General features: G+C 59.5%; 52 protein-coding genes and 1 riboswitch (2 of these 53 running past the window's edge). Of the genes, 28 read left to right on the forward strand and 24 right to left on the reverse strand.

Annotation, left to right across the window (positions count from 1 at the left end; translation table 11 throughout):
- Nucleotides 1-852 carry the 3' end of a class I adenylate cyclase gene (locus D9N14_RS05630; RefSeq protein ID WP_290577846.1) on the forward strand. The gene continues 2,001 nt to the left of window position 1, outside the view, so only the last 852 of its 2,853 coding nucleotides appear in the window; its start codon lies beyond the left edge, outside the window; it ends in the stop codon at nt 850-852.
- A 14-nt stretch (nt 853-866) separates the two neighbouring features.
- On the opposite strand, the gene D9N14_RS05635 is transcribed toward D9N14_RS05630, so the two are convergent.
- Entirely contained in the window at nt 867-1,514 is a 648-nt protein-coding gene (locus D9N14_RS05635) for a glutathione S-transferase family protein (RefSeq protein WP_290577848.1), read from the reverse strand.
- A 129-nt stretch (nt 1,515-1,643) separates the two neighbouring features.
- Here D9N14_RS05635 and D9N14_RS05640 point away from each other — a divergent pair, with 129 nt between their 5' ends.
- The 9 genes from D9N14_RS05640 (at nt 1,644) to D9N14_RS05680 (ending at nt 9,863) form a co-directional block, all read left to right on the forward strand.
- Nucleotides 1,644-2,108, forward strand: coding sequence for a winged helix-turn-helix transcriptional regulator (locus D9N14_RS05640; RefSeq protein ID WP_290577850.1), 465 nt, complete (start codon nt 1,644-1,646; stop codon nt 2,106-2,108).
- 73 nt (nt 2,109-2,181) lie between these two features.
- Nucleotides 2,182-2,460 (forward strand): LPS translocon maturation chaperone LptM, encoded by a 279-nt coding sequence (gene lptM, locus D9N14_RS05645; RefSeq protein ID WP_290577852.1) that lies wholly within the window; start codon nt 2,182-2,184, stop codon nt 2,458-2,460.
- Nucleotides 2,457-3,701, forward strand: coding sequence for a diaminopimelate decarboxylase (gene lysA / locus D9N14_RS05650; protein ID WP_290577854.1), 1,245 nt, complete (start codon nt 2,457-2,459; stop codon nt 3,699-3,701). Before lptM ends, lysA begins: the two co-directional genes overlap by 4 nt.
- Before the next feature lie 5 nt (nt 3,702-3,706).
- A complete protein-coding gene (dapF, locus tag D9N14_RS05655; protein WP_317622578.1) occupies nt 3,707-4,537 on the forward strand; it encodes a diaminopimelate epimerase in 831 nt (276 codons plus the stop codon).
- Entirely contained in the window at nt 4,534-5,223 is a 690-nt protein-coding gene (locus D9N14_RS05660) for a DUF484 family protein (protein ID WP_290577856.1), read from the forward strand. The genes dapF and D9N14_RS05660 overlap by 4 nt, the downstream gene beginning before the upstream one ends.
- 15 nt (nt 5,224-5,238) lie before the next feature.
- Nucleotides 5,239-6,132, forward strand: a complete 894-nt coding sequence (gene xerC / locus D9N14_RS05665) for a tyrosine recombinase XerC (RefSeq protein ID WP_411267920.1) — start codon at nt 5,239-5,241, stop codon at nt 6,130-6,132.
- A 140-nt stretch (nt 6,133-6,272) separates the two neighbouring features.
- On the forward strand, nt 6,273-7,688 hold the full coding sequence (locus D9N14_RS05670; RefSeq protein WP_290577860.1) for a hypothetical protein: 1,416 nt from the start codon (nt 6,273-6,275) through the stop codon (nt 7,686-7,688).
- Nucleotides 7,685-9,055, forward strand: coding sequence for a hypothetical protein (locus D9N14_RS05675; protein ID WP_290577862.1), 1,371 nt, complete (start codon nt 7,685-7,687; stop codon nt 9,053-9,055). The genes D9N14_RS05670 and D9N14_RS05675 overlap by 4 nt, the downstream gene beginning before the upstream one ends.
- A gap of 103 nt (nt 9,056-9,158) precedes the next feature.
- On the forward strand, nt 9,159-9,863 hold the full coding sequence (locus D9N14_RS05680; RefSeq protein ID WP_290577864.1) for an HAD family hydrolase: 705 nt from the start codon (nt 9,159-9,161) through the stop codon (nt 9,861-9,863).
- Nucleotides 9,864-9,955: 92 nt separating this feature from the next.
- On the opposite strand, the gene D9N14_RS05685 is transcribed toward D9N14_RS05680, so the two are convergent.
- The 3 genes from D9N14_RS05685 to D9N14_RS05695 form a co-directional block, all read right to left on the reverse strand.
- Nucleotides 9,956-10,231, reverse strand: a complete 276-nt coding sequence (locus D9N14_RS05685) for a hypothetical protein (RefSeq protein ID WP_290577866.1) — start codon at nt 10,229-10,231, stop codon at nt 9,956-9,958.
- 231 nt (nt 10,232-10,462) lie between these two features.
- Nucleotides 10,463-10,888, reverse strand: a complete 426-nt coding sequence (locus D9N14_RS05690) for a secondary thiamine-phosphate synthase enzyme YjbQ (protein WP_290577868.1) — start codon at nt 10,886-10,888, stop codon at nt 10,463-10,465.
- Nucleotides 10,889-10,927: 39 nt separating this feature from the next.
- Nucleotides 10,928-11,932 (reverse strand): AraC family transcriptional regulator, encoded by a 1,005-nt coding sequence (locus D9N14_RS05695; RefSeq protein ID WP_290577870.1) that lies wholly within the window; start codon nt 11,930-11,932, stop codon nt 10,928-10,930.
- Between the two features lie 133 nt (nt 11,933-12,065).
- Here D9N14_RS05695 and D9N14_RS05700 point away from each other — a divergent pair, with 133 nt between their 5' ends.
- Nucleotides 12,066-12,971, forward strand: a complete 906-nt coding sequence (locus D9N14_RS05700) for an alpha/beta fold hydrolase (protein WP_290577872.1) — start codon at nt 12,066-12,068, stop codon at nt 12,969-12,971.
- Nucleotides 12,972-12,995: 24 nt separating this feature from the next.
- On the forward strand, nt 12,996-13,820 hold the full coding sequence (locus D9N14_RS05705; protein ID WP_290577874.1) for an SDR family NAD(P)-dependent oxidoreductase: 825 nt from the start codon (nt 12,996-12,998) through the stop codon (nt 13,818-13,820).
- Between the two features lie 5 nt (nt 13,821-13,825).
- Here D9N14_RS05705 and D9N14_RS05710 read toward each other — a convergent pair whose 3' ends face one another.
- Both D9N14_RS05710 and D9N14_RS05715 read right to left on the reverse strand, forming a co-directional pair.
- The gene (locus D9N14_RS05710) at nt 13,826-16,879 is read right to left on the reverse strand and encodes an efflux RND transporter permease subunit (RefSeq protein WP_290577876.1); all 3,054 of its coding nucleotides are present in this window, start codon (nt 16,877-16,879) and stop codon (nt 13,826-13,828) included.
- Nucleotides 16,876-17,967, reverse strand: coding sequence for an efflux RND transporter periplasmic adaptor subunit (locus D9N14_RS05715; RefSeq protein WP_290577878.1), 1,092 nt, complete (start codon nt 17,965-17,967; stop codon nt 16,876-16,878). Before D9N14_RS05715 ends, D9N14_RS05710 begins: the two co-directional genes overlap by 4 nt.
- A gap of 164 nt (nt 17,968-18,131) precedes the next feature.
- On the opposite strand from D9N14_RS05715, the gene D9N14_RS05720 reads away from it, so the two are divergent.
- The 4 genes from D9N14_RS05720 to D9N14_RS05735 all read left to right on the forward strand — a co-directional run bounded on the left by D9N14_RS05720 (nt 18,132) and on the right by D9N14_RS05735 (nt 21,969).
- Nucleotides 18,132-18,728, forward strand: coding sequence for a TetR/AcrR family transcriptional regulator (locus D9N14_RS05720; RefSeq protein WP_290578053.1), 597 nt, complete (start codon nt 18,132-18,134; stop codon nt 18,726-18,728).
- A 39-nt stretch (nt 18,729-18,767) separates the two neighbouring features.
- Nucleotides 18,768-19,334: a DUF523 domain-containing protein gene (locus D9N14_RS05725; protein WP_290577880.1), complete on the forward strand. Its 567-nt coding sequence runs from the start codon at nt 18,768-18,770 to the stop codon at nt 19,332-19,334.
- On the forward strand, nt 19,327-20,283 hold the full coding sequence (locus D9N14_RS05730) for a helix-turn-helix transcriptional regulator (RefSeq protein WP_290577882.1): 957 nt from the start codon (nt 19,327-19,329) through the stop codon (nt 20,281-20,283). The genes D9N14_RS05725 and D9N14_RS05730 overlap by 8 nt, the downstream gene beginning before the upstream one ends.
- Nucleotides 20,284-20,460: 177 nt before the next feature.
- Nucleotides 20,461-21,969, forward strand: a complete 1,509-nt coding sequence (locus tag D9N14_RS05735; RefSeq protein ID WP_290577884.1) for an alpha/beta hydrolase domain-containing protein — start codon at nt 20,461-20,463, stop codon at nt 21,967-21,969.
- A 14-nt stretch (nt 21,970-21,983) separates the two neighbouring features.
- Here the strand turns inward: D9N14_RS05735 and D9N14_RS05740 are convergent, their stop codons facing one another.
- The 4 genes from D9N14_RS05740 to D9N14_RS05755 form a co-directional block, all read right to left on the reverse strand.
- Nucleotides 21,984-23,135, reverse strand: a complete 1,152-nt coding sequence (locus tag D9N14_RS05740; protein WP_290577886.1) for an iron-containing alcohol dehydrogenase — start codon at nt 23,133-23,135, stop codon at nt 21,984-21,986.
- Nucleotides 23,136-23,151: 16 nt separating this feature from the next.
- Nucleotides 23,152-24,537 carry an aldehyde dehydrogenase family protein gene (locus tag D9N14_RS05745; protein WP_290577888.1) on the reverse strand — a complete coding sequence of 462 codons (1,386 nt, stop codon included), beginning with the start codon at nt 24,535-24,537 and terminating at the stop codon, nt 23,152-23,154.
- A gap of 14 nt (nt 24,538-24,551) precedes the next feature.
- Complete coding sequence (locus D9N14_RS05750; protein ID WP_290577890.1) at nt 24,552-25,937, reverse strand: glutamine synthetase family protein; 1,386 nt, start codon at nt 25,935-25,937, stop codon at nt 24,552-24,554.
- A 134-nt stretch (nt 25,938-26,071) separates the two neighbouring features.
- The gene (locus D9N14_RS05755) at nt 26,072-27,226 is read right to left on the reverse strand and encodes an amidohydrolase family protein (RefSeq protein ID WP_290577892.1); all 1,155 of its coding nucleotides are present in this window, start codon (nt 27,224-27,226) and stop codon (nt 26,072-26,074) included.
- Between the two features lie 139 nt (nt 27,227-27,365).
- Between D9N14_RS05755 and glsA the strand changes: the two genes are divergently transcribed.
- Nucleotides 27,366-28,385: a glutaminase A gene (gene glsA, locus D9N14_RS05760; protein WP_290577894.1), complete on the forward strand. Its 1,020-nt coding sequence runs from the start codon at nt 27,366-27,368 to the stop codon at nt 28,383-28,385.
- A 3-nt stretch (nt 28,386-28,388) separates the two neighbouring features.
- On the opposite strand, the gene speA is transcribed toward glsA, so the two are convergent.
- Nucleotides 28,389-30,281 (reverse strand): biosynthetic arginine decarboxylase, encoded by a 1,893-nt coding sequence (gene speA / locus D9N14_RS05765; protein WP_290577896.1) that lies wholly within the window; start codon nt 30,279-30,281, stop codon nt 28,389-28,391.
- Nucleotides 30,282-30,465: 184 nt separating this feature from the next.
- Between speA and speE the strand changes: the two genes are divergently transcribed.
- Nucleotides 30,466-31,335: a polyamine aminopropyltransferase gene (speE, locus tag D9N14_RS05770; RefSeq protein WP_290577898.1), complete on the forward strand. Its 870-nt coding sequence runs from the start codon at nt 30,466-30,468 to the stop codon at nt 31,333-31,335.
- 46 nt (nt 31,336-31,381) lie between these two features.
- On the opposite strand, the gene D9N14_RS05775 is transcribed toward speE, so the two are convergent.
- The 3 genes from D9N14_RS05775 to glnK form a co-directional block, all read right to left on the reverse strand.
- Nucleotides 31,382-31,849 (reverse strand): DUF4124 domain-containing protein, encoded by a 468-nt coding sequence (locus tag D9N14_RS05775; RefSeq protein ID WP_290577900.1) that lies wholly within the window; start codon nt 31,847-31,849, stop codon nt 31,382-31,384.
- 182 nt (nt 31,850-32,031) lie between these two features.
- Nucleotides 32,032-33,270, reverse strand: a complete 1,239-nt coding sequence (locus D9N14_RS05780) for an ammonium transporter (protein WP_317622582.1) — start codon at nt 33,268-33,270, stop codon at nt 32,032-32,034.
- 91 nt (nt 33,271-33,361) lie between these two features.
- A complete protein-coding gene (gene glnK / locus D9N14_RS05785; protein WP_156873271.1) occupies nt 33,362-33,700 on the reverse strand; it encodes a P-II family nitrogen regulator in 339 nt (112 codons plus the stop codon).
- Between the two features lie 332 nt (nt 33,701-34,032).
- On the opposite strand from glnK, the gene D9N14_RS05790 reads away from it, so the two are divergent.
- The 5 genes from D9N14_RS05790 to D9N14_RS05810 all read left to right on the forward strand — a co-directional run bounded on the left by D9N14_RS05790 (nt 34,033) and on the right by D9N14_RS05810 (nt 40,445).
- Nucleotides 34,033-34,314 carry an accessory factor UbiK family protein gene (locus D9N14_RS05790; RefSeq protein WP_290577906.1) on the forward strand — a complete coding sequence of 94 codons (282 nt, stop codon included), beginning with the start codon at nt 34,033-34,035 and terminating at the stop codon, nt 34,312-34,314.
- A gap of 99 nt (nt 34,315-34,413) precedes the next feature.
- Nucleotides 34,414-34,836, forward strand: coding sequence for a PA2779 family protein (locus D9N14_RS05795; protein WP_290577908.1), 423 nt, complete (start codon nt 34,414-34,416; stop codon nt 34,834-34,836).
- Nucleotides 34,833-35,807, forward strand: coding sequence for a PA2778 family cysteine peptidase (locus tag D9N14_RS05800; RefSeq protein WP_290577910.1), 975 nt, complete (start codon nt 34,833-34,835; stop codon nt 35,805-35,807). Before D9N14_RS05795 ends, D9N14_RS05800 begins: the two co-directional genes overlap by 4 nt.
- Nucleotides 35,808-35,935: 128 nt before the next feature.
- Nucleotides 35,936-38,863: a hybrid sensor histidine kinase/response regulator gene (locus D9N14_RS05805; RefSeq protein ID WP_290577912.1), complete on the forward strand. Its 2,928-nt coding sequence runs from the start codon at nt 35,936-35,938 to the stop codon at nt 38,861-38,863.
- A gap of 82 nt (nt 38,864-38,945) precedes the next feature.
- Complete coding sequence (locus tag D9N14_RS05810) at nt 38,946-40,445, forward strand: YifB family Mg chelatase-like AAA ATPase (RefSeq protein WP_290577914.1); 1,500 nt, start codon at nt 38,946-38,948, stop codon at nt 40,443-40,445.
- On the opposite strand, the gene D9N14_RS05815 is transcribed toward D9N14_RS05810, so the two are convergent.
- From D9N14_RS05815 to D9N14_RS05825, 3 genes are read right to left on the reverse strand one after another with little or no spacing between them, the layout of a single operon-like run.
- Nucleotides 40,442-43,741: an efflux RND transporter permease subunit gene (locus tag D9N14_RS05815; protein WP_290577916.1), complete on the reverse strand. Its 3,300-nt coding sequence runs from the start codon at nt 43,739-43,741 to the stop codon at nt 40,442-40,444. The two genes, D9N14_RS05810 and D9N14_RS05815, sit on opposite strands and share 4 nt — an antisense overlap.
- 7 nt (nt 43,742-43,748) lie before the next feature.
- Nucleotides 43,749-44,843 carry an efflux RND transporter periplasmic adaptor subunit gene (locus D9N14_RS05820; protein ID WP_290577918.1) on the reverse strand — a complete coding sequence of 365 codons (1,095 nt, stop codon included), beginning with the start codon at nt 44,841-44,843 and terminating at the stop codon, nt 43,749-43,751.
- On the reverse strand, nt 44,840-45,445 hold the full coding sequence (locus D9N14_RS05825) for a TetR/AcrR family transcriptional regulator (protein ID WP_290577920.1): 606 nt from the start codon (nt 45,443-45,445) through the stop codon (nt 44,840-44,842). The genes D9N14_RS05820 and D9N14_RS05825 overlap by 4 nt, the downstream gene beginning before the upstream one ends.
- 232 nt (nt 45,446-45,677) lie before the next feature.
- On the opposite strand from D9N14_RS05825, the gene D9N14_RS05830 reads away from it, so the two are divergent.
- From D9N14_RS05830 to D9N14_RS05845, 4 genes are all read left to right on the forward strand, one after another.
- A complete protein-coding gene (locus D9N14_RS05830) occupies nt 45,678-46,724 on the forward strand; it encodes a hypothetical protein (RefSeq protein ID WP_290577922.1) in 1,047 nt (348 codons plus the stop codon).
- 24 nt (nt 46,725-46,748) lie between these two features.
- Nucleotides 46,749-47,750 (forward strand): phosphotransferase family protein, encoded by a 1,002-nt coding sequence (locus tag D9N14_RS05835; protein ID WP_290577924.1) that lies wholly within the window; start codon nt 46,749-46,751, stop codon nt 47,748-47,750.
- Complete coding sequence (locus D9N14_RS05840) at nt 47,750-48,097, forward strand: DUF6285 domain-containing protein (protein WP_290577925.1); 348 nt, start codon at nt 47,750-47,752, stop codon at nt 48,095-48,097. The genes D9N14_RS05835 and D9N14_RS05840 overlap by 1 nt, the downstream gene beginning before the upstream one ends.
- Nucleotides 48,098-48,194: 97 nt before the next feature.
- On the forward strand, nt 48,195-48,821 hold the full coding sequence (locus tag D9N14_RS05845) for a TetR/AcrR family transcriptional regulator (RefSeq protein WP_290577927.1): 627 nt from the start codon (nt 48,195-48,197) through the stop codon (nt 48,819-48,821).
- A gap of 27 nt (nt 48,822-48,848) precedes the next feature.
- On the opposite strand, the gene D9N14_RS05850 is transcribed toward D9N14_RS05845, so the two are convergent.
- From D9N14_RS05850 to D9N14_RS05865, 4 genes are all read right to left on the reverse strand, one after another.
- Complete coding sequence (locus D9N14_RS05850; protein ID WP_290577929.1) at nt 48,849-50,498, reverse strand: OmpP1/FadL family transporter; 1,650 nt, start codon at nt 50,496-50,498, stop codon at nt 48,849-48,851.
- A gap of 105 nt (nt 50,499-50,603) precedes the next feature.
- The gene (locus D9N14_RS05855; protein ID WP_290577931.1) at nt 50,604-51,068 is read right to left on the reverse strand and encodes a hypothetical protein; all 465 of its coding nucleotides are present in this window, start codon (nt 51,066-51,068) and stop codon (nt 50,604-50,606) included.
- A 168-nt stretch (nt 51,069-51,236) separates the two neighbouring features.
- Nucleotides 51,237-52,772 carry a fatty acyl-CoA reductase gene (locus D9N14_RS05860; RefSeq protein WP_290577933.1) on the reverse strand — a complete coding sequence of 512 codons (1,536 nt, stop codon included), beginning with the start codon at nt 52,770-52,772 and terminating at the stop codon, nt 51,237-51,239.
- Nucleotides 52,773-53,184: 412 nt separating this feature from the next.
- Nucleotides 53,185-55,026, reverse strand: a complete 1,842-nt coding sequence (locus D9N14_RS05865) for a TonB-dependent receptor domain-containing protein (RefSeq protein ID WP_290577935.1) — start codon at nt 55,024-55,026, stop codon at nt 53,185-53,187.
- Nucleotides 55,027-55,207: 181 nt separating this feature from the next.
- Nucleotides 55,208-55,413, reverse strand: a riboswitch (cobalamin riboswitch).
- A gap of 70 nt (nt 55,414-55,483) precedes the next feature.
- Here D9N14_RS05865 and D9N14_RS05870 point away from each other — a divergent pair.
- Nucleotides 55,484-55,741, forward strand: coding sequence for a hypothetical protein (locus D9N14_RS05870; protein WP_290577938.1), 258 nt, complete (start codon nt 55,484-55,486; stop codon nt 55,739-55,741).
- Nucleotides 55,742-55,748: 7 nt separating this feature from the next.
- Here the strand turns inward: D9N14_RS05870 and cmoB are convergent, their stop codons facing one another.
- The 3 genes from cmoB to D9N14_RS05885 form a co-directional block, all read right to left on the reverse strand.
- Entirely contained in the window at nt 55,749-56,714 is a 966-nt protein-coding gene (gene cmoB / locus D9N14_RS05875; protein WP_290577940.1) for a tRNA 5-methoxyuridine(34)/uridine 5-oxyacetic acid(34) synthase CmoB, read from the reverse strand.
- Between the two features lie 20 nt (nt 56,715-56,734).
- A complete protein-coding gene (gene cmoA, locus D9N14_RS05880; RefSeq protein WP_290577942.1) occupies nt 56,735-57,472 on the reverse strand; it encodes a carboxy-S-adenosyl-L-methionine synthase CmoA in 738 nt (245 codons plus the stop codon).
- A 91-nt stretch (nt 57,473-57,563) separates the two neighbouring features.
- Nucleotides 57,564-57,671, reverse strand: partial view of a hypothetical protein gene (locus tag D9N14_RS05885; RefSeq protein ID WP_290577944.1) — the final stretch only. The gene runs 582 nt beyond the window's last position; the window shows 108 of its 690 coding nt (coding positions 583-690); its start codon lies off the right edge, out of view; its stop codon occupies nt 57,564-57,566.

A 57,671-nucleotide genomic window follows, 5' to 3' on the forward strand; every position in this document is an offset into this window, starting at 1 on the left:
ATCGCCAACCGGGTGGAGGAATTGTTCCGCGACATCATCGCCTGTTACTACAGCGGCACGCGCTCACTGAATTCCCGCTACATTCTGGAAATCGAGCAGTTCCTCTACATGCTGCAATTCAAACGCACCACGCCCTATGTGCGGGGGCTGCGCAGCCATCGGGACCTGATTGATTGCCTGAGTGAAACCCAACCCCATTTCAGCCCCCTGGTGGTGGACCGCAATGCCCTCAGCCGGCATCCATTACGGGTGGTGGCCAAGATGGGCGTACCCGGCCGCATCCAGGTGTTTTACCAACGCAACGGCGAGAAGTCGGATATCTTTATCCACGATGAAAAAGGCTCAATCTTTTTCACCCAGAAACACTATTTCGACGAAAAAACGGTGCTCAACCCCATTCGCCATTTTCTGGAGAATATCCAGTTGCGGCGCAACACCCTGGACCAGCGGGAAGCCTCGGTGAGCAACGTGGCCTATTACGAAATCAAGCGCAACCACCGGGGCGACATGCACACCGACCGCAAATCCTTCCCCCCGGTGGAGCAAGAGGAAGGCCATCACAGCATCCAGGCCATTGCCCAGACCGGCACCTTCGGCGACGTGTTCTATACCGTGTATTGCGACAACCGGGAATTCTCCCAACTGGAATACGGTGATGCCCTGTTTGCCGCGGTGGCCGGCTACATTGCCTCCCTGCGTCGCAACCGGGAACGCTACCCCTGCTACATCACCGACCTGGATCTGAGCCAACTGGATCTGCAACAGGGGGAAGAACTGCAAACGGTGCAGTACCTGCAACACAAGGAAAAACTGGAAAGCGCCATCAACCAGGCCCTGCGCATTCCGGAATAAGCGTTCTCCGCTGGCTATGGATACGGCAGCAATCCCCCCGCCTCTGCCAGGCGCTGCTTGACCGCCGCCACCGAAGGCCGCTCACTGAATTCGCCATACCAGCGCACGATGTGAGGATACGCGCTCAGGTCAATGGACGTGGTGTCCTGAATCTGGAAATAGGCATAGGCGATGGTATCGGCGAGGGTGACTTCGCTGCCGCACAGGAAGTCTGCCGATGCCAGTTGTTGCTCAAAGTACGGCAACTGGTTTTTCAGAAAACCCGCCGCCTCATCAATCGCCGCCGCATTGGGCTCCCGCTTGAAAAAATGACGGCAGATCACCTCTTCCCAGAAATACACCGCCAGCCAACGCCCCACGTGCAAGGTGGCGGTATCCACCAGGGCATCAATACGGGCCGCCGGCAGGGGATCGGCGGCATACAGGCGATGATCGTGCAGGCGCGCCAGGTAGCGGCAGATGGCGGCGCTTTCCAGCAAGATCTCGCCGTCATGGTCCAACGCCGGCACCTTGCCCAGGGGATGCCGGGCCAGGTAGTCCGGCAGTTTATTTTCCCCCTTGCCCAGTTCCACATTCACATAGGTGTAGTCCAGGCCCAGCTCTTCCGCCGTCAGCAGGACTTTGATGGGGTTGAAGGTGTTGTATCCGTAGATGGTAAACATGACGTGCTCCTTGTGATGGCTGCTGAGCCCATGTTCGGGGTTTATTCCCGGTAGGCATTCGCACTATACTTGCATTATGAAAGTAAAACCTAACTTCAATAGTTGCATTATGCAAGTGAAAATTTTGTTATGGTAAGCCGCAAACAACATGGCCAGATCTCCGACTGCCCCATCGCCCTGGGGCTGGACAGCATCGGCGACCACTGGAGCCTGCTGATCGTGCGGGATCTGCTGTTCGGTAAACACGAGTTCCGGGAGTTCCTGGACAGCGACGAGAGCATTTCCAGCAACATCCTGACGGATCGGCTGGGCAAGCTGCAGGAGCAGGGCATTGTGGCCTGGCGCTATCACCCCGACAGCCGCAAGCGCAAACTCTATTACCTGACCTGCAAAGGCAAGGACCTGATCCATGTGCTGGTGCCCCTGGTGCGCTGGGCCCTGAAATACCATGGTGACGAGGCGCGGATTCCGCCAGCGCAGCAGGCGGCACTGGCCAGCGGCCCTGAGGGCTTTATCCAAGCCACCCTGGCGGCGCTGGAGGACTGGGAATCGGCCTTTGAGGTGGATACAAAAGACGCCGCCACCCGGGTATAATGGAGCGGATTTTCACCTGCTACGGAACCTCACATTCCCCATGGTTTTACGACACCTATCGTGCAGCCGGGCTTTGTTGCATCTTGGCCTGGCGGCGGCTGTTCTGCTGGGCAGCGCTCAGCTCACCGGCTGCGGCCAGAAAGGCAAACTCTATCTGCCAGACCAGCCACCGCCCCACGGGGCCACTGCCGCCGGCGAGTGTCGCACCCCCGGCTGCGCCGCGGCCCTGTCCCCCGCCCAGGCCAAGCCCGAGCAACCTGAGGCCGGAACGGAGGATCACCAGGAGCCAGATGAAGCCAATGCAGAGCAACCCGAGCACTCCGCGCCGACCCCGAAAGAGACCCCTGAATGAGCGTTTTTGACTACCGAAACAACCAACTCCACGCTGAAGACCTGCCCGTGAGCGAGATCGCCCGGGCCGTGGGCACCCCCTGCTATATATACTCCCGCCAGGCCTTGGAATCCGCCTGGAAGGCCTTTGACGAAGCCTTCGGCCAGCACCCCCATCTGGTGTGCTTTGCAGTGAAAGCCAATTCCAACCTGGCGGTGCTGAACGTGCTGGCCAAGCTGGGGGCCGGTTTCGATATCGTCTCCCAGGGAGAACTGGAGCGGGTGCTGCGGGCCGGTGGTGATCCGGCCAAAGTGGTGTTCTCCGGCGTGGGCAAACTGCGGGAGGAAATGGTCCGCGCCCTGGAAGTGGGGGTGTATTGCTTCAATGTGGAATCGGAAGCCGAGCTGGAGACCCTCAACGAGGTGGCCGGGGAAACGGGCAAAGTGGCTGCCGTCTCTCTGCGGGTGAACCCGGATGTGGACGCCCAGACCCACCCCTATATTTCCACCGGCCTGAAGCAGAACAAATTCGGCATCGACATTGACCGTGCCATTGCCGTCTTCGAACGGGCAGCGGAGTTGCCCCACATCAAGGTCAGCGGCATCGACTGCCACATCGGCTCCCAGCTCACCACCGTGACCCCCTTTATGGACGCCCTGGACCGGCTGCTGGAACGCATCGACCAGCTGGCGGAAAAAGGCATTGTGGTGGAACACCTGGACATCGGTGGCGGCCTGGGAGTGCGCTACCGCGACGAACAACCGCCGGCGCCGTCTGAATACGTGGGGGCGCTGCTGCACAAGCTGGGGGATCGCCAACTGAAAGTGGTGATGGAGCCGGGCCGCGCCATTGCCGCCAATGCCGGCATCCTGGTGACGGAAGTGCAGTTGCTGAAATCCACTGAGGTCAAAAACTTTGTGGTGGTGGACGCCGCCATGAACGACCTGATCCGCCCCTCCCTGTACAGCGCCTGGCAGGACATCATAGCGGTCAGTCCCCGGGCCGGGGCCACCACCGCCAGCGACGTGGTGGGCCCGGTGTGTGAAACCGGCGATTTCCTGGGCAAAGACCGGGAACTCTGCGTCGAGCCCGGCGACCTGCTGGCGGTTTGCTCCGCCGGTGCCTATGGTTTTGTGATGAGTTCCAATTACAACACCCGCAACCGGGTGCCAGAAGTCATGGTGGATGGCAGCCAATTTCACATTATTCGGCGCCGTGAGACCTACGAAGATCAACTGGCCCTGGAATCTCTGGTACCCTGAAGGTTATGAAAATCGAGTTCACCAAAATGCACGGTCTGGGCAATGATTTTATGGTGATCAACCAGGTCACCCAGAACATCCAGATCAACAGCGAGCAGATCCGGCGCCTGTCGGACCGCCATACCGGGGTGGGCTTCGATCAATTGTTGATGGTATCACCCCCCACCTCGCCGGATGTGGATTTCAAATACCGCATTTTCAACGCCGACGGCAGCGAAGTGGAACAGTGCGGCAACGGCGCCCGTTGCTTTGCCCGCTTTGTGCGGGAGAAAGGCCTGACCCACAAAGACGTGATTCCGGTGGAAACCAATACCGGCAAAATCGAGCTGCGCCTGGTGGGCACCAACCTGGTGACCGTCAACATGGGGGCCCCGATCTTTGAGCCCGAGCGCATCCCACTGCAGGCAGAAAGCCGCCAGAGCCTGTACAAATTCAACGTGGACAGCGATATTCATGAGCTGGCCTGCGTCTCCATGGGCAACCCCCACGGCGTGCTGCAGGTGTCCGACATCGACCAGGCCCCAGTAGCCAAACTGGGGCCGAAACTGGAGCTGCACCCGCGCTTCCCCAACAAGGCCAACATCGGTTTCTGCCAGGTGGTGGACCGTCACCACATCCGCCTGCGGGTGTTTGAACGGGGCGTGGGGGAAACCCGGGCCTGCGGTACCGGTGCCTGTGCCGCAGCAGTTGTGTCAATTGCTGCTAATCTTGTTGATAATAAAGTGAATGTTTCCCTGCCCGGGGGCGACCTGCAGATTGAGTGGCAAGGGGAAAACCAACCGGTGTACATGACCGGACCGGCCACCACCGTATACGATGGGACTGTGTATTTATGACCGAAACCACCGCTGAACGAAAACAAGAAACCACCCTCACGGCAGCGGACGTTGCCAACTACCTGCGCCAGAATCCGGACTTCTTTCTCAACCGCCCCGATATTCTCTACGACATGGAACTGCCCCACGCCCAGGGCAACGCCAGCTCACTGCTGGAGCGTCAAGCCAGTGTGCTGCGCAACCGCAACACCGAGCTGCGCCACAAACTCAACGAATTCGTCAGCATCGCCCGGGGCAACGATAAACTGTTCAACCGCATTCGCACCCTGGGGCTGGCCCTGCTGGAAGCGGGCAACCTGGCGGAATTGAGCAGCCGCCTGCGCCAGATCCTGACCAAGGATTTCAAACTGGATGAGGCCAATCTGTTCCTGTTCAAGCCCAGCCACGAAACCGGTCCCTTTGCCGTCACCAGTGAAGCTGAACTGCAGAACACCCTGGGGGATCTGCTGCGGGGCGACCGCATCATCTGCACCACCCTGCGTCAGCGGGAAATGAAATTCCTGTTCCCCGGCTTCGACCGCAGTGACGGCTCCGCCGCCCTGATTCCACTGCATTTCAACGGTGAACTGGGATTACTGGCCCTGGGCAGCCATGATCCGAATTATTTCAATTCCAACATGGACACCACCTTTGCCCGCTATGTGGGGGACATCCTCAGCCGGCGCCTGTTTCACTTTCTGAAGTAAGCGGCCATGGATGCCCTGGACGACAGCATCGCGCGTTATCTGGAGCACCTGACCCGCCGGCGCATGCTGTCGGTGAACACGGTGGAAGGCTATCGCCGCGACCTGGCACAACTGCAGCAGTTCTGCAGCCGCCAACAGCTGGCACGCTGCCGCGACATTCACCCCCAACACATTCGGCTTTTGGTGGCCGAGCGCCATCGCCGGGGCAGCAAACACAAAACCCTGCAACGTCTGCTGGCCAGTATCCGGGGCCTGTACAATTTCCTGATCCAGCAAGGCCAGGCCGAAGCCAATCCCGCCCAGGGCATTCGCCCGCCCAAAGGGGAAAAGAAACTGCCCCACACCCTGGATGTGGACCAGATGAATCAGTTGCTGAATATCGATGACAGCGATCCGCTTTCCATCCGGGATCTGGCGGTACTGGAACTGTTCTACTCCTCCGGGTTGCGCCTGAGTGAACTCCTGAACCTGCACCTGGCGGACTACGATCAGCAGGAACACACGGTACGGGTGCTGGGTAAAGGCAACAAGGAAAGAGTGGTGCCCGTAGGCAGCAAAGCCCGCGACGCCATTCAGCGCTGGCTTGACCTGCGGGACCAGTTCAAGCCGGCGGACGACAGCCTGTTCGTGAGCCAGCAGGGGCGCCCTCTCCACCCTTCCACCCTGCAGAAACGTTTCAAACAGTGGGGCATCAAGCAGGGCATTGATCGTCATGTTCACCCCCACCTGCTTAGGCACTCTTTTGCCAGCCACATCCTGGAATCCAGCGGCGATCTGCGCAGCGTGCAGGAGCTGCTCGGGCACGCGGACATCTCCACCACCCAGATCTACACCCACCTGGATTTTCAACACCTGGCCAAGGTCTACGACCAGGCTCACCCCCGGGCGAAAAAGAAAGACGAGTCGTGAGGGCGAGTGAGAGGGAGGGTTTGAGGGAGAGCGAGAGGGAGGGTCCTCAAAGACAATAAACTGGAATTCAGAGTCATTGTTGAGCCAACGCCCATACCAGCACAATGATCAGCGGGATAACAACAAGAAAGGATGGAACCATGACCCGCGCTCAAACGCTCTGTGTGTATGGCCTGCTGGCGGCGGCCCTGGTGGCCTGCGGTGCATCACTGGCACCGGTCTGGCAGCTCAGTTTATCGAGTCAGTACAACCACCTGTTGCAAGGGGCGGACGAGCACAACCTGTATGTGCTGCGCTACGACGACAACACACCCACCCTGTATCAACTCACACGGGACGGCGGCGAGCCGGTTATCACGCCACTGTCATTAGCCTCCACCGAGATCCTGGGCCGGTTAGGGCAACAGGTGTGGGTGGCAGATGACGACTATGTGGATTACACCGCCCGGGACCTGCTGCGGGCACAGGCGCTGGATCTGGACACGCTGCAGGTCACGCCGGCCCTGCCGGATGCTCTGCGTAGCGGCTTCAGTGGCCTGCGCGGCTATCTGGAACAGACCGAAAGCGTAGTGACGGGGGTAAATGGCAGCCTGGCCATCTCCGGTCAGGCCATCCCATTGGGGGGCAATACCGAGTTGCCGTTTATAGCCATCGTCCATGCCGACGGGCGCAGCCACCACAGCTTGTTGGAGGGCGACATCCTCTACCACGCCCTGGAGCCCTTGCCCCGCAGTCCGATGTTTGCCTTGCACATCCTCTATTCTGAAGATCATTTCAACCGCACCGGCTTTTACAACCGCGTCGTATTCTATGATGCCGAGCTGACCCCACTGCAAACAGTGGACCTGCCGCAGCGGCTCTATTCGGTGGTGGCGCTGCCCGATCGCCTGTATGCCCCCACCCACGATGAGCCACACTATCTTGAGATCCATACCGATGGCCGGGTCAGCCCCAGCGAACGCAAAGGTCAACTCTGGAGCTGGAACGACCACACCCAGTTCCTGTTCCACGAGGACTTCTTCTACGCCCTGGAAGTGGGTGAACAGGGCCGCATGCTGTGTCGCTTTGACTATCAGTTACAGAACCTGGGTTGCTTCACCCCCCGCGACCGCCACTGGACGGCCCAGGCACAAATGCTGGAGGACGGCACGCTGGTCACCGCGGAACAGCACCGCAGTATTGTTCTTAACGGTGTCACGCTGTCCCTGGACCCGGCCAATGCGTCGCTGTTATCGGACCTGGATGGTTGGGGTTATGAACAGCAGCAGATGTTCTATCGCTTCTACTCGCCCCAGGGGGACCTGCTCAATGAAATCGCTGCCCCTCCGTTCCGCGCTCACGGCAAATTGATTTCCTGTCACAGCAATCCCGATGGCTACTGTGTGTGGGAACCCGTGTCGGAAACCACGGGGACCTGCAGCACGAACACCATCCTGCCCTACAGCCAACACGAACTGCTCGCCAGTGAAACCCTGTGCCAGCCCGGGGAGCATCGCGCTGCCCTGACGCTGTGGAATAACAGTGCCACGCCATCACAAGCAAGGATGCGACCATGAAAATAACCCAACGGCTTACGGTATACGGCGCCATCGCCATTCTGGCCCTGGCCTGCGGCGGCGCCTCGCTGCTGCCCAGCTGGACCCGTCCCCTGGAACATCCCACCACGCTGTTGAGCGCCTTTGACCAACAGTCGTTGTTGTTGGTTGAAAACCTCACCAACGGCGCCACCGTCAGCGTCACACAACTGGATCTGCAGGGTAACGAGTTGCAGCATCACCAGTTTGATATTCAGGGCAGGCAATACGCGGCAGAAGTACTGTCACCTTCCTCGCTGCTGCTGCGGGACCGCTTCGGCAGCAGCGCCGACAGCCATATTCTCGACCTCTCCACCGGCACCGCGGAGCCGGCCTTCAGCGAGGACTTCCGCAACGCCTATCCCCGCTTCAACTATTCGGTGGTGGGTAACTCAGTAGCAGGCAAACGTGAGCAGGGGGATCTGATTCTGGCGGGCGCGCTGTATCCCGTCGCTACAGAAACGCCGGTGCAGGCCATCGGTCAATGGTCGGCACCGGGCGTTTTCCATTACCGGCTGTTGCCGGAATATGTTGCCTCCGCCAAGTTGACCACCATGGGCAACACCACAGGCTATATCCTGGCAGCAAACTTCCACGAGGAGTATGCAGCGGCATCCGCCCAGGCCGGATTTATCCAGTTTCTCGACCAGGCCCTGAATGTGGTGGCGGACATCCCGCTGCAACAGCCGTTTACCCTGCAGTATGGATTCAACGATCGCGCCTACGGCTACTTCACCGGGGAGGACAGTATTGTGTTCCGCTTCGTTGACCTGCAAGGCCAGCAAACGCCGCGCCCGGAATTTCTCAGCGGGGTCAGTGTGAAGTTGGGCCATGGGGTTTTCTACACCACCAAGCCGGTGAAAGGCGGCACCCAGTACTGCCGTTACGACTATGCACTGGTATTACAGAACTGCTTCACCGTGCCGGCCTGGGGCTATGTGCAGATGACGCAGCTGCTGCCGGATGACAGCATCGGCCTGACGGAATTCCGCAATCAGGAACAGGTCACCGGGTTGAACATCGCCCTCGAGGACCTGGGTGATGCCTTGGTGGGCGCCGGAACCATCGCCGGCGCAGACACCTATGAGATTCGCCAGCGCAGTTTCACAGCGGAAGGTCGTGCTGTGCTGGATGCCCGCACCTATACCTTCAAACAGGAGGGCCACTACCGCTTCTGCTATCCGGGCCTGAGCCTGGTCTGCTTTGAACCGGAACGTTACAGCCCGGGCACCTGCCTGCATGCCGAGTCCCGTTTTCTCAGTACCACACAAGTGGCGGGCACCAGTTACTGGTGCGAGGGCAATGCGGATGCACCACAACATCTACAGCTGAACTACTGGCAACAATAGCACCTGCCCTGATGCCGGCAGCACGGTTTTGCAGTGCTGCCGTGAATGCAGTAACCTGAGCCTCGCAAAGTATTCGCACGCAATTCAGGCATCAGAGCATCACATGATCAAACTGCTAACCTTCGATCTGGATAACACCTTGTGGGACATTGATCCCGTTATCGTGGCGGCGGAGAAGGCCATGCGGGCCTGGATCGCCGAGCACGTACCGGAGGCTGTGGCCCATCTGGAAATGGACCTGCTGAAGCAGACCTATCGCCAGGTGTTGCAGGATCACCCTGAGGTGGCGCAGCACCCCACCAACTTCCGCAAGAAACTGCTCTACCGGGTGTTCAGCAACGCTGACCTCAGCCATGACCATGCGCTGACCATGAGCGAACAAGCCTTTGCCGTATTCTATCGGGGCCGCAACCAGATCGCCCTGTTCCATGAGGCCGAAGCCCTGCTGCAAACCCTGTCCCGTGACTACCCGCTGATCGCCCTCACCAACGGCAACGCCAATCTGCACATGATCGGCATCGACTGTTATTTCAAGGCGCACTTCTCGGCCGAAACCGAGGGCAAAGCCAAACCCCATGATGCCATGTTCCAACGGGCATTGGCGTTTATGAACGTGCAGGCCGGGGAAGCGATTCACATCGGGGATCACCCGACGGAAGATGTAGAAGCCGCCCGCGCGGTGGGCTATCACACCATCTGGTTCAACGCCGACGGTCACCAGGACCCGGGGCTGTGTCAGCCCAGTGTGGAAATCCGCTCCCTCAGTCAGTTACCGCAGGCCGTGCAGACCATCGCCAAGCGCCCATAAAAAAGCCCCGGACCTGCCGGGGCTACACTCAATGAAACAATCACAACAAAAAAGCAATCAACAAGAGATTTAAGGCTTAAATTGCGTCGCGCTTAAATGGGGCGACTGCCATAGTTGGATTCGGGCTTGCGCGGTGGGTCCATGCGCACGTCTTTATCGATCTGCTTGATTTGACCACCACCGTTGAGAAAACGTTCCATGTCTTCCTGCAATTGACGACGCTCGGCTTCCCGTGAGCTCAGGCTACGGTCGCGGCCATCGTCGTAGGTAATGATATTGCTGGAATCGTTCTTGCTGTTTTCAGACCCATTGTTGTCTGAGTCATTGTTGTCGGAATCGTTCATATCGGAATCGTTGTTATAGCTCATCTCGCTGTCCTCAAAAATCGACTAACCCCAAGAGGTAAAAATATTTATAGTCGACCCAGAGAACTTTGCTAAAAAATTTTTGTTTTTTTCGATTTTGTTTTTTTCTATAAAATCATGAATCTATGAATTGAATTTCTAAAAACCCTTAAGTGCAAACCTTTTGATATTGATTTGCGGATTCTTATACCGGCTTGACGAAAAACCGGTTAAAAATCATACTTATAGATCTATTTACGCCCCATTTAAGGTCACTACCAAACGCCGGCTGCCACCCTGGTCCCGGTGCTCACAGAGGTAAATTCCCTGCCAGGTACCCAATGCCAATGCCCCCTGCCGGATGGGGATGGTCAGGCTGTTGCCCAGCAGGCTGTGCTTGATGTGGGCGGGCATGTCGTCGCTGCCTTCCAGGGTGTGCCGATAATATGGCTGGTTCTGGGGCACCATGTGATTGAAGTGGGATTCCATGTCCAGGCGCACGTCCGGGTCGGCATTTTCATTGATGGAAAGCGAGGCCGAGGTGTGCTGGATAAAGAAATGGGCCAGGCCCACCTCATAGTCCTTCAGGGGTGACGCCAGGGTCTGCTGGATCTCCGCCGTCACCAGGTGGAAACCGCGGGAGCGGGGCTTCAGGGTCAGGGTGGTCTGGTACCAGGGCATAGTCGATTCCTGTTGTTAAGAATAGAAGTTTGTACTCACTTACTGACGCCACTGCGTCGGGCTCATGCCGCAGTGCTGGCGAAAAGCACGGGCAAAGTTGGCGCTGTCGTTATACCCCAGGCGCAGGGCGATGGCCGTGATGCTGTCCTGATTCGCCATCAGGTATTGCTTGGCCAAAGCCATTTTCACCTCCGTCAGCAAATCCCGCCAGCGCACCCCTTCCTGCAACAGTTGCCGGCGCAGGGTTCGCTCCGACACATGCCGCTGCCGTGCCAGCGCATTTAAGGACGGCAGAGGCGGTCCCGCCTGCAGCAGGCACTGGCGCAACAGCTCCGCCCTGCCCCCGGGCTTGGGGATGGCGCTCAGCAAGGCTTCGCACTGCCGCACCGCCAACTGAAAGGATTGCTCGTTAGCCAAGGCCAGGGGAAAGCTCAGCAGTTCGGTGGGCAGGCTCAGGCGCAACTCGGCCGCGTCAAACTGTATGGCCACATCGCGGTACGCCGCCAGGGCTTCAGCATCATAGTGACTGACGGGATAAGGAATCTGGGCCCGCACCGACTGCCAGGTCTCCGGATACAGAAAGCGCCCCTGTACGTAAATGGACGCCGCGGTGGCATCCAGAATGAACTGGCAGAGGGGCTCGGCCATGGGCAGCGCCGGGCGGATCAACAGATGGCTCTGCCCGTCCTGTTCCTCCACCAGCAGATCCGTGAGCGGCATCACCAGGGGCTGGAAGCGCTGGGCCACCCGCAGGGCCTCCCCCAGGGTGGGCGCACACAGACCGGCGTAACCGGTGACCCCATGGGCGGACAGGTTCAGCCGTTGCCCCAGGTGGACACCGAGAGAGAGATTGCCCGTGGCCCGCAGGGACCAGCCCACCAGGGCCTCCACCTGCTCCAGGGTGAGAAAATCGTCCTGCTGGGAGCGAATGAAGTCCGCTGTCAGGCCAATGCGCGCCAGCGGCTCCATGGGGTCCAAAGAGCGTTCTTGCAGCAGCTGCAGCAACACGCGAAAGTAGCGGGCGGGGATAAAGGCAGTAGACATTCGTATACTGTCCGATAATGACTGATGATTGTCAATCCAGCACAGGCCGGGCTACGAGTTCATCGCTAGTCTTGGTAATCGCCGGTTTTGATCAGGCGCTAACATCATAACAACGACTACAGAGGGAAACCCCGTGAAACAGTATTTTGTTCCTGCGGGCGAAGCCGCCATCTGGGTAACCGAGCAGGGTAACCCGGAACATCCGACCTTGCTGTTGGTACACGGTTATCCGGACGACCACCGGGTGTGGTCCGCCGTCATCGAACACCTGCAGCAGGACTACCATATCCTGGCCCTGGATGTGCGGGGCGCGGGCAGCAGTACCCGCCCCCAGGACCGCTCCGCCTATAAGATTGAACGGGTGACTCCGGACTTCGCCGCCGTTATGGATCGGGTGGTCCCGGACAAACCCGTGCACCTGGTTGGCCATGACTGGGGCAGCAGCCTGTGCTGGTCGTTCGTCAGCGATCCGCAACTGGCCCGCCGCCTGGCCAGTTACACCAGCCTGTCCGGACCCCATGTGGGCCTGCTCTGGCAATGGATCAACCAACAGGTGCGCTCGGGTAAAATCAGCGGCCTGCAGAAGGCCCTGGCCCAGTTGTCCCACTCCTGGTACATCTTCGCCTTTCACCTGCCCAAACTGCCGGAAACCCTGTTCAACCGCTTCGGCACCAAACTGTGGCCACTGGTGATGCAACAGGGTGGCGTCCCGCAGGACGACGAATATCTGGAGCACAGCGCACAGGACATTCGCAGCATCACCCTGGACACCCTGGAGCTGTATCGCCAGAACGCGTTCAAGCCGCCGCCAGTGCCCGCACCGGGCAGCATTCAGGTACCGGTGCAGTTGGTGCTGCTGCAACAGGACCCTTTCATTCGCCCCTACATTTTCGAGAACCTGGAGCAGTACGTGGTGAACCTGACGCGGCGTACCCTGGACAGCAATCACTGGGCACCCCGCTCCCACCCCCAGCAGGTGGCGCAATTGATTGATCGCCATGTGCAGGCCGTGGAACAACAACGCCGTAATGCGGCATGATCCCCTGAACACGAGATTCGCAGCATGAAACAATTCAACCATAAAGTGGCCCTGATCACCGGTGCCGGCTCCGGCATCGGCCAGGCCACTGCCCTGGAACTGGCCCGGCGCGGTGCCGAACTCTGGCTGGTGGACATCAACGCAGCCGGCCTGGAAGACACCGCACAACAGATCCAGGCTGCAGGCGGCCGCTGTCACACCCAGGTGTGCAATGTGGGCTCCAGCACCGAGATGAAAAAACTGGCCAAGCGCGTGCATGAGGCCCACCCGGCCCTGGACATCCTCATCAACAACGCAGGCATCGGTGTCGCCGGCCGCTTTGTGGATACGTCGCTGAAAACCTGGAACAAGGTGCTGGACGTGAACGTGAAGGGCGTGATGCTGGGTTGCCACCTGTTTGCACCGAACATGATTGAACAGGGCCGCGGGCATATCGTGAACCTGGCCAGTGCGGCCGCGTTCATCGCCGCCAAGGACATGCCGGTGTATTCCATGTCGAAGTCCGCCGTGCTGGGCTTCAGTGAATCCCTGCGCGCAGATTTGCACGAGTATGGCATCGGTGTCTCCGCGGTGTGTCCGGGCATCATCAACACGCCCATCGTGGCCAATGCGGTGTTCGAAGGCAAACTGGGACAGAATGAGCATGTGAAAAGCAAGGCGGTGGATTTCTATAAAAAACGTAATTACACCGCCGACAAAGTGGCTCTGGGCATCCTGGATGCCATCGAGCACAACCTGGCGGTGCGCCCCATTTCACCGGAGGCCTGGGCCATGTATTGGGCCAAGCGCTGGGTACCCGGCGTGGTGGACTGGCTGGGGCGCCGGGACATTCCCTTTCTCACAGACTGAATTGCTCAGGCGGTGGCGGATTCCAACGTTGACCCGGACTGGGTTGGGTGCTGCGGTGGCGGCTGGCGCAACAGCAACTGACACAACCCCGGCACCACGATCAACGTCAACACCGTGCTCATGGCCAGGCCGGAGATCACGGCCCAGGCCAGCGGAGGCCATAACGTAGAGCTGGACAGCGCCAGTGGCAGCAGGCCCAGGATCGTGGTGGCGGTGGTCAGCAGAATGGGTGCCGTGCGCTGGCGGATGGCCTGTTGCACTGCCTCCAGCACGGATTTACCGCCGTGCATTTCCGTGTCCACCACGTCCAGCAAAACGATGGCGTTGTTCACCACGATCCCCACCAAGGCGATGACGCCCAACAGCGACTGAAACCCAAACGGCGATCCGGTCAACACCAGCCCCGGCAGAATGCCCACTGCGGCCAACGGAATAGTGGTCAACACCATCAACAGGCGCCGGTAGGAATTGAACTCCAACAGCATGAAGAAAATCATCACCATTATGCCGATGGGCGCGGTTTTCAGAATGGCCGCATTGGCGTCGTGGGAGCCTTCCGATTCCCCCCCCAGTACCACTTTCACACCCGCGGGCAGCGGCTGCGCTTCGATGCGGGCGAAGAACTCCGCCAGAATCTGGTTGAAGGCCGCGCCCGGTTGCAGCTCACTGTACAGGTTCACCGTGGGCACGCCATTGAAACGGTAGATTTCACTGTCGGCCACCGCCGCCTGAATGCTGGCCATGGTCTGAATGGGAATGGGCTGTTGCTCCTGATACAGGTACAACGCCGGCACCCGGTCCAGGCCGGTATGTTCACCGGAAAGGGAGCGCACCCGCATGGTAATGGGATCATTGCTGTAGCGGTACTGCCCTGCATCCAGCCCCCGCACCTGGCCGAAAATCTCGCCGGTGATCTGCGGCCGCTGAATGCCCAGCTCCGCACTGCTGTAATCGTCGATATTCAATTGCAGCTCGGCGATACCGGTATCCATGTTGGTGCGAATGGTGCGGGTGCCTTCGATCTCATAGAGCGCTTTTAACGCCTGGTGCGTTGCCGCTGTCAGTACGTCTTTATCCGCATGCTGCAGGCGAATCACAATGGGTGCCGGCAACGGTGGTCCCTGCCCCAACGGCTTGGCCACCAGGGTGGCTTCGGGCATCTGGAATTTCGCTTCCCGCTCTATCCAGTCGATGACCTTGCGATTGTCGGCAAAGGTCTGGGTATTCACCATCAGACGGGCCCGGTTCGGCGCATCCGGCAGCGACGACAAATTATAAAAATAGCGGAAACCGGTCATGCCCACGGAACGCATCACCGACTTCACCCCGTCCCGGGCCAGCAATTGCTGCTCCAGTCGCTCACTGAGTTCCGCCGTGTAATCCACCGGCGACCCCATGGGCAACTCCAGATCAATCACCACCTGATTACGATCCGCTGATGGGAAAAACTGCATCTTCATAAAGGGCACCATGGCCATCACCACCACCATCAACCCCAACACACCCAACAGCGCCCGCTTGGAATAATGCTGTTGCAACACCACCAGCTTCTCTGCAATCCAGTGACTGCCTGGCACCGCTTTCTGCTTGCCGGGCTTTAACCAATAGAACGCCACCAAAGGCAACAAAAACACCGAGATCACATAACTGGTGATCATGGCCAGCACGATCATCACGGGAATGCCGCGGGTGAAATCCGCAGTGCCACCCTTGGACAACAACAGGGGAATAAACGCCGCAATGGTGGTGCCGGTGGAGGAGAATAACGGCATGGCCAACTGCGCGATGGATTGTTTCACCGCCTCCGCCCGGGACAGCCCCAAACGCAACTGGGTCTCGATGGATTCCACAATGACGATGGCGTTGTCCACCAGGATGCCCAGGGAAATCACGATGCCGATCACGGCAATCTGATGCAGAATGCCGCCGCCCATGTTGTACACCGCCAGGGTAATCAACGCCACCACCGGCAGCACCAGTGCCACCAGCAATCCGGTACGCCAGCCCAGGGCCAGCAGTACAATCACGGCAATGATGCCGGCACTGATCATCAGGCTTACCTGCAGACTGTCCAGACGCTGCTTTACATAGGTGGGTTGGAAGAATGCTTCGCGGATTTCCAACGGGGCAAACTGCGGACGGATCTCCTGCAGTTTTTGCCGCAGCCCTTCACCAAAGGCAATGGTATCGGTTTGCCCGCGCACGGTAATCACACCCAGCGACACCGTGCGCTCACCGTTGTGAAAGGTCTGAGCCGCCAACGGCTCACGGGGCTCAATGCGAATACTGGCCAGCGCGTTCAAAGGCACCCGCTGCCCATTGGGCAGGGTGATGGGCAACAGCGCCAGATCATTCAACTGCTGCACATCGGACTGGGTATTGATGCGAATAAACCGCTTGCCGTTATTGATCAGGCCACCGGGGACAAGGGCGTTGCGTTGCTGCAGATGCTGCACAATGATCTGCCGGTTGATGCCCAGCTGATGCAACACGGTTTCATCGGTGGCAATTACCAGTTCTTTCTCCGGTGCACCGTTGATTTCAATGCGGGACACACCGGGCACCGTCAACAGATGCTGTTTGATCTCCTCCGCCGCATCCGCCAGCAGGATGGGGTCGTTGTCCCCCATCACACTCAACACCACCGTGGGAATGTCCATGCGCCGATCATCCAGTTCCATCTCGGACACACCATCGGGAAACGCCCTCTGTGCCCGTTCCATGGCCCGGCGCACACGGTCCCAGGCGGCGTCCGTATCATAGATACGATCCTGCAACTGAATCGTGAACACGGCAACATTGTCGCGGGAGATGGTCTCCAGCTGTTTGATTTCCTCCACCTGGGCCAGCTCTTCCTCCAGTGGCTCGGTGATCAGTTTTTCAATCTGGTCGGCGCTGGCGCCGGGGAACACCACTTTGAGGATGCCCACCCGATAGGGAAAACTGGGGTCTTCCTGCCGCGCCATACTGCCATAGGCCACCAGGCCCGCCAGCATCATGAGAATGGCAAAGCCGAAGACAAAGCGCTGGTAACGGGTCAGTAACCGATACAGGCTCATTGCACCACCTCGACATCGGCACCGGGATACAGCTGGTGATTACCGGCCACCACCACCGCATCCTGCGCCTGTAACGGACCATTGATCACGATCTTGTCGTTGATAACCTGCAGGGGTTGCACCGGCACCAGCTCCACCTGGTTGTCCGCCGTCACCCGATATACCGCGCTTTGCTGGCGGCCGGTTTTTACCAGGGAACTGGCGGGCAATACAAACTGCCCGGCCAACGCGGATTCAAACTGAATGTGCACCGTGGTGCCCGGAATCAAACCCGCATCCGCCAAACGTACAATCACCGTAGGCAACGCGCCGCGCTCGCGAAACGGCGTCACTTCATGCACCACACCGGCAAACTGGCGCTCCCCGGAAAACGGCGTGCGCACCGTCAGCACATCACCGGCCGCCACCGAAGCGGCAGCACCGTCGCTGACGATGACTTCAATTTCCACCTCATCCGGGTCCGCCAGTTGCAACAGGGGCTGACCCACCTGAATCACCTCCCCCGGTTCCACCGGCGTGGCGGTGATGACCCCGGCAAACGGCGCCCGAATGGTTTGCTCTGCATCCATCTGCTGGGCCTGCACGTACTGGGATTCAGCGGCATCGGTGGCGGCCTGGGCCGCCTGCACTGCACTGCGGGCGGATTCCATTTCCTGGATGGAGGCCACGTTCTTTTCATACAGGCTCTTGATGCGGTCGTAATCCCGTTGCGCCTGGGACACTTGCACTCGGGCCTGCTGCCAGCGCTGCTTGGCCGCCAACGCCTGGGGAGTGGCACCGGGGTTATAAACCTTGGCTAACACTTCCCCCTGCTTGACCTGGCTGCCCAGTTTCACCTCGCGCTCCAACAGGCGACCGCTGACCTGGGAACGAATGGTCACCCGGTTGGCGGCCCGGGCGGTGCCAATGAAGGTCTGGTACAGGCTGGGGGCTTTATCCTCCAGGTAAGACACCCGCACCGGCAAGCGGTTGGGGGCAGCCGCCTGGGGATCTGCCGCGTCCGGCACACTGGATTCAGAGCACGCGGTAAGCCACACCACCGCCATTGCATTCAGTAAAAACAAGCCAATTTTTGTTAGTGAATTCATTGCTCCGCCTCCGGCACCCGACCTTATTGACACATTGCCAACAATTGACATTTTGATAATAATTGACAGAATGTCAATATTTAAACCTGAAAGTTCAGGAGCAGCCCGGTTTGAGACCACGATCCAGAAACGAGGAAGAGAAACTCCAACGTCGCAACAGCATTTTGGATGCCGCCAGAAAGATAATTCTTTCAAAGGGTTATGAGAAAACCACCATGGATGATATCGCCCGTGCTGCGCAATTGAGCCGGGGGCTGCTGTATGTGTATTTTAAGGATAAAGATGACATTCAAATGGGCCTGGCGGTGCAGGCCGGCGAAGCCCTCTACACCCGCATGCAAGCCGCCGTGGATAAAACCCAGCGTGGCATCGACGCCCTCAGCGCCATCGGAGAAGCCTATTACCAGTTCTATCGCGAGGACCACGATCATTTTCAGTGTCTGTGCATGCGTATGAGCATGATCAACCCCAACCTGGACCGCACTCAGGATTCCTGCGCCCTGCGGGAGATGATGGCAGAGGAAGACAAGATCATGGCGCTGATGAGCGGCTGCGTTGAACGGGGCCTGGCAGACGGCACCGTCAATCCCGCCAAGGTGGATAATCCGTTGCAGACCGCCATGTTCATGCGCGGCTCACTGCACGGCGTGATCATGCTGCAGGACACCACCGGCAGCTCCCTGTTTGACCGGACCGAACTGGATCGGGAGGAACTGATCCGCTACGCCATGCGCATGGCGCTGGAGGAACTGCGGGCGTAAACCCTTCCGCCCGGATGCCGCTGCACGTACAATCGGGGCATGCAGACCCAAGTCTTCCACACCTCCAATACAACTCTGACAGGCCAAACCCGACCGCTGGTGGGCGTCAGCAGTTGCCTGATCGGTATGGCCGTGCGCTACGATGGCCAGCACAAGCGCCAGCCCACGCTGCTGGAACGCATCGCACCCCATGTGCAATTGCTGCCCCTGTGCCCGGAAAGCATGGCGGGCATGGGCATTCCGCGGGGGCCGGTGAACCTGATTCAGGATGGCGACCAGGTGCGTGCGGTGGGCCGCGACGATCCGGAGCGGGATGTCACCGGGCGCCTGCGCACCATGGGCCAGATTGTCGGCCGCACCTATCCAGCGTTATGTGGCTATATTCTGCAAAGCCGTTCCCCAAGCTGCGGTTATCACAGCACACCGATTTTCAACGCGGACCAGTCCAGCGTACTGCACAATCAGGGCAACGGGCTGTTTGTGGCGGAGTTGCTGCTGCGGTTTCCGGATCTGCCCATGCTGGATGACCGACAGCTGGACCCCGATCACATTACGCTTTTTCTGGAGAACGTCCGGCAACGAGCCCAACGCATGCAACATGAATAACCATAACCATAAAACCCACGAACCGGACTTTCTGGTGGATTGGGAAGCCGACGACAGCCACGGCATCGAACGCATCGACCTGGAGCAACTGGCAAGAAAGGGCGCCTTTGAATACAGCGGCAACCTGCGCAATGCCATGGCCTCCCTGCACACCGACACCACCCATGTGGAAGTGAGCGACCTGGATCACAGCAGCCCCATGAACCTGACGTTCACCCCCAACCGCACCGTGCTGTCCACGCTGGTGGCCGCCACTGCCAGCATCGAGTACGGTTACCCGGAAGAAAACCTGGTGCGCACCGCTGCCGTGGGCAGCGTGCTGTTTATGTTGCCGGGGCGCGAACTGCAGGCCCGCATCACCCCCGGTCGGCTGTGCGCCGTAACCTGCTCCTTTGATAACGATTATGCGGCGCAGTTCATGGGGCCCCTGGCCACACTCACTCACGCCCAACTGCATCAGGCATTGGATTTTAGAAGCTCGCTGATCTCCTCCATCCTGCTGCGGCTCATGCAGGAGGCACTCGCCCCCGGTGCCATCCACCAGCGGGTGGTGGAATCCCTGGGCCATGCCATGCTCACCGAATGCGCCCACTGGTTGCAGGCACCGGAGCAGGATGTCAAAGGCGCCTTTACCGCCCGGGAATTCCAGATGATCGAGCACTACCTGGCCGGGCTCACCGGCAAGGCTCCCAATGTGGCCGACCTGGCCGCCCTCTGCGGTTTCAGCGAACGCTACTTTGCCAAACGCTTTCGCGAATTCAGTGGCGTTCCCATTTCCCAATACATCAAGGCTGTACAACTGGCCAAGGCCAAGTCCCTGTTACTGGAAACCGATCTGCCGCTGAAAGAAATCGCCTATCGCCTGGGTTTCAGTTCCACCGCCAACTTCACCGCGTCCTTCCGCACCGCCACCGGCATCACCCCCGGGCAATTTCGAAAATCGCAATAGCCTGGCAGTGGTGGCGGCAGTCGCATTTCAATAGCAATCGTCGCTTATCAATAGCCTTTTTCATTGTCTCACCGGGCGTGATTTTTTAAGGTGGTGAGACCAAAGAGGGAAACGTCTGTGAAGGCGGATTCTCAATAACAATATAAAAGCACTCTAAAAACCCTCGTGGAGCCCATCATGTTAATCCCAAGCATTCAGTCCGTGACCCGGATTGCGGCGTTGGCCGCCCTGTGCCTGTTAAGCGCCTGCCAGGGCACAGACGCCGAAATCGAGCGAGCCCCCAAAATCGGTTTGATCTGGACCGCCCCCACCCTGATCCCATTCGAAGACATGGGTTATGAACTGGAGGAATTCTTTTTCAGTGGCACCGCCAACCATTACGTCAACCGCACAGAATTAACTCCCGACGGCCAGTGGGAGGTGGAACCCAGCGGCGAGACCGCCGCTTACAAATCCCGCCTCTTTGTCTATCGCCCCACAGACCCGGCCCACTTCAACGGCACCGTGGTGATCGAATGGATGAACGTGTCCGGCGGTATCGACACGCCCACCGAATGGATCACCGCCCACACGGAATTCATGCGTCAGGGTTACGCCTATGTGGCGGTTTCCGCTCAGCAGATGGGAATCGAGGGCGGCCCCATGCCCCTGCCCCGCCAGGTGCCCTTCTGCCTTGCGGTTAAATGCACGCACCCATTGCGCTACCGTAGCCTGCACCATCCGGGCGACAGTTTCTCCTACGATATTTTTATGAAAGCGGCAGAGTTGGTACGACGGCCCCGGGCAATCAATCCCCTGGGTGAACTCAGCGCGGAGCGCATCATTGCCACCGGCGAATCTCAATCCGCCCATCGTCTGGTGACCCTGGTGAACGCCTTCGGCAAGAACACCGACCTGTTTGACGGCTATTTCATTCACAGCCGCTTGGGTGAAGGCATTCCGGAATTGGGCGGCGGTGCCTCCGCCCCGTTGTCCCAGGCACCCCAGGCGGACATCGTGCCCCCCACAACCGCACAACTGCGGGCGGACCTCGGGGTGCCCATCATCAACCTGCAAACCGAAACCGACCAGATCCCACTGGGTGCCCTCAGCAGCCGCCAGCCGGACAATTCGTTTTTCCGTCTGTGGGAAGTGGCCGGGACTGCGCACGCGGATTTATACGTGGCGCGCTATGGTTTGCTGGATGATGGGGATGATGTGGTCACCGCCGAATTGAAATACCTGAAGCGGGCCAACCCGGTGTTGCCCGCGTGCCCGGATTTTATTTCCAGCGCACCGCAGCACCACTTTGCCGTCAAAGCCGCGTTTCGCACCCTGCACCAGTGGCTGGCGGAGGCAACCGTGCCGCCATCCTATCCACGGCTGCAGGTCAACGAGCAGCAGGATGGCTTTGCACTGGATGCCTACGGTAATGCGCTGGGCGGTATCCGCAGCCCCTACGTGGATGCGCCCCTGGCCCGGCTTTCCGGTTTGAACAATGCAGATCGGAACGAGGATGGGTTGTGCTTTCTGTACGGCTCCATGGCGGCGCTGGACCCGGCCACGCGGCAAACCCTGTATGCAGATAAAGCGGATTACATCGCAGCAGTGACCCAGGCCACCGCAGCCGCCGTCGCCCACGGCACCCTGCTGGCAGAGGACGCTCCGCTGGTGTTAGCGGCGGCGGAGCGGGTTGAATTTCGGTGAGTTCAGCGAGCGGATCAAATCGCTTCCCGAAACAGGGCCTCATACTGCGCTGTACTGAACGCAATCGGATTCCCACCGGCGGCCGGGTCCCGCGCTGACATGGCAGCCACTACCGTTGCTTGGGTGGTATCGATTCCCAGGGCGGACAAACCATGAGGAATGCCCACCTGCGCCCGCAGCGCCAGAATCCATTGCAGGAAGCCGGCAAAGCTTGCCTCCTCCAAATTCAGATAACGGGCCAGGCGGACGATGCGATCTTCGATGGCAGACCGGTTGGCCTGCAACACATACGGCATGAGGATGGCATTGAGCATGCCGTGGTGTGCGTCGTAAAGGGCCCCCAGACTATGGGCCAGGGCGTGCATGGCCCCCAGGCCTTTCTGGAAGGCGGTGGCCCCCATGGCCGATGCCACCAGCATGTGGGTGCGGGCCTCCAGATCCTGGCCGTCCGCCACCGCACGGGGCAAGTACTCCTGCACCAGGCGAATGCCTTCCAGGGCGATCCCCTCCGCCATGGGATGGTAGAAATTGGAACACAGCGCCTCCAGGTTATGGGACAGCGCATCCATGCCGGTGGCCGCCGTCAACTTCGCCGGCAGGCCAACGCTGAGAATGGGATCCAGGATGACTTTACCCGGCAGCATATTGGGGTGAAAAATGATTTTCTTGACCTTGTTCTCGGCATCGGTGATCACGGAGGAACGGCCCACTTCGGAACCGGTACCCGCCGTGGTGGGGATTGCCACCACCGGCACCATGCCTGCGGTATTCACCCGGGTCCAGTTATCCCCCACATCCTCGAACGCCCAGATGGGTTGATCCTGTCCCACCATCAAGGCCACGGCTTTACCGGCATCCAGCGCAGAACCGCCACCCAGGGCAATGACACCATCATGGTGACCGGCGCGGAACGCAGCCACCCCGGCATCCACATTGGCGGACGTGGGATTGCCTTTCACATCACTGAACAACGTCGCCGTTAAACCGTTGGCGTTGCAGTGGGACAACAGCTCTGCCGTGAGCGGCAGCGCCGCCAAACCGGGGTCCGTCACCAGCAACGGGGTACGAATACCCAATTGCTCACAACACTGCACCAGTTCTTTCCATCGACCGGCCCCCACCAGCACCGACGTAGGGTAATTCCAATTTGCCTGCAATGAACTCATATCGCCCACACTCAATTCAAACGCGTTTTAAATGGAAGGACTTGGGACGGGTCACCTGCTCGAACCCAATCACCGACAACGTGCAACCACGGCCGGACTGTTTGACGCCTGTCCAGGCCAGAGCCGGGTCCAGGTAATCACAACGATTGATGAAAAAGGTTCCGGTTTCCACCTGTTCGCCGATGGCGATGCCGGCAGCTTCATCTTGCGTGAACACGGCCGCCGTCAAGCCAAAATCGGAATCGTTCATCAGGGCAATGGCTTCTTCATCCCCCGCCACTTTTTGCACGCCCACCACCGGGCCGAAGGATTCCTCGGTCATGAGGCGCATACTGTGGTTCACCTGGGTCAGCAACTGCGGCGCCAGATAGGGGGTGCCGGGCTGGCTCAGGGGAAAGCGGGCTTCATCAATATGACAGCGGGCGCCCTGGGCGACCGCCTCGGCAATTTGCTCGCGTACAAAATCCGCCGCTGCGGCTTTCACCATGGGGCCCAGGGTCGTTGCCGGATCATCAGACCGGCCCAGGGTGTATTGATACACCAGCTCCACCGCACGGGCCACGAACTCATCGTACACATCCTCGTGCACATAAATCCGTTCTATACCACAACAACTCTGGCCGGAATTGAAAAACGCGCCATCCACCAGGGTTTCCACAGCATGATTCAGGTCAGCGTCGGCACGCACATAAGCCGGGTCCTTGCCACCCAATTCCAGGCCCACGGATTTGAAATGCCCTGCGGCCACCCGTTCCACCATGGCACCGCCGGGTACCGAGCCCGTGAAGGCTATCTGGTCAATAGCGGGATGGGCGATGAGCTTTTCGGTATCCGCATGGGTTAGATGCAGAAACTGGAACACGCCGGGGGGAAGACCCGCTGCCACAAAGGCGCTGTGCAACTGCTCGGCACACAGCGGGGTTTGTGCGGAGTGTTTCAGCAGCACCACATTGCCGGCCAGGAGCGCGGGAATGATGCTGTTGATGGCGGTGAGATAAGGATAGTTCCAGGGCGCGATCACCATCACCATGCCCAGGGGTTCACGTTTGATATAACGGGTAAAACCGGGCTTGTCCTCCACCGCAATATTGGCCAGCGCCTTAGGTGCGGCGTCGATCATATAGCGGGCCCGCTCCGCCAACCCACGCACTTCGCCGGCAGCGTATTGAATGGGGCGACCCATCTGCCAGCAAATCTGGTGGGCGATTTCCTCGGCGTTGGCCTCAAAGGCCGCCACCATGGCGCGGCACAAACGCTGCCGTTCCGCCAGGGGCGTGCTCCGCCAAGCGGGTTGCGCCAGTTGCGCCCGTGCCAGGGCCTCGTTGATTTCCGCCGCCGTAGCATAGTGGCGGCTGGCATACACGCTGCCGTCCAGCGGCGAGATAATATTGAATTCAGTCATGGTCACAGGGCCGCTTAAATAATTTCAAAGTAACGTTTCAGTTCCCAGTCGGTAATGTGTTTGCGGAATTCCTGGGCTTCCCACAGGCGGGTGCCCACGTAGTGATCCACAAAGGCTTTTCCAAAGAGGTCCTGGGCCACCTGGGATTTGGCCAGCCTTCCTGCCGCACGCTCCAGAGTGTGGGGCAGCTCCAGATAATCCGGAAAGGTCTGTTCGTAAGCATTACCGGTGACCTGGGGTTCCAGGGTCAGGCGCTGCTCAATGCCCATGAGGCCAGAGCCCAACGCCGCCGCCAGGGCAATGTAGGGATTGGCATCGGCGGAACCAAAGCGGAATTCCACCCGCTGGGATTTTTCCGAGCCGGGAATCACCCGCAGGGAGGTGGTGCGGTTTTCCACACCCCAGGTGGCGTGGGTGGGCGCCCAGAAACCGGGAATCATGCGGCTGTAGGCATTCACCGTCTGCGCATACATGGCGGTCAGTTCGGCCATGTATTTCTGTTGCCCGGCCACAAACTGACGCTGCAGTTCGCTCATATTGTGCAACGCCCCATCCTGGTGAAACACCGGTTGATGGTGCTTGTTCTGCAAAGAAATATGAATGTGGCCACTCTGGCCCGGGTAATCGTTGGACCACTTGGCCATGAACGTGGCCATCATATTGTTGCGTTGTGCCCACACTTTGGTGAACGTTTTGAACAGCAGCGCCTTGTCAGCGGCGTCCAAGGCGTTGTCCACGGCGATCGCGGCCTCCAGTACACCGGGTCCGGTTTCCGTGTGCAGGCCTTCCACGGGGAAATCCATCTGTTGGCTCAGGGCCAGCAATTCCTGGTACAACTCGGCGTGCACTGAACTGCGCAATACGGAATAGCCGAAGAAGCCGGGCGTGATGGGATTCAGGTTGCGATAACCTTTCTCCCGCACCGAGTGCGGTGTTTCATTGAAAAGAAAGAACTCATACTCAAAGGCGGTCTTGGCCTCAAACCCCATGGCGCCGGCCATCTCCAGAATCCGTTTCAGCACCCCCCGGGGGCAGATGGCCTCGGCGGCGCCGTCGAACTCCGCCAGAAAGAACAGCATGCCCGGCTCACCGTACACCTCGCGACAACTGTCCGGCACAATGCGCACCTGGGCATCCGGGTAACCGGTCTGCCAGCCGGTGTACTGAATGTTCACCCCTTCATAGAGCTGGTCGTTACTGTCCCATCCCAACACCACATCGCAGAAACCGAAGCCTTTATCCAGGGCGGAGAAAAATTTCTCCCGACTCATGTACTTGCCCCGAATCACACCGTCAATGTCCGCCACGCCCACTTTGACGTGGCTGAGCTCCCGCTGCTGCACGATAGCCTTGGCTTGCTCAACGGTGTGTACTTTGCGGGGATCCAGGGGGTCGGTCATCGGCATGCTCCTCAGGGCCTGAATTGGGTATCTATGAACGGGTCTATGAATTGTGTGGTTCTACACTGATTGACCAACACTATACTCCAACACCCCGCCCGCGCACACTGGTGCTTCCGCTGCGGGTCAATCGCTCAAGGGGTTGCGGCCGCAGCCGGTGGTGCACAGATGAACGGCGCATGATAGTCCAACTGTAGCAGGCGAAAGTAGTTCTCCCCCAGGGCCACATTGCGGAATGCCTCGTCGTCCATCACCCGCAACGCCCGGCTGGTGACTTCCAGTTCCCTGGCATACTGGTCCCGGGTTTTGGTACCGGCAGCTACAAAGTCGGAGCCGGGCAGAATCCGGGTGGAGTATTCATTGAAAAAGGGAACAAACACCTCGCCCCATTGATGGTAGGCGTTGTAAAGCACGTCCCAGGAGATATCCAACATCAACCTGGGATAACGATCCAGCAGCGACTTCATCAGCGCCACATGGGTGTTGGCGTCCATGGTGGTCAATTCTTTCGACAAGCCCATGTGGGCCCAGACGATGGGGTTATCCGGGTAGCGTTCCAGCACATGCTCCATCAGATAGAGGAACTCCGTGGGATTGGCATCATTGCCCAGATCCGCATGCAATGTGACCGGAATATTACGCTCCCGCAGAATCTGCATAAACGGCGCCCAGCCATCAATGCTCTCCCGCGTGGCCGGTTCATGCTGGTTGCCCAACAGCGCCTGCTTCATGACATTCAGCTCCCCCGCCCAGCGAAACAGGCCCGGAAACTCCCGGTCGTACAGCGCCACCATGCGGGCCGCCTGTTCCGGGTGGGCCAGGTCCACAAAGGTCATGGACAGGGTGATATGGAGTTGATCGTGGGGGAAGGTTGTCACCTCCACTGCGTTCACCACGTCGTTTTTGATGCTGGGGTTCGCCGGCACCCCCAGGCAATCCAGATAATAGGTACAGCCGGAATCCGGCGACAGCACCTGGCCAATGCCGAAATAATTCACAAAGCGCACGCCCTGCTCATCCAACAGTTCAAACAGCTCCGTGGCAGGCATGGCGGGGCCACCAAAAGGTCGAGGATGAAAATGGGCGTCCACCACCGCGGTGTAAGGTTCCCGCTCGCGATCAAAGCAGGCCTGCTCGGCACTGGGCAGGGCGAAGGAGGCAAGACTGCGGTGAGGCACCGCCGGATCAGCCTGAGGCATCAGTTCGCAGGCTGTCAGCCCCATCACGGCGCACAGCGCGCTGATCCACTGCCAGCACAGGGTGGGGTGGCGGTTGGCCGGTGGGGACATAGCAGGCTCCTTGATTGCCATTTTCACAAAAGCCGTTTTAGCATGACACTCCGGTTGATACAGTGGCAGCGTACCAAGCTCACCTTCGATCTTCCAATCCTTATCGTGCTACATCGTGCTACCACCAGGAGGCAAAGCAATGACGCGTACAACACATTCCATCCAGGGACTGGCGCTGGGCCTGCTCCTGCTGTTCAGTGCACCACTGTGGGCCACCGAGCTCAGCCCCAAACAGATTCAGGCCGCCCTGGATAAAGCCTACACCCAATATAAAGACATCAAGGAAGGCGCCAACGCGGATTACATACCGGCGCTGGCAAAGGTGGACCCAAAATTGTACGGCATTGTACTGGTCACCACCGACGGCTCTGTTTACAGCGCCGGTGACGTGCAGTCCCAGGTTTCCATTCAGTCCATCTCCAAAGTCTTCACCATGGCGCTGGTGATGGACGAATCCGGCACCGCAGCGCTGGCTGAGAATATGGGGGTGGATGCCACCGGGCAGGTGTTCAATTCCATCTACGCCATTGAACAAAACAAAGGGGCCGAAATGAATCCGTTGGTGAATCCCGGCGCCATTACCGCCACCAGCATGGTAAAAGGCAACACCTACGACGACATCTGGAACAAGATCCTGGGTACCTATGAAGCCTTCGCCGGGCGCTCGTTGACGGTATTGGAGGACGTGTATCGTTCAGAAGCCGAGACCAATCAGCGCAACCGGGCCATCGCCGCCTTGATGGCCGCCTACGGCCGCATCACCACCGACCCGCTGCGCGCCACCGATATCTACACCCGGCAGTGCTCCGTGGGGGTCAACGCCCGGGATCTTGGCATCATGGCCGCCACACTCGCCAACGCCGGCAAAAATCCTGTGACCGGTCGCCAGGCCATGCAGGCTGAAAATGTCCCTGAGGTGCTCGCCGTCATGGCCACCGCCGGGCTCTATGACGATGCGGGAAAATGGCTGTACCAAACCGGATTGCCGGCCAAAAGTGGCGTCGGCGGCGGCATCATAGCGGTCTCGCCGGGTAAGTTCGGCATTGCGGTGGTCTCGCCGCCCCTGGATGCGGCCGGCAACAGTGTCCGGGCACAGAAAGCCATCGCGGATATTTCCAATGCCCTGGGGGGTAACCCCTATCAGGTCACCCCCCGCTGATCTTTATTCCAGATAGGTATAGCCGGTCAGGCCTTCCCGCAACTCTTTGAGAAAGGCGGCCTGCTCGGCCCGGCTCAGATCCGTTAACACCAGCTGTTCGTGGATCTGTTGTTGCAACAGCATGGTATCAAACTGCACGTAACGCAGAATGTGATCCACCGTGTCCCCCTTCAGGGTGTTGATGAAGCTGAAGCCGCCTTTGCCATCCAGGGACACGTCCACCGCATCAGTATCCCCGAACAGGTTGTGCATATCCCCCAGGATCTCCTGATAGGCCCCCACCATGAAAATGGCGAGGGACATGCCCCGCTGCTCATCCCATTCCGGCAACGGCAAACTGCTGGCCAGATCATGGGTATCCACATACTGGTCAATACGGCCGTCGGAATCACAGGTAATGTCCTGCACCACGCCGCGCCGGGTCAGCGGTCGGTCCAGGCCGGCCAGGGGCAACACCGGAAACACCTGGTCGATGCCCCAGGCGTCGGGAATGGACTGGAACAGGGAGAAATTCAGGAACACCTTGTCCGCCAGTTTCTCGTTCAACTCGTTGAGGATATCCTGGTGGGCACGGGAATTCAGATCGAGTTTGCCACGTAAAGCCTGACAGGCGGCGCCGTAGATCTCTTCCGCCTGCGCCTTGTCGTTCAGGCTGAGGACACCATGGGTGTACATGTCCTGCGCCTCCCCCAGCCGGTACAGCACCTCGTGATACAGCTCGGACAAGGACCGGCTGCGCTTGGCACCTTCGATCTCGTGGTAACACCGGGCCAGTTCCTGCAGCACCAGGGGGGATTCGGCATCCGGCTCCTGCGGTTGTTTGGCGGCCGGGCTCTCTACTCCGATCACGTTACTCACCAGCACGGCGTGGTGGGCGGTGAGCGCACGGCCGGATTCCGAAATCACGTTGGGCAGGGGCAGATCATCACGCTGGCTCACTTCTTTCAAGGCCAGCAAGATGTTGTAGGCGTACTCTTCCATGGAATAGTTCATGGAGCAGTAACTGCGGGAGCGGGTGCCTTCGTAATCCACCCCCAGGCCCCCGCCCACATCCACCACCTGCACCTGGCAGCCGGCCTGGCGCAAGGCGGAATAATAGCGGGCGGCTTCTTTCATGCCGCGCTGGATGTCGCGAATGTTGGAGATCTGCGAGCCCAGATGGAAATGCAACAACTGCAGCCGGTCCAGGGCATCGTGTTGACGCAGGGTGTCGATGACCTGCAGGATCTGGGTGGCGGACAAACCGAACTTGGATTTTTCCCCGCCGGTGTTCTGCCAGTTGCCCTTGCCAATGGAGCTGAGGCGGGTGCGCAGACCGATACGGGGCTGCACCTGCATGGCTTTGGCTTCATCCAGCACCAACTGCAGCTCACTCATTTTCTCCACCACGATATACACCCGGCGCCCCATTTTTTCCCCGATCAGGGCCAGGCGCACAAATTCGCGATCCTTGTAGCCATTGCAAACGATGACCGAATTGCCCCGGCTCAGGGCCAGCACCGCCATCAATTCCGGCTTGCTGCCCGCTTCCAGCCCTACGCCACAGCGGGGGTCCGGCACGCCGCCGTTGTAGATCTCCTCCACCACCCGGCGCTGCTGGTTCACCTTGATGGGGTACACCGCGGTGTACTGGCCCTGGTAGTCCAAAGTGTCCATGGCTTTGGCAAAGGCGCTGCTGAGCTTGCCCACCCGATCCCGCAGAATATCCACAAAGCGCAGCAATACCGGGGTGCGCATGCCGCTCTCCTGGGCGGCGGCCACAATCTCCTGCAGGGGAATGCGGTGGTCCCCGGTGCCCACATCCAGCAAGCCCCGGCTGTCGATATCAAAATAGCCTTCACTCCAGTTATCAATACTGTAAGTGTCACGGGCGGTGTCGATAATAGTGTGGGACATGAGTTCAGATTCCAGTTGTCTTGTGTGGGGCACGCTCGGGGGCCATGGCCGCGCATTTGCAGGTCAGGGCGAAAGGACGTTATTGTAGACCGATCAGCGCGGCGTCAAAAGCGCTTGGTTATCTGATCATTTTGGGTTATTTTTCGCGCCGCATCCAACCCCTATTCTCCGGGAGTATCCGTACATGAGCGACTCTGCCAAAGGCACCTGGTTCACCGAGATTTTTGGCGACGAGGGCACTGCCTTCGGCCTGGAAATCACGGCAAAACTGCACGAAGAACAAACCCAGTATCAGTTTCTGGAAGTGTACGACACCAAAACCTTCGGCAAACTGATGGTCCTGGACGGATGCGTGATGCTCACCAGCCGGGACAACTTCCTCTATCACGAGATGATGTCCCACCCCGCCCTGTTCACCCACCCCAACCCCAAAAAAGTGGCCATCATCGGTGGCGGTGATTGCGGCACCCTGCGGGAAGTGCTGAAGCACCCGGGCGTGGAGAAGTGCACCCAGATCGATATTGACGAGAAAGTCACCTGGGCCTCCCAGCAATGGTTTCCGGAACTGTGTGAATCCAACAATGATCCCCGCGCCGAGCTGCTGTTCGACGATGGCATTGCCTGGGTGAAGAACTGCGCCCCCGGCACCATGGATCTCATCATCATCGACAGCACCGATCCGGTGGGTCCGGCGGAAGGCCTGTTTGCGGTGGATTTCTATCGGGATTGTTTGCAGGCGCTGAAACCGGAGGGCATTCTGGTGCAACAGAGTGAATCGCCCCTGCTGCACAGCCACAGCATCATCAGGAAAATGCACGATGACATGCGCGAAGCCGGTTTTCACCAGTGCCACACCCTGCCGTTCCCGCAACCGGTATACCCCACTGGCTGGTGGTCCTGCACCATGGCCAGCCCACTGGGCTCAGTGACCCACTTCCGCAGTGAAGACGTGGCGGCGAAGACGTTTGCCACCGAGTATTACAACCTGGAGATTCACAAGGCCGCGCTGGCCATGCCGGAGTTCATGAAGCGCCATCTGGCTCGGCAGGCCTAGCATCAGGCCAACCGGATCGCCTTGACCGGCGCGCTGGGGGCGGGGCTCAGGCCTCGCCACACTCATCACGGAATTTTTGTTTGAGGCCGCTGCGGTAGGCATCCGCCTCATCCTCGGACATGTACTCCCGGGTGCCATCCTCTTTTTCATCATAGAAGTGGGTGTACTGATCCAGGTAGGACAGCCGGTTCCTGAAACGAGTGCAGTACTTGGCCCGCTCTTCGGCCTCCTGGGCCAGCTTGGCCCGTTGCTCTTCCTTGGCCAGGCGTTCCTCCTCCAGCATCTTCACCAGCTTCTGCTGCCGCTGCATCCGTTCGAACTCAGACAGATCCGGCGTGCCGGGCTCCTCTTTCACCTCCGGCAGATCCAAAGCCTCGGCATTACCCCCCACCGGTGCCTGATCGGAAAAATGCACCCGACCCTTGTCATCCACCCAGCGATAGACATCCGCCTGCGCCGTCCACGACAGCAGCATGGCCACCAGCATGCTCCCCAATTGCATACTCAATCGCATTGTTTAACCTTCCTCCATAATGACATCAACACACTGTCCCACAGTGTTGTTGCATTATAACCCCCTGCTGGCGCACAGAATAACGATCATTTGTTAACCATTGAAACCTCAGGTGACAAACCGTAGCCATAAAAAAAGGCTCCCGAAGGAGCCTTTTGAGATCAAGTGTCTGATCTGGTTGCTTATTTACCGCTGCCGGTAAATTCAGGGTACGCTTCCATACCACACTCAGCCAGGTCAACACCTTCGAACTCTTCTTCTTCAGATACCCGGATACCCAGGACGGCTTTCAGGATGGCCCAAACGATCAGGGAGGCCACGAATACCCAGATGAAGATGGTCAGAGCGCCGATGATCTGGCCGCTGAAGGTGGAGTCAGAGTTAGTGACGGGCACCAGCAACAGACCCAGCAGACCACAGGTACCGTGTACAGAGATGGCACCCACAGGATCGTCGATTTTCAGTTTATCCAGAGCCAGGATGCTGAATACCACCAGCACACCACCCGCGGCACCGAACAGGGTCGCTTCCAGGGCAGTCGGAGTGGAAGGCTCAGCGGTGATGGCCACCAGGCCTGCCAGGGCACCGTTCAACAGCATGGTCAGGTCAGCTTTACCGAACAGCAGGCGGGCTGTGATCAGGGCGGCGATACCACCACCGGCAGCGGCTGTGTTGGTGTTCAGGAAGACCATGGCCACAGAGTTGGCGTTGGCGATATCGCCCAGTTTCAGCACGGAACCGCCGTTGAAACCGAACCAGCCCATCCACAGGATGAAAGTACCCAGAGTGGCCAGCGGCAGGTTGGCACCGGGAATCGCGTTCACCTGGCCATTAGGACCGTATTTGCCTTTACGGGCTCCCAGCAGCAGAACACCGGCCAAAGCAGCAGCGGCACCGGCCATGTGTACGATACCGGAACCGGCAAAGTCAGAGAATCCCAGGTCGCCCAAAGTGTACATGCCGAATACAGCACCGCCACCCCAGGTCCAGTTACCTTCCATAGGATAGATGAAACCGGTCATGACCACGGCAAACGCCAGGAAGGCCCACAGTTTCATACGCTCGGCAACTGCGCCGGAGACGATGGACATGGCAGTGGCCACAAACACCACCTGGAAGAAGAAGTCAGAAGCACCAGAGTAAATGGAGCCACCTTCGAAACCGTCTTCACGTGCAGCGAAATCACCCAGGGTGGCTGCAACGTCTACGTCGGCAATCCCGGACAGGAATACACCGCCGTCATACATGATGTAGTAACCGCACACGAGATACATGATGCAGGAGATGGCAAACAGGGCCACGTTCTTGGTCAGGATTTCGGTGGTGTTCTTGGAACGAACCAAACCGGATTCGAGCATGGCGAAACCTGCCGCCATCCACATTACGAGCGCGCCGCACACCAGAAAATAAAAGGTGTCCATCGCATATTGCAGGTGAAAAATGTTGTTTTCCACGGTCTTGCCTCCGCAAAATTAAAAAATAATAGGCATGGATTTTTAGGGTTAAACGTTTTTAGATCGCGTCGGTACCGGTTTCGCCAGTACGGATACGAATCGCCTGTTCCAGAGGCGTTACAAAGATTTTTCCGTCACCGATCTTGCCGGTGTTGGCGGCTTTGCTGATGGACTCGATCACCTGATCCAGCAAATCATCAGAAGTAGCCACTTCGATTTTGACTTTGGGCAGGAAATCCACCACATATTCCGCGCCACGATACAGCTCGGTATGGCCTTTCTGACGACCGAAGCCTTTAACTTCAGTCACAGTAATACCCTGAACCCCAATTTCGGACAGTGCTTCACGCACATCATCCAATTTGAATGGTTTGATTACGGCAGTAACCAGTTTCATATGAACATCTCCTATTAATGCTCGAAAGCGAAAAGTTGGTTCGGTCCCGATATTCGCAAATCAGTGCAAACGCTTAGCATGCTGCCCAATGGCGGAACATGCCCAAGTGATAGCACAAACCATGCCTATTAGTTTTAATTGCGAAGAATCAAGTGGTTATCCCTAAACCAGCAGGGTTTCACCATCATGATTGCACCATTATATCGCACCAAAAGCATGCACGCCCTGCGGATTTGCAGTTCCAAATTGGTGCAAAGCCGTTTTGCTGCCGCATTTTGGTGACACCCGAATCGGGCGTGATACACTGCTGCCCTGATCATGAAGGAGTTATCATGAACCGTCAGGAAAACTTAGTAAACCGCATTCTGGAATTGATGCAGGAGCGCCTGCCCCAGGATCTGGGTGAGCTGGGCCAGGATCTGCGCCATAACCTCAGCACGGTCATCAAGGAGTCCCTGGCCCGTATGGACCTGGTCACCCAGGAGGAATTTGAAGTCCAGACCAAGGTTTTGGCCCGCACCCGGCAACGGTTAGAAGACCTGGAACAGCAGGTGGCCGCCCTGGAGCAGCAACTGCCCCTTGCGCCAAAGACGGACAGCCCTGCCAGCGATTGAGCGCTCTGCCACAATCCGCGACAAAAGCCTGCATAAGCACTGTCAAAGGCCGCGGATTTGCATACTATTACACCATCCCCCTCAGCCAAGGAGAATATTGTGAGTCGATCCAACACTTTGCCTGCAACCTTGAAGCGTCGCATCCTGGCCCGTCTGATGGCGGCACTGATGGTGGTCATCAGCCTCATGAGTGCATCGGCCCAGGCGGCCATGGTCACCACCGGTGAGCTTGCCACCCACACGACCCAGCAACAGACCCAGGCCCAGGTGCTGGCGCTGTTGAGCCAGGCCGAAGCCCGCGACACCCTGCTCAACCTGGGGGTCGACCCGGCGCACGTGGAACAACGGGTGCAGGCCATGACGCCGGCGGAATTGCAGGCGTTCAGCGCCCAGGTTGAAGACATGCAGGCAGGCGGCAGCGCGGTAGGCGTGATCGTACTGGTGTTTGTCATCCTCATCGTGCTGGATCTGCTGGGCACCACCAACATCTTCCCGGCCATCAAGCCCATCAACACCCATTGAAACTCTGCGCACTGGGGCTCAGCCTGTTGCTGACAGGTTGTGCCCTGCTGCCGGCGGGAACCACCCCGCAACTTGGCCCCGACCTGCTCCAACAGCTTCCCCCCTCTACAGAAATTCAGGATACGCCGTTTATCCAGCAGGCGGATTTCCAATGCGGCCCCGCCTCACTGGCCATGGTGCTGCAACAACAGGGCTATGCCATCAGCGCAGAGACCCTGGCATCCCAGGTATTCACCCCTCGGGCGGAAGGCAGCTTTCCCGTGGAAATGGATATTGCCGCCCGCCGTCAGGGGCAGGTGAGTTATCCGGTGAATTCCCTGGGCGCCCTGCTGCAGGAACTGGCCGCCGGTCACCCGGTGCTGGTGTTGCAGAATCTCGGCGTCTCCTGGTATCCCAAATGGCACTTTGCGGTGGTGATCGGCTATGACCTGGCAGCCCGGGAGCTGGTGCTGCGCTCCGGAGACCTGCCCCGGCGCATCACCCCGTTTGCGGTGTTTGATCGCACCTGGCAACGCAGCGATCGCTGGGGGCGGGTGGTACTGCCTGGATCCCGCCTGCCGGCCACCGCCGAACCATTGCCTTATATCACCGCCGCCGCCGGCCTGGAACACAGCGGCCATACTGCAGCCGCACTGACCGCCTATGCCACCGCCCTGCAGGCCTGGCCCGATGCCCACCTGGCCCGTTTCGGGCTGGCCAACACCCTGCTGGCAAGCCAGCAGACCGAGGCCGCACTGCGGGAGTATCTGGCCCTGCTGCAACAACAGCCTGACTGGGTGGCCGCCTGGAACAACCTGGCCTACGCCCTCCAGGCTGCTGGTTGCACTGCTCAGGCCCGTAACGCTGTCCAGTGTGGTCTGGGCCTGGCGCCGGAGGACCCCAATCTGCTGGACACCTTGCAGGACCTGCCAGGCCCTTCCCCGGACGCCCCGGCCTGCCCGGTGATCGCCTGCCCGGCCACATTCCCCTAATTGGTCTCGGCGCAACCCGGGGGGCAAAGCGCTCGATTTTCGGACAGCTCACCCCCGCTGTTCTATAGTTAACGTTACCCTTTGCCATCTTCCGGAACCTGCGTCGACCCTGCATGGATGTTCCAACAATGCTCGCCCGTCTGCCACGCACCTGGCCCGCCAGAATCCTGCTGGCCTGGTGGCTGCTGCTGAGCCCGCTGTCCGCCTGGTGCCTGACGGCCATCGACATTCCAAACAACTTCCGCCAGCAGGAAATCGGACTGCAAAGCCTGCACTTACTGGACCCGGAGCGCACGCTGGATATCTCCGCCATCCGCCAGCGGCCGGACGCCGACTGGACCGTGCCGGAGGCCATGACCCCCACCTACGGCTTCAACAGCGATGCCCTCTGGATCAAGTTCAAGCTGCACAACCGGGCCGACAAGGATCAGGACATGGTGCTGAACATCGGCTACTCCGCCCTGGACCAGGTGGAGGTGTTCATTGAAAACAACCACAGCTTCACCCACTACTATCGCACCGGGGATACCTTTCCATTCGCCTATCGCCCGGTCCAGAATCATCAGTTCGTCTTTCCCTTCACGGCCTACCGGAATCAGGAATACACCTTGTACATACGGGTGCAAACCAGCGGTTCCCTGCAGGCCCCCCTCAGCCTCTGGCACCGCAATCATTTCTTTGAGGATCAACAGCCCCTGTGGGTGGCGGAAAGTGTTTATTACGGCGTGATGATCGTGATGATCATCTACAACCTGTTCATCTACTCCATCGTTCGCCATCCCAGTTACGTCTGGTACTCCACCACGGCATTCAGCAGCTTTATGTTCAATGCCAGCATCCAGGGGGTGGGGTTCCAATATCTGTGGCCCTGGTTGCCAGCCATTAACCAGTGGGCCATTCCGTTCAGCATTGCGCTGTTTGGCTCCTTCAGCATGCTGTTCTCGGTGTCGCTGCTGGACATCCGCAGCCGCGCTCCCCGCCTCTATCAACTGAAAATGCTGTTCTTCTTTATCTGGATGGCGCTTCTACTAGGCAGTTTCGTTTTACCGTACCACCTGGTCATTGTGCTGTGCGCCGCCGTGGGGGTGATCAGCGCCCACGTCAGCCTGTTCGGCGGCTTCTATATGCTGTATTTAGGGCAGCGGGTGGCGCGCTACTACTGCCTGGCCTTCACCTTCCTGATCTCCACCTGGCTGGTCACTGCCGGGGCCCGCTTCGGTTTGCTGTCCAGCACGCTGCTGATCGAGCACGCCATTCAGATTGGCTCTGCCCTGGAGGTGATTCTGCTGTCGTTCGCCCTGGCGGATCGCATCAACATGGAACGCAAGGGCAAAGAGGCGGCCCAGAGACAGGCCCTGGAAAGCGAGCGACGGGCCGCCCGCGAGCAGGCCCGCTACCTGGAACTGAAGCTGAAATCGGAAATCGAAGAGGTCAAAGCCCAGGAGAAAGTCATCCTGGCGGAGGAAACCAGCCGCGCCAAGAGCGAGTTCCTGGCCACCATGAGCCATGAAATCCGCACCCCCATGAACGGGATTCTGGGCATGGCCTCACTGCTGCAGGATGCCGACCTGCCACCGGCTCAGCGCCATTATGTGGACGTGATTGCCAGCTCCGGCAACGCCCTGCTCAACATCATCAACGACATTCTGGATTACTCCAAAATCGAGGCAGGCAAGCTCTCCATTGAGCACATCGATTTCGACCTGGACCGACTGTGTCAGGAGTGCGCCGCGGTCTTTTCCAGCATCGCCGAAGACAAAGGCCTGGAACTCATCTGCTCCTTGCAACCGGGTACTCCCAGCTTCATCAAAAGCGACCCCACCCGGCTGCGCCAGATCATCCTCAACCTGCTGGGCAATGCTTTCAAATTCACCAACTGCGGTCGCATCACCCTGCGGGTCAGTGAGCAACCAGCAAACGGCCCCCAAGGCCAGCACTGCCTGCTGTTCAGCATCAGTGATACCGGCATCGGCATCGGGCAGGAACATCGTGACAAGCTGTTCCAGGCGTTCTCCCAGGTGGACAGCAGCATCACCCGCGAATACGGCGGCACCGGACTGGGCCTCAGCATTTGCAAACAACTGAGCCAGTTAATGGGCGGCGACATCGGCATGGAAAGCGAGCCCGGTGTGGGCAGCCGCTTCTGGTTTACCATCCAATGCGAACTGGCGGATGCGCAATTCACCCGGGAAAACGTCGTTTCGCTCACCGCCCTGAAAGGCAAGCGCCTGCTGGTGGTGGATGACTCCCCCGAATTCACCCAGGTAGTGGAGGAACAAACCGCCGCCTGGGGTATGCGAACCGCATCGGCTTTCTACGGTGAAAAGGCCTTGCAGCTGCTGCAGGAAGCCAGCGCCCGGGGGGACCCGTTTGACCTGGTCACCCTGGACATGAATATGCCGGGTATGACGGGGATGGAATGCTCCCGCCTGATCAGCGAGCTGCCTGCGGCCCAACACTGCCGCCGGATTCTGCTCACCGCCATGCGCAACATGCCTGCAGCCACCGAACTGGAGGCCGCGGGTATTGATCTGGCCTTGCAAAAGCCCGCATCCGTGCGAACCCTGCGCCAGTCCATGATGAATCTGCTGCAGCCGCAACGGCCACCGCAACAGGCCACCCAGCAGCCCACGTCACCCCTGCGCGGCAAACGCCTGCTGGTGGTGGAGGACAACGGGGTTAACCAGATGGTGATCTGCGGCATGTTGAAAAAACTGCAGATCGAGACCCAGGTCGCCCACAACGGGCGTGAGGCCGTGGCGCTGTACCACGCCCAGCACGAGGCCTTTGACCTGATTCTGATGGACTGTGAAATGCCGGTGCTGGATGGCTATGAGGCCAGCAAGCACCTTCGTGCCCTGGAAGCCGAACAACAGTGGCCCCCCATCCCCATTCTGGCCCTGACCGCCCACGCCCTGGAGGAGCACAGTCACAAGGCCCTGAACTGCGGCATGAACGATCACATCGCCAAACCGGTGAATTTCAATACCCTGCAGGAGACGCTGCTGAGCCACCTGCAGCCAGGCGCACCGGAGCGGGCACAAGGGTCATCCTGAACCCGGTTTTCCATCTCTGTTTTCTCCCTCCCTGTCTATATACGGATAGCTCTACATTCCGTTCACATTGGGAGGGAACCCTGTGGCACTGGCCATCGTCAAAACCCGCGCCCGTTTGGGCATGAACGCACCCCAGGTCACGGTGGAAGTGCACCTGTCCAACGGCCTGCCCGCTTTCAACATTGTGGGCCTGCCCGATGCCGCCGTGCGGGAAAGCAAGGAACGGGTGCGCAGCGCCATCCTCAATTCTGAATTCGATTTTCCCCAACGCCGGATTACCATCAACCTGGCGCCGGCGGACCTGCCCAAAGACGGCGGCCGCTTCGATCTGCCCATTGCCATCGGCATTCTGGCGGCCTCGGAACAGATCCCGGCGGCCGCACTGGAGGCTCACGAATTCGTGGGGGAGCTGGCCCTGTCCGGTGAGCTTCGCCCCATTGAAGGCGTGCTGACGGCCGCCATCGCCGCCACCCAGGCACAGCGGGGGCTGTTTGTCCCCCTGGCCAACGCGGAAGAGGCAGCCGTGCCCAGGCAGTGCCGTATCCTGGCCTGTGGCAGCCTGCTGCAGGTGTGCGGTAACCTGAAGCAACCGGCCAGTGTGACGCCATATCAACCCCAGGGGCCCATAGCGGCCGGGGACATTGATCTGTACCCCGACCTGGCAGACGTGAAAGGCCAGCACCAGGCCAAGCGGGCCCTGGAAGTGGCGGCGGCCGGCAAGCATAACCTGCTCCTCATGGGCCCGCCCGGCGCCGGCAAATCCATGCTGGCCGCGCGCCTTCCCGGCATTCTGCCCCCCATGACGGACGCAGAGATGATGGAAACCGCCGCCATTCACTCCGTCTCCAGAATCAATCAGCGCCCGCTGTTCCAACGGCCGATCCGGGCACCCCATCACACTGCCTCCGGGGTGGCCCTGGCCGGTGGCGGCAGCAACCCCAAACCCGGCGAGATCTCCCTGGCACACAATGGCATCCTGTTTCTGGATGAGCTGCCTGAGTTTCCCCGCAAAGTGCTGGAAGTGCTGCGGGAACCGCTGGAAACCGGTGAGATCGCCATTTCGCGGGCCGCCCAGCAAGTCACCTATCCGGCCAATTTTCAATTGATCACGGCATTGAACCCCTGCCCCTGCGGCCACCCGGAGCAACCCCCGGAAGGCTGTAACAACCCCCAGCTGTGCTGCAATAAATACCAGAGCAAGATTTCCGGGCCGTTACTGGATCGTATCGACATGCACGTGCAGGTGGACGCCATGCCCATCAGCGAACTGCAATCCCTGGAGGGGGGCGAATCCAGCGCCTGCGTACGGGATCGGGTGACCTGCGCCCGCCAGATTCAGCTGCAGCGCCAGGGCTGTCCCAACCACGACCTGTCCTCCCGCCAATTGGAACAGGTGTGTGCCCTCAGCAAGGCCGATGGTGTATTCCTGCAAACGGCGGTAGAGCGGCTGGGGCTGTCGGCGCGGGGCTACCACCGGGTGCTGAAAGTGGCCCGCACCCTGGCTGATCTGGAGCAGGCTCCGGATCTGAACAAGCGCCACCTGACGGAGGCGCTGTCGTACCGGGCGCTGTTTGCGGTTTAAGCGCGGCGGGCTTTGCGGCCGAGCAGGGCGTACAGCATCAGGGGCACCACAATCAGGGTCAGCACCGTGGCGGCGATGGTGCCGAAGATCAACGAGATGGCCAGGCCGCTGAAAAGCGGGTCTTTCAGCATGATGGCGCTGCCCAGCACGATGGACAGGGCCGTCAGCAGGATGGGCCGCAACCGCAACGCGCCCGCTTCCAGAATGGCGTTTTCCAGACTCATGCCCTGGCGTTGGTTCTCTTGCACAAAGTCGATGATCAGCAGGGAATTGCGCACCACCACCCCCGCCAGCGCAATCACCCCCACCATGGAGGTGGCGGAGAACTGCGACTGCATCAACCAGTGACCGGGGAAGATCCCGGCCAACCCCAGGGGAATGGCCGCCAGCGCCACCAGCGGCAGGCTGAAACTTTGGTAATACGCCACCAGACACAGGAAGATAAAGAGGATGGCCATGCCCAAGGCGCTCAGCATGTCGCGGTAGGTATCCAGCATCTGGCGTTGGGCGCCGTCCCACAGCAGGGTGTAACCCGCCGTGGGGTCGGGCTCCTGCGGGGTGAAGGTGAGGTTGCCGGTGCTCAGGGTTCCACCATCAGGCAAAGCGAGCCCATCCAGCTTGCGATTCATGGCCAGCACGGCGTACACCGGGGCGGTTTCGGTCATCTCGCCGGTCACGTAGGTAACGCGGGCACCGTTCTTGTGATGAATGGGGCGGTCCACCACGCTGGGTTGCACCTTCACCAGCTCGGATAACGGCACCTTCACCCCCGCCGGGTTGGTGACATAGGCGCGTGACAGCTGCGCCACATCCAGCTGATGGCGGCGGGGAATCAGCAATTGCAGGGGCACGGGGTTTTTCTCCCCCGCCACGTGGGCACGACCCAGGTATTCACCATCGATCAGCCGGCGCATGGCGGTGACCACGTCGGCAGTGGTGAGGCCCGACAGGGCGGCCTTTTCCCGATCCACCACCAGGCGCATCTGGGTGACGTCTTCCGGTTCGGAATCGTTCACTTCGGCCACATCCCAGGTGTCGGCAAACACGGCCTTCACCTGCCCGGACAACCAGCGCAACGTATTGCTGTCAGGGCCGTAGATTTCTGCCAGCAGATTGGCCCGCACCGGCGGGCCCGGCGGATCTTCCAGCACCTGTACCGTGGCACCGGGGAACGCCGCCGCCCGCGCCAGCAAGCGGGGGCGCAGATCGCGCACAATGGCCATGGAGGTGAGGCCCCGTTCATCCTTGTGGCGCAGGTTCACCCGCACCTCGCCCACATGACAGCCCAGCCGGTCGGCACTGCCCCGGAACAGCCCACTGAAATCGGGGATGCCGGACTGACCAATCCAGAGCTGGTAGTCGGCCACCTCGGGGTAGCGGCGCAGCTCTTCTGCCAGCGCCCGCATGAGCTGGTCGGTGGTTTCCAGTGGCGTGGTTTCCGGCATGTCCACCGTAATCACAAAGGTGTTTTTGTCGTTCAGGGGCATCATGGTGGTTTCCACCCCAAACCAGGCCTGGGGGCCTTCGATGCCGCCGGGCCGCAGGAATTGCCAACCCGGTTGCAGCACCGATAGCAGGATACTGAGCACCACCAGCAGAGCGGCCAGCACCCGGCGGTAACGCTGCGCCAACAGGGCCGCCAACAGGCGGTGGTAAAGCCCGCCCAGACCACGATGATGGCCACCGGCCTGCTCACCATGGCAGTCGTGGGTGTGCAGCCAGCGCCGCGCCGCCCAGGGCACCACGGTGTAAGCAATCAACAACGATGCCGCCATCGCCACCGGCACGGTAAACGCAATCGGGTAAAAGTATTCGCCGATCATGCCGCCCACCATCACCAACGAGCCAAATACCGCCATTACCGCGACGGTGGCCAGGTTAGTGGGGTTGCCGATCTCGCCGGCGGCGTCCACCGTGGCTTGTCGCTTATCCCCCTGCCCCAGGCAGGCGTATTTGCGGTGCACGTTTTCGATCACCACGATGGCGTCATCCACCAGCAACCCCAGCGACAGAATCAAACCAAACAGCGACACCCGGTTGATGGTCATGCCCGCCAGGTAGAGCGCCCCCAGGGTGAGGGCCAGCACCAGCGGCACGCTCATGCCCACGATCAAGGCCTCTTTGCGGCCAAGAAACACCAGCGTCACCAAAAACACCGCCAGAATCGCAATGCTGAGGTGATGAATCAGTTCGTTGGCGGTGTCGTCGGCGATCTGGCCGTCGTTCCGGGTGACCACCAGATCCATATCGGCGGGCACAAACTGCTGGCCCATGGATTCGACCCGTTCCAATACCGATTGCGCCACCACCACCGCGTTGGTGCCGCGCTGCTTGGCCACCGCCAGGGTAACCGCCGGCACATCACCATCGGCCCACTGGCCATAGCGAGGATCGGCCGGGCCGTAACCAAACCGGCTCAACTGCTCACGCTCCTGGGCCGGGCCATCCACGATGTCGGCGATGTCCCCCAGATACACCGAGCGCCCCTGCACCAGATCCACCACCAGGGTTTCCAGCTCGGACGCCGAGGTCAGGTAGCCATCCAGAAACACCTGCTGACGCTCACCGGCCTGCACCACTTGCCCCAAGGGTGCCGACAGATTCGACGCCGTCAGCACCTGCCGCACCTGATCCAGGGTAATACCAAAGCCCTGCATACGATCCGGGTTCAGCTCCACCCGGATCTGCCGGTCACGGCCCCCTTTCACGTACACCGCCGACACCTCGGCCATGGTGCGCAGACCATCGGTGAGACGATCGGCTACCCGCTTGAGGGCATAATCGTCGTACAGAGCCGAGGCCAGAGTCACGGTTACGATGGGCACGTCGTCCACGTTCATAGTGCGAATCACCGGCGCACTGGCATCCGCCGGCAACAGGGGTTTTACCTCTTCCATGCGATCGTGCAGTTTCACCAGCGAGGCTTCCTGATCTTCTCCCACTTCAAACTGCACCGTGAACACCGCCACCGAATTGGTGGCGGTGGAGTAGAAATCATCCACGCCGGAAATGAGCCGGATGGCCCCTTCCACCGGGCGCACGATCAGTTGCTCCACCTCCTCAGCGGACGCGCCGGGCAAGGTGACCTGTACCGACGCGCCCGGGATCACGATTTGCGGGTTGTCCTCCCGTGGCGTATTGCTGAGGGAAAGCAGCCCCAGGATCAGGCAGGCCAACATCAGCAGCGGGGCCAGTTTGGAGGTCACAAAGGCATCCGCCAGCAGGGCGGCCACGCTGAACGGCTGGGACTTGGGCTTGGACTGGGATTCAGGCGAGGATGGAGAGGCACGACTCATGGCAAGCTCACTCCCCGGCAGTGGCAGGCGGAGGCGCTATACGATCCCCTTCCCGCAACCGGGGGCTGGGGGTCGCCACCACCCGATCCTGAACCGTCAGACCGGCTGTCACTTCCACGCCGTCGGGCCATTCACGGCCCAACCGCAGCCAGCGAAAGCGTGCCCGGTCGGCTTCGTCCACCACGAACACTCCCTGTAGGCCCCCGCGCTCCACCAGTGCTGAACGGGGCAACAGCAGGTGTTCGCTCTGGCCCAGGGCGAACAGCACGCGACCGAACATGCCCGGCATCAGGCCCGGGTGCTCCGGTAACGAGATCTTCACCGGGTAGCTGCGGGTAACCGGATCACCGGAGCGCACAATGCGGATCACCTCACCGGTGAGGGGTTGCGAAAGCGATTGCGACAAGGCATCCAACTGCAGCTGCACCGGCGCCCCGATCTCAATCAGGCCGATGCGCTGCTCCGGCACAAAGGTTTCAAAAATCAGTGCAGCGTTGGACTCCAGCGTGAGGATCGGCTCCCCCGGCACCAGCAAATCCCCCGCCCGGGAATTCAGCGCCACCACACTGGCGGCAAACGGGCTGCGGATATTGGTGTAATCCCGCTGGGCCAAGGCCGTACTGAGTTCCGCCTGGGCCTGATTCAACGACTCAGTGGTGGATTCCACCCGCAGCCGGGCCTTGCGCAGATCGCTCTCTGAAATACTGTTCCTTTGATAGAGTTGTTCAAAGCGCTGCAAGTCCGTCTGCGCATCTTTTTGCGCTGCCAGCCCGGCACTCACCAGTGCCTGTGCCTGGCGGATGGCCCCTTCCACATCGGCGGCGTCCATCTGCGCCAGCAAATCCCCCGCCTGCACCTTGTCACCCTCTTTCACCTTGAGCTGACGCAGATAACCACTGAGCCGCGACGAAATTTCGATACGCTGATCCGACACCACCGACCCGGTGCTGATGAATTGCCGTGGCGCCGTTTGCGACAAGAGCAGCACTGCGCTGTGATGGGTTTGGGGCTCCAGCCCGGTGTTGATGGTGCCAGGCTCCCCATCACAGCCGGTCAGGGCCAGGCAGCCCACCAGCAACAGACTCACAGTCAATCGGTTCATCCTGTCACCCCGTTTTTCAGCAAACTCATGATTCTGTCCACTTGGTGTGCCGCCGCCGACGCCGGGTTCTGGAAACCCGGCAACCACTGCCGCGCCACCTGCGTCTCGAAGGGAAACGCCATTAAACCCATAATGGCCACCGCCAGGAAATGACGCTCGTCATCATCCCGGGCTGCGGGCACCAGATCGGTCAGCCCGTGAAAGAAGGGCTCAAACACCCGCTCGGCCATGTGCCGGGCCCGCGCCTCATCCCGATCCAACGCCACCCACTGCATCAGCCGCTGGAATTGTGGCTCTGCCACCAGCAGCGCCACAAAACCCGCCACGAAGGCTTCCAGCCGCACCCAGGGATCACCCGCTGCCTGACCTTGACTTGGCTCACCTGGCAGCAAAGGGTTTACCCGCAGGGTAAAACAGCCCTCCACCACCGCCAGATAGAGCTGCTCCTTGTCGGGAAAGTGGTAATACAATGCGGCGGTGGTCAGACCAGTGGCCGCCCCCACCTGCCGCATGGAGACCCCCTCAAACCCGTACTCGGCAAACAGCGAGAGGGCATGCTGCAGGATACGGGCCCGAGTGTTTTCTGCGCTGTCTTTCGCCATGGTTCAACCTATCCTTTCCACTGGAGCACGCCCTCAGACTAGCACACTTAACGAACGTTAGGTAAATAGATCCCAACAAGCCTATATTGAGCACATGCTCAATATAGGGTACTCTCCCCCTTGCCACGACACCCGGCAGTTGGCAAACTGACCGCCTGGTCACTGGCAGCCTGAACGCAACCGAACAACACGCCTGAATAAAAAAAACCGACAGCATTTAGAGGGAAACATCATGGATCTGGGCAAAAACGCCATCATCCGACTGGAGCCGGAAGACGAGTACATGCACCCCATTGAAGCGGCATCCAACTTCAATGAAAGCATGTACATCAACCTGTTCGACCACCAACAGCAATGCGGCGGCTGGTTCCGGGTGGGCAATCGTCCCAACGAAGGCCATGCGGAAATGTCATTCTGCTTCTATCTGCCCGACGGCCAGGTGGCCTTTATGTTCCAGCGGGCCAAGATCGACAACAACGACGCTTTGGACGCCGGGGGACTGAAGTTTGAGGTGATCGAGCCTTTCAAAACCCTCAAGGTGACCTATTCCGGCAAAGCCGTGCTGCTGGCCAACCCCCAGGATATGGAAGACCCGAAAACCGCGTTCAAGAACTACCCCACGGTGGACGCCAGCTGCGACATCACCTTCCACGGCATGACCCCGGTATACGGCGGCGAAGCGGTGGACGAAAACGGCACACCCATTGAAGAGAATCCGGAAGAATCCTTCGCCCGCGCCCACTACGAACAGCACATGAGTGGCAGCGGTGCGGTGAACATCGGCGACCAGCGCTTCCAGCTGAGCGGTTTTGGCCTGCGGGATCACTCCTGGGGCCCCCGCTACTGGCAGAACCTCTACTGGTATCGCTGGTTGCCCATGGTGTTCAGCCAGGAGCTGGCCATCAACATTTCCGTCGTGCAGATGGCAACCGGTCGCCAGCACATCTGGGGCATGGTGTACGACACCCGTAACGGCGGCCCGGCGGCCTATGACCTGATCGAAACCGCCAGCATGAGTTCCACTCTGGATGAACAGGACCAGGCCATTCGGCAAAGCGCCAGCATCACCACCGTCAGCGGGCGCACCTATGAGGTCAGCGGCGAATCCCTGTCGCTGATTCCCCTGCGCAACCGGCGCCAGACCGACAGCGGCGAATGGCGCAGCACCCGCATCACTGAGGCCATGACCCGTTTCCACTGCGACGGTCTGGTGGGCTACGGCATGGCGGAATACCTGGACCAGATGGTGGACGGCAAACCCGTGGGCATCGCCTGTTAAGTAACCGGTAAGGAAGGACTGTCCATGACCCCTGCAACCGTACAGGAAGCCCTGCAGCCCATTGTGGCGGACGCCCTGGGCCCCGAGTGCCGCATCGATCAGTGCCGCCGGCTCACCGCCGGCGCCTCCGCTGCCACCTGGTGGGTGGGGACCACCCAACAGCCCCTGATTCTGCGCCTGGAAGCCGGTGGCGAGCAGTTTGGCACCGGCGTCGGCAAAACTGTCGAAGCCAAAACCCAGCAGGCCGCCGGTGATGCAGGGGCCCCCGTGGCCAAGGTATTTTGCATTCTGGAAGATCACCCCCAACTGGGCAACGGCTACTTGATGCAGGCATTGGAAGGGGAATCCCTGGCGCCGAAAATCCTGAAGGCACCGGAGCTGGAAGCGGTTCGTGCCGGACTGACCCGGCAATGCGCCGAGGCGCTTGCAAAAATCCACAGCATTTCCAGCGCTGAGCTGCCCTTTCTGCCCCTGCAGGACGCCGCCGAGCAGCTGGACAGCCTGCAGCGGATTCACCACAGCTTTGGCGAAACCCTGCCGGTATTCACCCTGGCGTTCCGTTGGCTCAGCGATAACATCCCACCCTGCCCGCAGCCTGCCCTGGTCCACGGGGATTTCCGGTTGGGCAATTTTCTGATCACCGAACAGGGCCTGAACGGCATTCTGGATTGGGAACTGACGCACCTGGGCGACCCAATGGAAGACCTGGGCTGGCTCTGCGTGCGGGCCTGGCGTTTCAACCGGCCGGACAAGACAGTGGGAGGCTTTGGTGATCGCCACCAATTGATCGAGGCCTACGAACAAGCCAGAGGCGTGCAGGTCAACCCGGAGCACCTGCGCTACTGGGAATTGTTTGGCACCCTCAAGTGGGGCGTGATCTGCCAATACCAGGCCTATTCGCACCTCAATAACCAGGTGCGTTCGGTGGAGCGGGCCGCCATCGGTCGCCGGGTTGCCGAAACCGAATACGATATGTTGCAGCTGCTGAATGCCATCGCTCACAACATCAACGCGGAGGGCAAGTGATGCCGTTGAATCGACCCACTCAGGATGAATTGCTGGAGGCCGTGGCGGAGTATTTGTCGCAGCCGGTGGTGGACACCACGGCGGATCGCTTTTATCGCCGGGTCGCCTGCAATGTGGTGGAACTGGTGCGGCGCGAACAGGCGCTGCAATCAGGCTTTCAAAATAATGAACGACAGCATCTGAAATTATTGTTGGCGGATGACGAAGACTCTGTCATCGAACTCAACCGGCGCCTGCATCAGGCCATTGCCAGCGGCGACCTGCCCCTAAGCCCAACCTTAACTGAAGCACTGTTGGCCATTGCCAAGCTGAAGCTGGACATCGACAACCCCCGCTACGCTCTGTAATTCAGATCACAGTGCTATACCCAAAGAGGATACCGGGTATGGCGCAACGCGTCCCTGTGCTAACATCTCCTGCATTGTTTTACGGAGCCGGATTCACATGGGACGCGCACCGGGCAGACCCGCCGCCAACGCCAACACACTTTCCCGAACCGAATTGCTGGAACACGCTTTCGAGGAATTCTCCGAGCGCAGTTTCAACGACGTGTCACTGCGTGCCCTGGCCAAAAAGTTGCGGGTCAGCGATTCCCTGTTCAACCATCACTTTGGCTCCAAACAAAAACTGTGGCGAGAGGTGGTGGACACCATCATCGAGCGGGAATTCCGCCAGCTGATTGCTGAGTTGCAACTGGACCCGGACATGGATAACGCGTTGTCCATGTTGCGCAACTACATCACCATCATGCTGGAAGTGGCCCGGCGCAAACCGGCCATGTTCAAACTGATTTTCAATGTACTCAATGACGACGAGGAACGGGCCCTGTACATACGGGACCAATACCTCAAACCCTATCTGAAAATCGTCGACCGGGCTTTGACCCTGTGCATCGAACGGGGCGAGATCCGCAACGTCAGCAACGTCACCCTGCACACCCTGATCCTGGGCTCGGTGAACATGTTGATTCGACCGGAGTTTGCCATGCAGGGCATCGACGACAGCCGCCAGCTGGGCATCCAGGTGGACTCCCTGGTGGACGTCATCATGCACGGCCTGATGCCTCGCTAGCCCGCTGCTTAACCAGCGCGATATCAACTAAAAAGGCGCGGTGTAACTCAACTCGAACAGATACGCCTGGGCAGACGAGGTGAAATCCGTTCCCGCATACGGGTTATAGATAAAATTGTTGAAGTGATCGGAACTGTTGGCGTTGGTGCTGCTGCCGGCAGGCACGTCCGCTTTCGCGCTCATATAGCCCACACCCACCTCCAGGATTTTGTCGCCGGGCATCCGCCATTCGAAGCCCAGGGAATACAGCTCCGCATCCCCCAGCGGCAACAGCACATCCTGTTTGTCGTCCGGGATGGAGGATTTGCGGGGCTCGTAACCCGCGCGCAGAGCCAGCCGGTTGCTGTATTGATATTCCAGTCCGAACGCCCAGTTCCAGACGCTTTTATAATGGCGTGGAATGGTCAGTTCCGTCAGCTCCGAATAGGGTGACACCAGGGTTGCCAGCTTGGTGAAATCCAAGGGTTGATCGAACTCCACCTTGAGACCGTCCCAGGCTTCCCAGTCGGTCCACTTGGCGTCGATATTCAACTGCCATTTTGGCGTCAGTTGCACCGCAATACCGGTGGCAAAGTGGGCCGGGGTGATGATTTCCAGTTTGGCGTCACCGGTTTCAATGCCCCGCCCGTGGGGCGAGTTGGCCTGCCCGGTGGGGAAGGCCACCAGTGACGTGATCGCGGAATACAAACCGCTTTGATAAATGCCGTCAAAAAAATTCACCCACTCCTCGTTGTATTCCAGCCGGTAATAGCCATCCAGATCGGCCGTGCTCTCGAACTGGTAGACCATGCCCCAGCTCAGCCAGTCTGTGACCTGCCACAGCCAACCCACATTAAAGTTGGGTACCACCGGCGTTTCCGCATCGAACTCCAGGCTGGTGACGTCGGTAAAGGGGCCCAGGCGGGACACACTGGGATCAATGCCGCAGAAATTGATGAACGGTTCCGGATCTGCCGGGTCCGGGCACAACCCCTGCTCCTGCAGATCCCGGGTCAGGTTCTCGCCGAACAACAGGGCCATATTAGGCACCCGAATCTGGGTTTTGGCGGTCACCCCCTGCCAGGAGAAGCCCAGGGACGCTCCCACGGAGAAGCGATCGGTCAGCTGCACACCAAAGGACGGTGAAAAATAGGTGATCTTGGCCAGGGACATATGCTGCCCCATGAAGCGGGCCGGATCGTCGTCATCCCGGATATAGCCCGCGGCCATGGGCGCGTACACGGCGGTGGCATAGGTGACATCGGTGCCGGGGGGATTGAAGGAGGCGCCCCCCAACGGCAGGATTAGTACCGGCAGCGGCCACTCGGTGATGCCCTCGGTGTAGGGAATGCGCAGGCCGATGGTGGAGGTTTCACTGGTCTGGTAGGCAGCCACATCGTTGTAGCCGTTATTGTCCACCATCATCTGGGTGACCTCGTCGTAGCCGCCAAATTCCACCGTAAAACTCATGGAGGCGGCCAGCACTTTCAGATTGTACTGGGAACCCTTCAGCTGGGTGAGCCCCGCCGGGTTGTAATGGATGGAATCCACCCCGGGCGGGTCCGCCGTCACGGCGTTGCCCAATGCCAGGGCTTTGGCGTTCCCCATGGTGAGGTTTTCCACCAGGGCAGCCGGGGCTGCACAGGCCGTACACAGACAGGCGATCCCTGCCAAATATCGGGGCAATAACGTGATCATAGAACTCGCGCTTGGTTTCGTTATTTTTTTATTAAGCACTCGCTCAGTTTAGAGGGTTGCCCTCCTTATTAAAGGTCCGTTCGGGCCAATCTGACCGCGCGGTCATCAATCGCAGCCGCTGCAGCTGTGATCCTCCACCGAGCAGGTGATGCCACCGTCCGGCTCCGAACTGAGGCCACCTTTGCCTTTGTCGCAGTTGGCCTTGAATTCATCGCACTCGCCGTAGCAGGTCAGATCAATCTGGCTGAAGCGCTCCCCGTCAGAGCTGCCGCTGCTGAACGATCCTGCGGTGCCAGCTTTGTCCGGTACTGCGCAGGTGACGCCGCCGTCTTTCTCCACACTCAGGCCGCCGCCCAACAGATCGCAGGCAATCTGGAAGCCGTTGGAGCACCAATTGCTGTCGCCGGGGCGACAGGTGTAGGTGGAACCCTCTGCTGCATCGGGGCTGGGAAAAAAACTGGCAGGTCCACCCGCCTGGGAACGAGTATCCGCCATGACCATCGAGGAAAACAGCAGGGTGATAAGGATCGTGGGGATACCCTTTACGGAATGTACTGGGCAGATGGTCATGAGAAGCTCCTTGCCTGGGTTACGGCAGCTTGATGAAGGAATCCTGGTGCAGGAATGCACAACCAGAATCCCCTGTCGGAGCTCAGGATTGAAGTAAATAATCCGCATCCGCGGCAGGCGGTATTACGGGAATCGACGCGGATTGATCAGCTGCTGTACGCAGCCGGTTCAGGCCCCCACTGCGGTCCGCCGGGCCCGCGCTTTTTTAAAGCCGGCGGCTTTGATCGCCCGCGGTCGCAAGGCGTATCGATTCAAGCCGGGCAGATGAATCCGTTGCAGATAATGCTGCCAATCCATACCCGTGGTGGCCACCGGCAGGATCTCCTGTTCGTGGGCACCGGCCCGGGCAGCCAGGGCACACAGGTTTTCGTTGCTGAAACGATAGCGGGGCCGCGTGTAGAAGGAGAAGATCAGTGCCAGTTTGACCATGGCATCCAGGTTACTCAACTGTGATGAGGACACGGCCGCCCCCAACCAACTGAACAGGGATTGCTTCCAGGCCAGCAGTCGGTAGGCCACCGCCAACCCACCGTGGAAAGCCCACCCGGGGATCATCACAAACGGGCGCCGTGGTGCCGAAGCGAACAGGTTGGGGTATTCCCGATGGCGTTGCTTGCCTTCCTGCACCACGCACTGGATCACCTCATTGATGGAGACCGGATTATGGCTGCTGGTGCTGCACTGGTAGATGCGGTGACAGGGGGGCTCCATCAGCGCCTCGGCCCCCGCCAGGATGATGCTGTTGGCCACCAGGTCCACCGGAATAATATCGATTACAGCGCGGGGGTCACCGGGAAAGTAGGTCACCTTCTGGCGGGCATAGGCCATGATGATGGCATCCGCCACCTTGACCCCTTCGATCCAGCCCGGTGTCGGCTCGTGTAAGGTGCTTTCCACGATGGAGGGACGCAGAATAGTAAGGGCCTGCCCCTGCATATGCTGCAGCAGCAACTGTTCCCCGATCCATTTGGTAAAGGTATAGGTGTCGTTCCAACCGTAGCGGTCCGCCTCCCGCAACCCCGCCTCCACCAACGCTTCGCTGCGTTGCGCAGGCTCATCACACGCTGCCGTTACTGCCTCCACCGTGTTTTGCAGATGCTCGATCAACGGCTCCACTTTGTAATATCCACCCGCTGCCCGAGACAACGCAGCCCGGGCCGGGCCCGCCACGGTTTCAGGGATCAGGCCCTCGTGGTAACCGTTCACATAACAGGTGGAGACGTGCACCACCGGAGTCTTTCTCGCCTGGGTTAACTGAATGATGGTGTGCAGGCTGAGGGTATTGGTGGCCAGGGCATCGTTCAATGGTTCCCGGAAATTGACGCTGGCGGCGGAATTGATCACCAGATCCACATCATAGGCCAGCTCGTTGAACGCCGCCTCGCTGAGGCCAAACCGCTCCGCGGTCAACTCACCACTGACAAACCGCAGCTTGCGTTCACACAGGCGCTTGAAGGCCGTTTCATCCTCTCCTTTCAACACATCGAATATGGACGACGTCGCCACTTCCTGTTGAAAGCGTTCAGCCGCGGAGGGATAACGACGGTTGCCGCGGATCAGCAGATGGATACGTTCCACCGACGGCACCGACCGCAGAATTTTTTCGAGCAGAACCTTACCCACAAAACCGGTTACACCGGTGATGAAAACCGACTTGCCGTTGAAGCTGTCTAGCGTGATGGTACTGGAGGCTTGAGCTTCCATTAGATGTGCTCCTTGCTCAAAATGGACGCGTAAAATTGGGTACGCATAAAAACGTGCGAAGAGATGAGCAGCAAAATTCCGGCCACAATCCGTTCGGGCGGGAATCAGGGCTCTAAAGTGATGAAGAGCATAGCAAATCCAACCTTCCATATCCTGCTCTCTGACGACATCCTGTTACACCGTGCACAATTTACTATCAAGGCAGAGACATTTCGCACACTAATGGTTTGTCAGCGCCCAGGCACGGGCCCATCTCATTAGCCCAAACCGACTCATCACGCTATGCAGCAAAAAGAGTGAGACATCATTGAATGGAAAGGTCACCCGGGCAGCGCCACCACCCGGGTGCAACGCGCATCTACTGCGCATTATTGTGGATCATATGCTGTGAGGCATTTGCAGTGGGGCATATTTAACGGGGTGTGAAGTCCACATTCACCATCGCAAACAGACCTTCGGTGTTGTAGTTGGTGACTTCAATATAATCTTTGTCCAACAGGTTATCGATGCGGGTTCGCACCGTCCATTGAGGACTGATCTGGTAGGAACCGCGCACACCGAGCAGGCCGTAACCCGGCATTGCGTCACCACGGTTGTCGTACTGCTTGCCCTGCAGATACCAGGACAACCCCACGGACCAGCGCTCGGTGACTTTGTCCACTTCCAGTGACGCCATCTGCCGCGGCGTCAACTGCAGATCGGCGCCGGTGATGTCGTTCTTGGGCTGCTGGTACGTCAGGTTCAAGCCCACGTCCAGGGTGTACAGGTTGGAACCCAATTGCAGTTCCGCCCCCTTGATGGTGGCCTGGTTGATGTTCTCCGGGCCGTAGATCACCGGGTTGTAGGCAATGAGATCGTCCGCTTTGGTGCGGAACACGTGAAACGACACCATCATGGCTTCGGTGTAGGTATCCAGCCCCATTTCAATGGAGCGAGAACTCTCCGGCAGCAGATCGGGATTGCCGTAGCCCGGGTAATACAGGTCATTATTGGAAGGCGCCTTGAAGGCCTCGCCGTAGGTGAAAGACAGTTTGGTCTGCTCTGAAAAATGCCAGGCAATACCGGCGTCCCCAGTCAGGTGACTGCCGAACACCTCGTCGTCATCGTGACGCAACCCGCCCTCCACCGTCATAGCCCCCAGGCGGGAATTGGCGTTCAGGTAACCGGAGAACATATCGCGGTCAGACTTATCATAGTTCCCCCAGTCCAGGGTGTAAGAAGCGTCTTCCACTTTATAGTCGGCACCGAAGTTGATGCGATTGTTGGCATCCATCTGGTAGGTGTTTTCCCACAGGGCTTCATCCCGCATCACCTTGCCAGTGCCGTTGTTCCACGACACCAGACGATCGCTGCTCACGTACTCTTCATTAAAGCGGCCGTATTGCAGCTTGCCGGTGTACTGGTCCAGGGTGATTTCCGTACCGATTGCGGCAATGGTGGAATCCGTGGTGGTGGAGGGATAGGCGCCGGCGCCATCCCAGTCGTTTTCCGTTTCATTGCGGATCAACGACACAAAGCCGTCGATCTGGTCCGTGAACGTGGCCACCCCGCGGTAACTCAGGTTGGATTTGCGATAGCTGTCGTCGTCCAGGTCCAGCCAGTCTTCGCCAGTGGCATCGTCATCCGAATACTGGTTGTCGAAGCCATCTGACTCCACATGGGACAGAGTCAGGCTGTAGGTGGAGGATTCCGATGAACCGGTGGCGGTCACAATGCCCTCGCGGGTGTTGTCGCTGCCGTAACCCGCGGTGTAGCGCACCCCATCCTCTTTGCCGGAACGGGTGAAAATCTGGATCACGCCACCCAGGGCCGAGGAGCCGTAGAGGCTGGACTTCGGCCCCCGTACAATCTCGATGCGCTCGATCTGGTCCACGGGAATCTGCTGGATGTCCACATCACCACTGGTGCCGCTTTCGATACGGATGCCGTCCACCAGCACCAGGGTACCGGAGGCGCCCATGCCCCGCAGGCTCACGCTGCTGTTGGAGCCACGCCCGCCACGCCGACGCACGTTCACCCCGGGTACGGTCTTCAGCACCTGGTACAGGTTGCGTGCCTGGGTGCGCCGGATATCCTCTTCGGTGATCACCGTGGTGGAGGCCAGAGTGTCTTTCAAGGCCACCGGTGAACGAGACGCCGTCACCACCACTTCATCGCCCATCTCGGGTGAATAGGCTGCCACCTGCAGCGTTTCCTGACCATACACCGTGGACGCCAACAGGCCGTAGCCGGCAACGATAAATCGCAATTTCATGCAATACCCCTAAACAAATAACAATAAAGGACTACGTGTGTTCCAAAGGGGTACAGCAACGGTTGGATGCATTGAAAATCCGATACGCCTTCGGTAACCACACCTGGGTATCGTCACCGTGACGGTAGCCGCACCAATAAAAACCCGTTACTGGTAGGTGACGAGCACGCTTTCTTCCACAGAGAAAAAACCGTGTGATGGCAGGTCTCCTGGCTCACGTGTCATCGCATTTTTCGGCCTTCCCAGTTACCCAGTGGCCGTGGTTGAAAAATGCTCTTCGCTTACAGTTGCGGGGACAGCCGCGGACTCAACAGCCTGTGCTCTGACAGGGTGCCTTACCGCGTTCCCATTTAATCCTTCGCAGGAACCATCGGCGGCCTAGTCTATGGATCGGGGGCCATTAGTCAAGGAATTCGGTGCTAAACTGATTAGCAGAATGCCAACCATGAGGTGAAATATGGGCCGCCCCACAAAAGAACAACTGGCCGCCGCGCTGGCCGAAGCCGGTCGCATGCGGGAACAGGGTGAAGACCCGCACTACATGGCCAAGTGTCTGTTAAACCACGAATATCGGCTTAAATTGCTGGAGCAGCTGTACGATCAGGTGCAGCACTATATTCACTCCGGCCAGAGCAGCACCGAGCACAGCAAACTGACCCGCCTGCTGGCCAAACTGGAGAGCGAAGAACGGCACCCGGGCCTGGATTCCCACTAGCCCGCCATTACACTTCAGCGAGCACAAGCGCCCGTTTGGGGCCGGGATAGCCTTCGATGGTACGGGTGGCATCCTGCGCATCGAGAAAGTCTGGCAGGGATTGGAAGGTCATCCAGTCGGTGGGGCGTTGCTCCTGCGCCGTGGTCACCGTCACATCCACACAGCGCGCGTTTTTAAAACGCACCTTGCGCAACCACTGCAACAGGGTGGGCACCGAGGGCAGGAACCAGACATTCCCCATGCGGGCATAACGGCCGTCCGGCACCAACACCTGCCCCTCCTCTCCGTCAATCACCAGAGTCTCCAGCACCAACTGGCCTCCGGGTCGCAGCAGATCCCGTAGCTCAATCAGGTGATCGAAGGGGGAACGGCGGTGGTACAGCACGCCCATGGAAAACACCGTGTCGAACGCCCGCATCTCTGCCGGCAGATGTTCAATGCCCAGGGGCAGGTGGTAGACCGGCTGCTGCCCGATAAAGTGCTGCAGGGCCCGGAACTGCATCTGGAACAACAGGGACGGGTCCACCCCCAGGGTCAGGGCCGCCCCAGCCCCCCGCATGCGCCACAGGTGATAGCCGCTGCCGCAACCGATATCCAGCACCATACGCCCGTGCAGGTCATCGATATGGGGCGCCAGACGATCCCATTTCCAGTCCGAGCGCCACTCCGTGTCAATGTGCACGCCACACACTTCAAACGGACCTTTGCGCCAGGGGTGCAACCCACGCAGGCTGTGCTCAATGCGGGCACGGGTGGGCTCATCCACGTCCCCTGCTGCTCCGGCCCGCACCACCGCCTGGTCCAGGGCAAGGGAGGAAATCGCCACCCTGGGCAAGTCCAGCACGGCCTGCTGCCAGCGGGCAAAATCCCCATGCTTGTCCGGCTCCACCTGAGCCAGGGCTGAGCGCAGGGCCGCTCCATAAGGGGCCAGAGGTGTGCGGGCGGCGTGATCAAAAAAGGCGTCGAATTCCATGGGTTGTCTGCTGCAATGAGTTACTTGATGGCCACAAACGAGGCGAAGTTGAAGCACTGGAACCAGCAGTACACCTGGCTGAATCCCGCCTGCTGCAAGCGCTGGATATGGTCTGCGCCGGACTCCGGGATCAACACATTCTCAATGGCCTGGCGCTTCTGGCTGATCTCCAGGTCGCTGTAGCCGTTGAGGCGCTTGAATTCATGATGCCACTGGGTGAAGTGCTCTTGCTGAGGTTCGGCGGGCAGACGGATTTTTTCTGACAGAATCAGGCCGCCTGCGGGGTTCAAGCCTTCATACAGGCGCTGCACCAGGGGCAGGCGTTGATCCAGGGGCACAAACTGCAGGGTATAGTTGAGGGCCACCAGGGAGGCATTTTCGATGGGGGTATCCTGGATGTTTTCACAACGCAGTTCCACCGTCGACGGGGACAGGTCTGCCGCGACGTTGGAGCGACAGCGCTCGATCATGGGTGCGGAGTTGTCCACCGCTACCAGGGTTACATCGGGCACCTGGATATGGCGGCGCAGAGCCAGGGTGGCGGCCCCCTGGGAGCAGCCCAGATCGTACACCCGGGAGCCCCGGGTCACCAGGGAGCTGGCGAACACCCCCAGCATGGCGATGACGGTTTCATAACCGGGCACTGAGCGCCGGATCATATCGGGAAACACGCTGGCCACCTGCTCATCAAAGGTGAAATCCACCAGATGGGTGAGGGGCTTGGCAAACAGTTTGTCCTGGGAGGGCTTGTCAGTCATGGCAGCAGCGGCAGTCACCTGGGCTAGAATGGCGCCATTCTAGCCCGAGGTCACTTGGTTGCCAAACCTGGCAGCCGAGCCGGTGGTGGGATTAACGTTCGGCGGAGATCAGCAGGGTATCGAAGTAGTTGGCCAGATGCAGCATCTGCTCATCATCCAGCTTCTTGAACACCTTGTTCACCACCCCATGGCCGGCAGC

Source organism: Ketobacter sp., from assembly GCF_003671495.1.
Classification (GTDB): domain Bacteria; phylum Pseudomonadota; class Gammaproteobacteria; order Pseudomonadales; family Ketobacteraceae; genus Ketobacter.

Bases quoted from the DNA above. Each gene is read 5' to 3' on its own strand.
- D9N14_RS05635 (WP_290577848.1), bottom strand. From the start codon at position 1,514: ATGTTTACCATCTACGGATACAACACCTTCAACCCCATCAAAGTCCTG.
- D9N14_RS05640 (WP_290577850.1), top strand. From the start codon at position 1,644: ATGGTAAGCCGCAAACAACATGGCCAGATCTCCGACTGCCCCATCGCC.
- lysA (WP_290577854.1), top strand. From the start codon at position 2,457: ATGAGCGTTTTTGACTACCGAAACAACCAACTCCACGCTGAAGACCTG.
- dapF (WP_317622578.1), top strand. From the start codon at position 3,707: ATGAAAATCGAGTTCACCAAAATGCACGGTCTGGGCAATGATTTTATG.
- D9N14_RS05660 (WP_290577856.1), top strand. From the start codon at position 4,534: ATGACCGAAACCACCGCTGAACGAAAACAAGAAACCACCCTCACGGCA.
- D9N14_RS05670 (WP_290577860.1), top strand. From the start codon at position 6,273: ATGACCCGCGCTCAAACGCTCTGTGTGTATGGCCTGCTGGCGGCGGCC.
- D9N14_RS05675 (WP_290577862.1), top strand. From the start codon at position 7,685: ATGAAAATAACCCAACGGCTTACGGTATACGGCGCCATCGCCATTCTG.
- D9N14_RS05680 (WP_290577864.1), top strand. From the start codon at position 9,159: ATGATCAAACTGCTAACCTTCGATCTGGATAACACCTTGTGGGACATT.
- D9N14_RS05685 (WP_290577866.1), bottom strand. From the start codon at position 10,231: ATGAGCTATAACAACGATTCCGATATGAACGATTCCGACAACAATGAC.
- D9N14_RS05690 (WP_290577868.1), bottom strand. From the start codon at position 10,888: ATGCCCTGGTACCAGACCACCCTGACCCTGAAGCCCCGCTCCCGCGGT.
- D9N14_RS05695 (WP_290577870.1), bottom strand. From the start codon at position 11,932: ATGTCTACTGCCTTTATCCCCGCCCGCTACTTTCGCGTGTTGCTGCAG.
- D9N14_RS05705 (WP_290577874.1), top strand. From the start codon at position 12,996: ATGAAACAATTCAACCATAAAGTGGCCCTGATCACCGGTGCCGGCTCC.
- D9N14_RS05710 (WP_290577876.1), bottom strand. From the start codon at position 16,879: ATGAGCCTGTATCGGTTACTGACCCGTTACCAGCGCTTTGTCTTCGGC.
- D9N14_RS05715 (WP_290577878.1), bottom strand. From the start codon at position 17,967: ATGAATTCACTAACAAAAATTGGCTTGTTTTTACTGAATGCAATGGCG.
- D9N14_RS05725 (WP_290577880.1), top strand. From the start codon at position 18,768: ATGCAGACCCAAGTCTTCCACACCTCCAATACAACTCTGACAGGCCAA.
- D9N14_RS05730 (WP_290577882.1), top strand. From the start codon at position 19,327: ATGAATAACCATAACCATAAAACCCACGAACCGGACTTTCTGGTGGAT.
- D9N14_RS05735 (WP_290577884.1), top strand. From the start codon at position 20,461: ATGTTAATCCCAAGCATTCAGTCCGTGACCCGGATTGCGGCGTTGGCC.
- D9N14_RS05740 (WP_290577886.1), bottom strand. From the start codon at position 23,135: ATGAGTTCATTGCAGGCAAATTGGAATTACCCTACGTCGGTGCTGGTG.
- D9N14_RS05745 (WP_290577888.1), bottom strand. From the start codon at position 24,537: ATGACTGAATTCAATATTATCTCGCCGCTGGACGGCAGCGTGTATGCC.
- D9N14_RS05750 (WP_290577890.1), bottom strand. From the start codon at position 25,937: ATGACCGACCCCCTGGATCCCCGCAAAGTACACACCGTTGAGCAAGCC.
- D9N14_RS05755 (WP_290577892.1), bottom strand. From the start codon at position 27,226: ATGTCCCCACCGGCCAACCGCCACCCCACCCTGTGCTGGCAGTGGATC.
- glsA (WP_290577894.1), top strand. From the start codon at position 27,366: ATGACGCGTACAACACATTCCATCCAGGGACTGGCGCTGGGCCTGCTC.
- speA (WP_290577896.1), bottom strand. From the start codon at position 30,281: ATGTCCCACACTATTATCGACACCGCCCGTGACACTTACAGTATTGAT.
- speE (WP_290577898.1), top strand. From the start codon at position 30,466: ATGAGCGACTCTGCCAAAGGCACCTGGTTCACCGAGATTTTTGGCGAC.
- D9N14_RS05775 (WP_290577900.1), bottom strand. From the start codon at position 31,849: ATGCGATTGAGTATGCAATTGGGGAGCATGCTGGTGGCCATGCTGCTG.
- D9N14_RS05780 (WP_317622582.1), bottom strand. From the start codon at position 33,270: ATGGACACCTTTTATTTTCTGGTGTGCGGCGCGCTCGTAATGTGGATG.
- glnK (WP_156873271.1), bottom strand. From the start codon at position 33,700: ATGAAACTGGTTACTGCCGTAATCAAACCATTCAAATTGGATGATGTG.
- D9N14_RS05790 (WP_290577906.1), top strand. From the start codon at position 34,033: ATGAACCGTCAGGAAAACTTAGTAAACCGCATTCTGGAATTGATGCAG.
- D9N14_RS05805 (WP_290577912.1), top strand. From the start codon at position 35,936: ATGCTCGCCCGTCTGCCACGCACCTGGCCCGCCAGAATCCTGCTGGCC.
- D9N14_RS05815 (WP_290577916.1), bottom strand. From the start codon at position 43,741: ATGAGTCGTGCCTCTCCATCCTCGCCTGAATCCCAGTCCAAGCCCAAG.
- D9N14_RS05820 (WP_290577918.1), bottom strand. From the start codon at position 44,843: ATGAACCGATTGACTGTGAGTCTGTTGCTGGTGGGCTGCCTGGCCCTG.
- D9N14_RS05825 (WP_290577920.1), bottom strand. From the start codon at position 45,445: ATGGCGAAAGACAGCGCAGAAAACACTCGGGCCCGTATCCTGCAGCAT.
- D9N14_RS05830 (WP_290577922.1), top strand. From the start codon at position 45,678: ATGGATCTGGGCAAAAACGCCATCATCCGACTGGAGCCGGAAGACGAG.
- D9N14_RS05835 (WP_290577924.1), top strand. From the start codon at position 46,749: ATGACCCCTGCAACCGTACAGGAAGCCCTGCAGCCCATTGTGGCGGAC.
- D9N14_RS05840 (WP_290577925.1), top strand. From the start codon at position 47,750: ATGCCGTTGAATCGACCCACTCAGGATGAATTGCTGGAGGCCGTGGCG.
- D9N14_RS05845 (WP_290577927.1), top strand. From the start codon at position 48,195: ATGGGACGCGCACCGGGCAGACCCGCCGCCAACGCCAACACACTTTCC.
- D9N14_RS05850 (WP_290577929.1), bottom strand. From the start codon at position 50,498: ATGATCACGTTATTGCCCCGATATTTGGCAGGGATCGCCTGTCTGTGT.
- D9N14_RS05855 (WP_290577931.1), bottom strand. From the start codon at position 51,068: ATGACCATCTGCCCAGTACATTCCGTAAAGGGTATCCCCACGATCCTT.
- D9N14_RS05860 (WP_290577933.1), bottom strand. From the start codon at position 52,772: ATGGAAGCTCAAGCCTCCAGTACCATCACGCTAGACAGCTTCAACGGC.
- D9N14_RS05865 (WP_290577935.1), bottom strand. From the start codon at position 55,026: ATGAAATTGCGATTTATCGTTGCCGGCTACGGCCTGTTGGCGTCCACG.
- D9N14_RS05870 (WP_290577938.1), top strand. From the start codon at position 55,484: ATGGGCCGCCCCACAAAAGAACAACTGGCCGCCGCGCTGGCCGAAGCC.
- cmoB (WP_290577940.1), bottom strand. From the start codon at position 56,714: ATGGAATTCGACGCCTTTTTTGATCACGCCGCCCGCACACCTCTGGCC.
- cmoA (WP_290577942.1), bottom strand. From the start codon at position 57,472: ATGACTGACAAGCCCTCCCAGGACAAACTGTTTGCCAAGCCCCTCACC.